The 55,766-nt window shown below is 71.2% G+C and carries 54 protein-coding genes and 1 pseudogene (2 of these 55 only partly in view); 22 read left to right on the top strand and 33 right to left on the bottom strand.

Annotated features, from left to right (window positions below):
- Positions 1-153, bottom strand: the 5' portion of a protein-coding gene (locus AC1DWJ_RS06710) for a redox-sensing transcriptional repressor Rex (protein ID WP_477620321.1). 597 nt of this gene lie to the left of the window's left edge; only the first 153 of its 750 coding nucleotides appear in the window; its start codon is at positions 151-153; its stop codon lies beyond the left edge, outside the window.
- Between the two features lie 133 nt (positions 154-286).
- Entirely contained in the window at positions 287-568 is a 282-nt protein-coding gene (locus AC1DWJ_RS06705; protein WP_457254082.1) for a glutaredoxin family protein, read from the bottom strand.
- A gap of 511 nt (positions 569-1,079) precedes the next feature.
- On the opposite strand from AC1DWJ_RS06705, the gene AC1DWJ_RS06700 reads away from it, so the two are divergent.
- Together AC1DWJ_RS06700 and AC1DWJ_RS06695 are read left to right on the top strand one after the other, a co-directional pair.
- The gene (locus AC1DWJ_RS06700; protein WP_477620320.1) at positions 1,080-1,805 is read left to right on the top strand and encodes an RNA polymerase sigma factor; all 726 of its coding nucleotides are present in this window, start codon (positions 1,080-1,082) and stop codon (positions 1,803-1,805) included.
- Between the two features lie 186 nt (positions 1,806-1,991).
- Complete coding sequence (locus AC1DWJ_RS06695; RefSeq protein ID WP_477620319.1) at positions 1,992-3,158, top strand: DUF5667 domain-containing protein; 1,167 nt, start codon at positions 1,992-1,994, stop codon at positions 3,156-3,158.
- 51 nt (positions 3,159-3,209) lie between these two features.
- Here the strand turns inward: AC1DWJ_RS06695 and AC1DWJ_RS06690 are convergent, their stop codons facing one another.
- The 3 genes from AC1DWJ_RS06690 to AC1DWJ_RS06680 form a co-directional block, all read right to left on the bottom strand.
- Positions 3,210-4,589: a lysophospholipid acyltransferase family protein gene (locus AC1DWJ_RS06690; RefSeq protein ID WP_477620318.1), complete on the bottom strand. Its 1,380-nt coding sequence runs from the start codon at positions 4,587-4,589 to the stop codon at positions 3,210-3,212.
- Positions 4,589-5,638: an NAD-dependent epimerase/dehydratase family protein gene (locus AC1DWJ_RS06685; protein WP_457254087.1), complete on the bottom strand. Its 1,050-nt coding sequence runs from the start codon at positions 5,636-5,638 to the stop codon at positions 4,589-4,591. The genes AC1DWJ_RS06690 and AC1DWJ_RS06685 overlap by 1 nt, the downstream gene beginning before the upstream one ends.
- Before the next feature lie 143 nt (positions 5,639-5,781).
- Complete coding sequence (locus AC1DWJ_RS06680; protein WP_003792170.1) at positions 5,782-5,880, bottom strand: 30S ribosomal protein bS22; 99 nt, start codon at positions 5,878-5,880, stop codon at positions 5,782-5,784.
- Between the two features lie 260 nt (positions 5,881-6,140).
- Here AC1DWJ_RS06680 and AC1DWJ_RS06675 point away from each other — a divergent pair, with 260 nt between their 5' ends.
- The gene (locus AC1DWJ_RS06675) at positions 6,141-9,377 is read left to right on the top strand and encodes a M36 family metallopeptidase (protein WP_477620317.1); all 3,237 of its coding nucleotides are present in this window, start codon (positions 6,141-6,143) and stop codon (positions 9,375-9,377) included.
- Positions 9,378-9,463: 86 nt separating this feature from the next.
- Here AC1DWJ_RS06675 and AC1DWJ_RS06670 read toward each other — a convergent pair whose 3' ends face one another.
- Together AC1DWJ_RS06670 and AC1DWJ_RS06665 are read right to left on the bottom strand one after the other, a co-directional pair.
- On the bottom strand, positions 9,464-9,664 hold the full coding sequence (locus AC1DWJ_RS06670) for a helix-turn-helix domain-containing protein (protein WP_056915613.1): 201 nt from the start codon (positions 9,662-9,664) through the stop codon (positions 9,464-9,466).
- 205 nt (positions 9,665-9,869) lie between these two features.
- Positions 9,870-11,066, bottom strand: a complete 1,197-nt coding sequence (locus AC1DWJ_RS06665) for an acetoin utilization protein AcuC (RefSeq protein ID WP_477620316.1) — start codon at positions 11,064-11,066, stop codon at positions 9,870-9,872.
- 88 nt (positions 11,067-11,154) lie between these two features.
- Here AC1DWJ_RS06665 and AC1DWJ_RS06660 point away from each other — a divergent pair, with 88 nt between their 5' ends.
- Positions 11,155-11,838, top strand: a complete 684-nt coding sequence (locus AC1DWJ_RS06660) for a potassium channel family protein (protein ID WP_457254090.1) — start codon at positions 11,155-11,157, stop codon at positions 11,836-11,838.
- An 88-nt stretch (positions 11,839-11,926) separates the two neighbouring features.
- Here the strand turns inward: AC1DWJ_RS06660 and AC1DWJ_RS06655 are convergent, their stop codons facing one another.
- The 10 genes from AC1DWJ_RS06655 to AC1DWJ_RS06610 form a co-directional block, all read right to left on the bottom strand.
- Positions 11,927-12,463, bottom strand: a complete 537-nt coding sequence (locus AC1DWJ_RS06655) for an N-acetyltransferase family protein (RefSeq protein ID WP_477620315.1) — start codon at positions 12,461-12,463, stop codon at positions 11,927-11,929.
- A 54-nt stretch (positions 12,464-12,517) separates the two neighbouring features.
- The gene (locus AC1DWJ_RS06650; protein ID WP_477620314.1) at positions 12,518-13,090 is read right to left on the bottom strand and encodes a GNAT family N-acetyltransferase; all 573 of its coding nucleotides are present in this window, start codon (positions 13,088-13,090) and stop codon (positions 12,518-12,520) included.
- A complete protein-coding gene (gene proC / locus AC1DWJ_RS06645) occupies positions 13,083-13,889 on the bottom strand; it encodes a pyrroline-5-carboxylate reductase (RefSeq protein WP_457254093.1) in 807 nt (268 codons plus the stop codon). Before proC ends, AC1DWJ_RS06650 begins: the two co-directional genes overlap by 8 nt.
- Before the next feature lie 57 nt (positions 13,890-13,946).
- Complete coding sequence (locus tag AC1DWJ_RS06640) at positions 13,947-14,897, bottom strand: proline dehydrogenase family protein (protein WP_477620313.1); 951 nt, start codon at positions 14,895-14,897, stop codon at positions 13,947-13,949.
- Between the two features lie 96 nt (positions 14,898-14,993).
- Positions 14,994-18,236 carry a PKD domain-containing protein gene (locus AC1DWJ_RS06635; RefSeq protein ID WP_477620312.1) on the bottom strand — a complete coding sequence of 1,081 codons (3,243 nt, stop codon included), beginning with the start codon at positions 18,234-18,236 and terminating at the stop codon, positions 14,994-14,996.
- Between the two features lie 261 nt (positions 18,237-18,497).
- Positions 18,498-19,232, bottom strand: a complete 735-nt coding sequence (locus AC1DWJ_RS06630) for an ABC transporter permease (RefSeq protein WP_457254096.1) — start codon at positions 19,230-19,232, stop codon at positions 18,498-18,500.
- Positions 19,229-19,954, bottom strand: a complete 726-nt coding sequence (locus AC1DWJ_RS06625) for an ABC transporter ATP-binding protein (protein ID WP_477620311.1) — start codon at positions 19,952-19,954, stop codon at positions 19,229-19,231. The genes AC1DWJ_RS06630 and AC1DWJ_RS06625 overlap by 4 nt, the downstream gene beginning before the upstream one ends.
- 151 nt (positions 19,955-20,105) lie before the next feature.
- Positions 20,106-20,699, bottom strand: coding sequence for a TetR/AcrR family transcriptional regulator (locus AC1DWJ_RS06620; protein WP_457254098.1), 594 nt, complete (start codon positions 20,697-20,699; stop codon positions 20,106-20,108).
- Entirely contained in the window at positions 20,696-21,514 is an 819-nt protein-coding gene (locus tag AC1DWJ_RS06615) for a sugar phosphate isomerase/epimerase family protein (RefSeq protein WP_457254099.1), read from the bottom strand. The genes AC1DWJ_RS06620 and AC1DWJ_RS06615 overlap by 4 nt, the downstream gene beginning before the upstream one ends.
- Positions 21,515-21,538: 24 nt before the next feature.
- Positions 21,539-22,465, bottom strand: a complete 927-nt coding sequence (locus AC1DWJ_RS06610) for a Ppx/GppA family phosphatase (protein WP_457254100.1) — start codon at positions 22,463-22,465, stop codon at positions 21,539-21,541.
- 142 nt (positions 22,466-22,607) lie between these two features.
- Here AC1DWJ_RS06610 and AC1DWJ_RS06605 point away from each other — a divergent pair, with 142 nt between their 5' ends.
- The 7 genes from AC1DWJ_RS06605 to AC1DWJ_RS06575 all read left to right on the top strand — a co-directional run bounded on the left by AC1DWJ_RS06605 (position 22,608) and on the right by AC1DWJ_RS06575 (position 29,597).
- Positions 22,608-23,408, top strand: coding sequence for a DUF3109 family protein (locus AC1DWJ_RS06605; RefSeq protein WP_477620310.1), 801 nt, complete (start codon positions 22,608-22,610; stop codon positions 23,406-23,408).
- A gap of 28 nt (positions 23,409-23,436) precedes the next feature.
- Positions 23,437-24,144 (top strand): class I SAM-dependent methyltransferase, encoded by a 708-nt coding sequence (locus AC1DWJ_RS06600; protein WP_477620309.1) that lies wholly within the window; start codon positions 23,437-23,439, stop codon positions 24,142-24,144.
- A 106-nt stretch (positions 24,145-24,250) separates the two neighbouring features.
- A complete protein-coding gene (locus tag AC1DWJ_RS06595) occupies positions 24,251-24,679 on the top strand; it encodes an SRPBCC family protein (protein WP_477620308.1) in 429 nt (142 codons plus the stop codon).
- Positions 24,680-24,727: 48 nt separating this feature from the next.
- Positions 24,728-26,113 carry a DNA repair protein RadA gene (radA, locus tag AC1DWJ_RS06590; protein ID WP_477620307.1) on the top strand — a complete coding sequence of 462 codons (1,386 nt, stop codon included), beginning with the start codon at positions 24,728-24,730 and terminating at the stop codon, positions 26,111-26,113.
- A 43-nt stretch (positions 26,114-26,156) separates the two neighbouring features.
- Positions 26,157-27,233 (top strand): DNA integrity scanning diadenylate cyclase DisA, encoded by a 1,077-nt coding sequence (gene disA, locus AC1DWJ_RS06585; RefSeq protein ID WP_457254105.1) that lies wholly within the window; start codon positions 26,157-26,159, stop codon positions 27,231-27,233.
- Positions 27,230-28,132, top strand: a complete 903-nt coding sequence (locus AC1DWJ_RS06580) for an HhH-GPD family protein (RefSeq protein ID WP_477620306.1) — start codon at positions 27,230-27,232, stop codon at positions 28,130-28,132. The genes disA and AC1DWJ_RS06580 overlap by 4 nt, the downstream gene beginning before the upstream one ends.
- 1 nt (position 28,133) lies before the next feature.
- Positions 28,134-29,597 (top strand): MFS transporter, encoded by a 1,464-nt coding sequence (locus tag AC1DWJ_RS06575; protein WP_457254107.1) that lies wholly within the window; start codon positions 28,134-28,136, stop codon positions 29,595-29,597.
- On the opposite strand, the gene AC1DWJ_RS06570 is transcribed toward AC1DWJ_RS06575, so the two are convergent.
- Together AC1DWJ_RS06570 and AC1DWJ_RS06565 are read right to left on the bottom strand one after the other, a co-directional pair.
- Positions 29,594-30,130, bottom strand: a complete 537-nt coding sequence (locus AC1DWJ_RS06570; RefSeq protein ID WP_457254108.1) for an amino-acid N-acetyltransferase — start codon at positions 30,128-30,130, stop codon at positions 29,594-29,596. The genes AC1DWJ_RS06575 and AC1DWJ_RS06570 overlap by 4 nt on opposite strands.
- Before the next feature lie 82 nt (positions 30,131-30,212).
- Positions 30,213-31,397, bottom strand: a complete 1,185-nt coding sequence (locus AC1DWJ_RS06565) for an LCP family protein (RefSeq protein ID WP_477620305.1) — start codon at positions 31,395-31,397, stop codon at positions 30,213-30,215.
- A gap of 31 nt (positions 31,398-31,428) precedes the next feature.
- Here AC1DWJ_RS06565 and AC1DWJ_RS06560 point away from each other — a divergent pair, with 31 nt between their 5' ends.
- Positions 31,429-31,746: a DUF305 domain-containing protein gene (locus tag AC1DWJ_RS06560; protein ID WP_477620304.1), complete on the top strand. Its 318-nt coding sequence runs from the start codon at positions 31,429-31,431 to the stop codon at positions 31,744-31,746.
- A 161-nt stretch (positions 31,747-31,907) separates the two neighbouring features.
- Here AC1DWJ_RS06560 and AC1DWJ_RS06555 read toward each other — a convergent pair whose 3' ends face one another.
- The 3 genes and pseudogenes from AC1DWJ_RS06555 to paaK all read right to left on the bottom strand — a co-directional run bounded on the left by AC1DWJ_RS06555 (position 31,908) and on the right by paaK (position 36,706).
- Positions 31,908-34,430 (bottom strand): ATP-dependent Clp protease ATP-binding subunit, encoded by a 2,523-nt coding sequence (locus tag AC1DWJ_RS06555; RefSeq protein ID WP_477620303.1) that lies wholly within the window; start codon positions 34,428-34,430, stop codon positions 31,908-31,910.
- A gap of 401 nt (positions 34,431-34,831) precedes the next feature.
- A complete protein-coding gene (locus AC1DWJ_RS06550) occupies positions 34,832-35,344 on the bottom strand; it encodes a hypothetical protein (protein WP_457254112.1) in 513 nt (170 codons plus the stop codon).
- A gap of 85 nt (positions 35,345-35,429) precedes the next feature.
- A pseudogene (paaK, locus tag AC1DWJ_RS06545) lies at positions 35,430-36,706 on the bottom strand (phenylacetate--CoA ligase PaaK).
- A 154-nt stretch (positions 36,707-36,860) separates the two neighbouring features.
- On the opposite strand from paaK, the gene AC1DWJ_RS06540 reads away from it, so the two are divergent.
- From AC1DWJ_RS06540 to AC1DWJ_RS06520, 5 genes are read left to right on the top strand one after another with little or no spacing between them, the layout of a single operon-like run.
- Complete coding sequence (locus tag AC1DWJ_RS06540; protein ID WP_457254114.1) at positions 36,861-37,742, top strand: S1C family serine protease; 882 nt, start codon at positions 36,861-36,863, stop codon at positions 37,740-37,742.
- 24 nt (positions 37,743-37,766) lie between these two features.
- Positions 37,767-38,804 (top strand): AAA family ATPase, encoded by a 1,038-nt coding sequence (locus tag AC1DWJ_RS06535; RefSeq protein WP_457254115.1) that lies wholly within the window; start codon positions 37,767-37,769, stop codon positions 38,802-38,804.
- On the top strand, positions 38,783-39,718 hold the full coding sequence (locus tag AC1DWJ_RS06530) for a DUF58 domain-containing protein (RefSeq protein WP_477620302.1): 936 nt from the start codon (positions 38,783-38,785) through the stop codon (positions 39,716-39,718). Before AC1DWJ_RS06535 ends, AC1DWJ_RS06530 begins: the two co-directional genes overlap by 22 nt.
- Entirely contained in the window at positions 39,715-40,701 is a 987-nt protein-coding gene (locus AC1DWJ_RS06525; RefSeq protein WP_477620301.1) for a VWA domain-containing protein, read from the top strand. The genes AC1DWJ_RS06530 and AC1DWJ_RS06525 overlap by 4 nt, the downstream gene beginning before the upstream one ends.
- 2 nt (positions 40,702-40,703) lie before the next feature.
- Positions 40,704-41,804: a VWA domain-containing protein gene (locus AC1DWJ_RS06520; protein ID WP_477620300.1), complete on the top strand. Its 1,101-nt coding sequence runs from the start codon at positions 40,704-40,706 to the stop codon at positions 41,802-41,804.
- 56 nt (positions 41,805-41,860) lie between these two features.
- Here AC1DWJ_RS06520 and AC1DWJ_RS06515 read toward each other — a convergent pair whose 3' ends face one another.
- The 3 genes from AC1DWJ_RS06515 to AC1DWJ_RS06505 all read right to left on the bottom strand — a co-directional run bounded on the left by AC1DWJ_RS06515 (position 41,861) and on the right by AC1DWJ_RS06505 (position 44,519).
- Positions 41,861-42,535: a slipin family protein gene (locus AC1DWJ_RS06515; RefSeq protein WP_477620299.1), complete on the bottom strand. Its 675-nt coding sequence runs from the start codon at positions 42,533-42,535 to the stop codon at positions 41,861-41,863.
- Between the two features lie 384 nt (positions 42,536-42,919).
- The gene (locus AC1DWJ_RS06510) at positions 42,920-43,546 is read right to left on the bottom strand and encodes a CGNR zinc finger domain-containing protein (protein ID WP_457254120.1); all 627 of its coding nucleotides are present in this window, start codon (positions 43,544-43,546) and stop codon (positions 42,920-42,922) included.
- 145 nt (positions 43,547-43,691) lie between these two features.
- A complete protein-coding gene (locus AC1DWJ_RS06505) occupies positions 43,692-44,519 on the bottom strand; it encodes an Fpg/Nei family DNA glycosylase (protein WP_457254122.1) in 828 nt (275 codons plus the stop codon).
- Positions 44,520-44,569: 50 nt separating this feature from the next.
- Between AC1DWJ_RS06505 and AC1DWJ_RS06500 the strand changes: the two genes are divergently transcribed.
- From AC1DWJ_RS06500 to AC1DWJ_RS06490, 3 genes are all read left to right on the top strand, one after another.
- Positions 44,570-45,214, top strand: a complete 645-nt coding sequence (locus AC1DWJ_RS06500; protein WP_457254123.1) for a PadR family transcriptional regulator — start codon at positions 44,570-44,572, stop codon at positions 45,212-45,214.
- A gap of 146 nt (positions 45,215-45,360) precedes the next feature.
- Positions 45,361-46,377: an ATP-binding cassette domain-containing protein gene (locus tag AC1DWJ_RS06495; protein ID WP_457254124.1), complete on the top strand. Its 1,017-nt coding sequence runs from the start codon at positions 45,361-45,363 to the stop codon at positions 46,375-46,377.
- A 1-nt stretch (position 46,378) separates the two neighbouring features.
- Positions 46,379-47,134 (top strand): ABC transporter permease, encoded by a 756-nt coding sequence (locus AC1DWJ_RS06490; protein WP_477620298.1) that lies wholly within the window; start codon positions 46,379-46,381, stop codon positions 47,132-47,134.
- 20 nt (positions 47,135-47,154) lie between these two features.
- On the opposite strand, the gene ku is transcribed toward AC1DWJ_RS06490, so the two are convergent.
- Positions 47,155-48,036, bottom strand: coding sequence for a non-homologous end joining protein Ku (ku, locus tag AC1DWJ_RS06485; protein ID WP_477620297.1), 882 nt, complete (start codon positions 48,034-48,036; stop codon positions 47,155-47,157).
- A 104-nt stretch (positions 48,037-48,140) separates the two neighbouring features.
- Between ku and ligD (AC1DWJ_RS06480) the strand changes: the two genes are divergently transcribed.
- Complete coding sequence (gene ligD / locus AC1DWJ_RS06480; RefSeq protein ID WP_477620296.1) at positions 48,141-49,085, top strand: non-homologous end-joining DNA ligase; 945 nt, start codon at positions 48,141-48,143, stop codon at positions 49,083-49,085.
- Positions 49,078-49,959 carry a non-homologous end-joining DNA ligase gene (ligD, locus tag AC1DWJ_RS06475; protein ID WP_477620295.1) on the top strand — a complete coding sequence of 294 codons (882 nt, stop codon included), beginning with the start codon at positions 49,078-49,080 and terminating at the stop codon, positions 49,957-49,959. Before ligD (AC1DWJ_RS06480) ends, ligD (AC1DWJ_RS06475) begins: the two co-directional genes overlap by 8 nt.
- Here ligD (AC1DWJ_RS06475) and AC1DWJ_RS06470 read toward each other — a convergent pair.
- The 7 genes from AC1DWJ_RS06470 to panD form a co-directional block, all read right to left on the bottom strand.
- Positions 49,956-50,393, bottom strand: a complete 438-nt coding sequence (locus AC1DWJ_RS06470) for a (2Fe-2S)-binding protein (protein WP_457254129.1) — start codon at positions 50,391-50,393, stop codon at positions 49,956-49,958. The two genes, ligD (AC1DWJ_RS06475) and AC1DWJ_RS06470, sit on opposite strands and share 4 nt — an antisense overlap.
- A 230-nt stretch (positions 50,394-50,623) precedes the next feature.
- Positions 50,624-50,956 carry a histone-like nucleoid-structuring protein Lsr2 gene (locus AC1DWJ_RS06465; protein WP_056924386.1) on the bottom strand — a complete coding sequence of 111 codons (333 nt, stop codon included), beginning with the start codon at positions 50,954-50,956 and terminating at the stop codon, positions 50,624-50,626.
- Positions 50,957-51,033: 77 nt separating this feature from the next.
- Positions 51,034-51,234 carry a hypothetical protein gene (locus tag AC1DWJ_RS06460; RefSeq protein WP_457254130.1) on the bottom strand — a complete coding sequence of 67 codons (201 nt, stop codon included), beginning with the start codon at positions 51,232-51,234 and terminating at the stop codon, positions 51,034-51,036.
- Positions 51,231-52,688, bottom strand: a complete 1,458-nt coding sequence (gene lysS / locus AC1DWJ_RS06455) for a lysine--tRNA ligase (protein ID WP_457254175.1) — start codon at positions 52,686-52,688, stop codon at positions 51,231-51,233. Before lysS ends, AC1DWJ_RS06460 begins: the two co-directional genes overlap by 4 nt.
- A gap of 133 nt (positions 52,689-52,821) precedes the next feature.
- A complete protein-coding gene (gene nadC / locus AC1DWJ_RS06450) occupies positions 52,822-53,700 on the bottom strand; it encodes a carboxylating nicotinate-nucleotide diphosphorylase (protein ID WP_477620294.1) in 879 nt (292 codons plus the stop codon).
- Positions 53,697-55,397, bottom strand: a complete 1,701-nt coding sequence (locus AC1DWJ_RS06445) for an L-aspartate oxidase (protein ID WP_477620293.1) — start codon at positions 55,395-55,397, stop codon at positions 53,697-53,699. The genes nadC and AC1DWJ_RS06445 overlap by 4 nt, the downstream gene beginning before the upstream one ends.
- Positions 55,390-55,766, bottom strand: partial view of an aspartate 1-decarboxylase gene (gene panD, locus AC1DWJ_RS06440; RefSeq protein WP_477620292.1) — the 3' portion only. Its footprint extends 49 nt past the window's final position; only the last 377 of its 426 coding nucleotides appear in the window; its start codon lies beyond the right edge, outside the window; the stop codon is at positions 55,390-55,392. The genes AC1DWJ_RS06445 and panD overlap by 8 nt, the downstream gene beginning before the upstream one ends.

Raw genomic sequence — 55,766 nt, 5'->3', positions numbered from 1 at the left:
TGCGCTGCGGACGCCCGCGGCGGAGGCCAGCTCCTCGGAGGACACCGACGTGATCCCGCGTTCCGCCAGGCCGGTCAGGGCGCGGAGGTACTCGGGTAGCCGTGCGACCGTGGCGTCGGGAATACCCCGACGGGCGCTCGGGTCGGCAGACACAGTCTTTTCCGGCTCCTTCTCATCACTGGCAGTCCGCGCCTGGCTGGGGCGGACGGGAGCCTCTGCAGATTACGCTTTTGTGAACGGATGCACAAAGTCACAAGCAGGCGTCTCGCCGAGCACGTGAGCCGCGTCACGTCGAGCGCGTGAGGGCGGCCCGGAGCCGCGTTTCGTCGACCCGCCAGTAGTCGTGCTGGCGGCCGTCGACGAAGGTGACCGGGATCTGCTCCCAGTACTGCTCCCTGAGCGCCGGCTCGTCCTCGATCGACCGCTCCACCCAGCCGACCCCGACATCGGCGGCCACCCGGGCGATGACGGCGCGGGCCGCGTCGCACAGGTGGCAGCCCGGCTTGCTCACCAGCGTGATGCGCGCCGGTGGTGGCGTCGCAGCGGTGGGAGGCGGCAGGTCGGACACATCCCGAGGGTATGCCGCGTGGCCCAGGCCCTGGGCCTTCGCGGGGCTTCGCGGGGTCAGCGGGCTCGGGCCAGTGGGCCCGGGTCGCCCTCGGGGCGCTATGCCGTGCCCCACGCTGAGGGGCAGGGACGCCGACCAGGGACGCCGACGCTGGCACCCGGCGAGATGGTGCACCGCACCAGGCCCGCGCGCGGCACCTGCACCTGCACCTGCACCTGCCCCACGCTCGGGGGCATTGCATAGCGTCGTCACATCGACCCACGCCCAGGGACTTCCGGAGGCGACACCGCGGCATACCCCTGTTTGCGTGGGGACGGGGCCGATGGCCTGCTCTGCGACGCGCTGGCGGTGGAGTGTGGCGCAGGTCTCCTGACAATCCGACAGATATCGGGGAAACTGTCTCGGTCAGGAGGCCCCCATCCGGATCCGTGCACGTCGCAGCGCCGCGAGTCGTCTCGCGGTGCTCCGTCCTGCCCGAAGCGTTCCGGTCTGGGCAACGAGCGCCCCGGCGATGGGTTACGCGGGGGCCGGCAACCACGGGATGGGCCCGGCGACCGCGGACTTCCTCGACACCTTGCGGGTGCTGCTCACCCTCGCGGGCGACGCGGGCACGTTGTCGGGGGGCGGGTCCGGCCAGGGAGGGGCCGCGGCCAGCGCGGGCTTCGGGCCGGGCGAGGCCCCCCAGGACTTCGAGCGCATCCCGGCCCTGGTCGAGCTCGCGCAGCGCGGTGACAGCGAGGCGTTCGGCCTGCTCTACGAGCGGTACGTCGACGTCGTCTTCCGCTACGTCTACGTGCGCGTGGGGGGCCGGCAGCTCGCCGAGGACATCACCTCCGAGACCTTCCTGCGCGCCCTGCGCCGGATGGACTCCTTCTCCTGGCAGGGACGCGACATCGCGGCGTGGTTCATCACCATCGCCCGCAACCTGATCACGGACAACGCCAAGTCGGCGCGGTTCCGCATGGAGGTCTCGACCGCCGACATGCTCGACGCCGACCCGCGCGTCGAGGCTGCTCCCGATCACGAGGTGCTCGACCGGCTCCGCAACGAGCGGCTGCTCCAGGCGGTGAAGGGCCTCAAGCCCGAGCAGGCCGAGTGCGTGGTGCTGCGGTTCCTCCAGGGACTCACCCTCGCCGAGACGGCCAAGGTGCTCGGCAAGTCAGAGGGTGCGGTCAAGCAGCTCCAGCTGCGCGCCGTGCGGGCCCTCCACCGGGAGCTGGCCGATGTCGACATCTGAGGTGGTCGCGGTGCGCGCGGGGTGGTTCGGGTCTCCCCCGGACTCCAGCGAGTTTCGAGACGTGTCGACGCGTAACTTCCCGGGCCGCCACTCGTTCTCAGCGCGAAGGACCGTCATCGACACGACCGCCCGGATCACCTCGATCCGCGCACAGGTCGCAGCAGGGCTGGGGAGGGAGGTGCCGGCATGCCAGTTCTGAACCGCTCGGCAGACCGTTTCCAGCGCGCCCTGGACGGCGAGCCCATCACCGACGCGAGCCTCGCCGAGCTCGTCGAGACCAGCCGCCACCTCGTGGGGCTGACCTCGGCCGTGCCCGCCGCCGACGCGGCGTTCGTGGCCACCTTGCGCGAGCGACTGATGGCCGAGGCCGCCCGGATGCCGGCCCCGAGCCCCGTTGCCGCGAAGGCCGCCGCTGCGCGCCGGGCCGCGTCGCGCACCACCCCGGTCGTCGTCGTGGTCGGTCGCGGGCTGCCCAGGCTGCTGGCCGGCGCCGCCGCGTCGGCTCTCCTGGTCGGCGGGGTCGTGGGCGTCGCCTCGCGCAGCGCCGTGCCGGGTCAGGCGCTCTACCCCGTCAAGGGCTGGCTCGACGGGGTCGCGGTGCGGCTCGCCGACAACGACCTCGAGCGCGGCCAGACCTACCTCTCGCAGGCACAGGACCACGTCTCCGACGCCCGCACGCTCGCCGAGGGCAGCAGGGACATCGGCGACATCGACACCGCCCTCACCGCCGCGACCGACTCGGTGCGCAAGGGCCGTCAGGCGCTCGACACCTCCTACGCCACCACCGGCAACCCCCCGGCCCTGTTGGCGATGCGTGACTTCACGGCGCGCACCCTCCCCCAGCTCGAGGCCCTGCGCACCGAGGTGCCACCCGAGTCGCTGCCACAGCTGGCCGCACTCGAGGCCCTGCTCCGCGAGACCGAGCAGAGCACGTCCCGCCGGATCGCCGTGTGCGGGAGCGCCTGCAGCGGGTTCGCCTCCTCCCCTCTCGGGCCGTCGTCGCTGCCCGGGTCCGCGACCACGGCGCCCTCGGGCTCGCCGACTTCGGCCGCCTCGGGGGGTGTCACCGTCCCCGACACGGCGGTGACCGTGCCGGGCGGCGTGCCCGTGCCCGGCGGACCCGGCACGTCCGGGCCGATCCTCGGGGGAGGCGGTGGCGGTTCGAGCGTCGGCACGACCGGCGCCAGCGTCGGCCTGCCGACGTTGAGCGTCTCGGTGCCGGTCGTCCCGTCCGTGACGGCCACGGTGCCGCTCCCGACGGTGAGCCTGGGCACCGGCAGCGTGAGCGCCACCGTGCCCAGCAGCACGCTCGGCCCGGTCACGCTGCCCGGCGTGACCGTCACCCTGCCCTGACGGCCAGCCCAGCCGGCCCTGACCTGACGTGACCGGTCAGTCCGGGTCAGGTCAGAAGAAGACGGAACGCCGCTGCATCAACAGCGAGTAGAGCGTCTGCTGGATCGTCTCGCGCACCTGGTCGGTGAGGTCGAAGACCAGCATCGGGTCGTCCGCGGCGTTGGGCCCGAGGTCGGCCGTCTCCACCGGTGACCCGAACTCGATGATCCACTTGCTGGGCAACGGGATCAGGCCGAGCGGTCCGAGCAACGGCCAGGTCGGGGTGATCGGGGCGTAGGGAGCCCCCAGGAGCCGCGCGACCGTCTTCATGTTGCCGATGATCGGGTAGATCTCCTCGGCGCCGACGATCGAGCACGGGATGATCGGCGCACCGGTGCGCAGGGCCGCCGAGACGAACCCGCCCCGCCCGAACCGCTGGAGCTTGTAGCGCTCACTGAACGGCTTGCCCACGCCCTTGAAGCCCTCCGGCCACACGCCGCACAGCTCACCGCTCGACAGCAGCCGCTCGGCGTCGGGGTTGGCGGCCAGGGTCGAGCCGGACTTGCGGGCGACCTGCCCGATCACGGGGGTCTGGAAGACGAGGTCGGCGCCGAGCATGCGCAGGTGGCGGTGCGACGGGTGCTCGTCGTGGACGGCCACCTGCGTCATCAGGGAGTCCATCGCGATGGTGCCCGAGTGGTTGGCCACCACCAGCCCACCACCCTCGGTGGGGATGTTCTCGATGCCGCGCACCTCGACCCGGAACCACGAGCGGTAGAGCGGACGCAGCACGGGCAGGTAGAAGTGCCGGGTGAAGTCCTCGTCGAACCCGAACTCGTCGACGGTGTAGTCGCCGGTCACCCGTCGCCGCACGAACGACAGCAGCGAGGCGATGTGACGCTCGACGTCGTCGGACGAGATGCCCGCGGCCTCGGAGGCCACCCGCACGGCCGCGATCCCGGCCGTCAGCAGCTCCTCGACCCCGGGGGCCACGCTCCGCGCGCCAGCTCCCGCGATCGGGTCGACGACCTCGGGGACGACGTCGTCGGTGACGGCTTTGAGCGCCCGCACCTTCGGTGCCTGGGTATGCCGCGCGGCCGGCTTCGCCGCGTCGGTCGCCCCTGCGGCGGGTCCGGCGGACGCGGTCGACGTGGCGGCCCTGGTCGTGCGGGCGCCGGAGCGCGCCACGGCCTTGCGCGTCGGCACCGCCTTCGCCACCGGGCGGGGACGGTGCTTCCCGCTCGAGGTCGGCGTCGCCGAGCGGTCCTGCGTCGCACTGCCGGCAGCCGTCGTCGTGGTCGCCGACGGGACTGTCGCCGGCTCCGCCGCCGCGATGAGCGGCGTGCTGCGTCGCTTGGCCCGCTCCCCCGAGGCGCGGGCGGCTCCTGCCGCCAGGGCCCCCTTGCGGGGGGTGGGCTTCTTCGACGCCTTGGCGCCGGAGGTCGAGGCCATCAGTCGTTCCTCCCTGCAGCCCACACGTGACTGATCGCGCTGGCGGCACTCCCCGCGGCACCGGTCACGGCCGCGCCGAACATCCCCGCACCGGGGATCGCCGACCCGACGCCGTGGGCGTAGTCCTGGAAGGCGGAGCGCGTCGTGTAGGCGGGCTCGAAGCCCAGCACCTCACGCATCCGCGTGGTGTCGAGTCCGCGGCCGTAGGCCAGGAACTGGATCTGGTCACTGCTGAAGTCGGCGAGGCCCGAGCGCTTGACGAGGTTGCCGAAGATCCCCGCGGCGGGCATGGGCACGGGCACGATCGGGCGTCCGGCCATCCCCGCGGCCTGCGAGACCGTGATGACGCCGTCGCCGGAGATGTTCGTGATGCCGCTGCTGACGCCCGTCGTGGCGACGAGGAGCGAGGCGATCGCGTCGCTCTCGTGGACGAACTGGAGCCGGGCGTCGTAGCCGAACGGCACGGGCACGACCGGGAGGGCGAAGTAGTCGGTCAGCGAGGTGCGGATGCCCCGGCCGATGATGTTGGCGAAGCGGAGCATCGAGATCTCGACGTCGGGGCGACGGCGCGAGAAGCCCCGGACGTAGCCCTCGACCTCGACCGAGTCCTTGCCGAATCCCGCGCGGGGCAACGACTTCGGGCCCATCTCCTCGGTGAACATCGCCGGGTCGCGCGGGCTGGAGCCGTAGACGGCAGCCGACGACTTCACGACCAGGCGCTTGATGCTCGTGGCCTTCTGGCACGCAGCGAGCAGCTGCATCGTGCCGATGACGTTGATCTCCTTCTGGGAGGTCCGTCCGCCGGCGTGCGTCGGCGTCGCGATGACGTTCATGTGCACGACGGTGTCGACCTCGGACTGCGCGATGATCTTGCCGATCATCGGGTTCCGGATGTCGGCGCGCACGAACTCGGCCCGGCCGATGTCGCCGGGCGGCGGGATCACGTCGACCCCGATGACGCGCTTGACCGACGGGTCGGCCGTGAGGGCTCGCGCGAACTGCCCCCCGAGATACCTCGAGACGCCCGTCACGAGTACGACGTCAGCCACAGTGCAGACCCTACCGACCGGACCCACCGGCGTGACCGCGACGTCCATCCCCATGGGCGTGACGTCCATCCCACGGCCCGGTCGCGGCCCGACCCAGGTGCTCGAGGGCAGAAAGAAGGCCCCCGCACGGCGGGGGCCTTCGGTCACTTCTTGTTGCGTCGCTGGTGGCGCGTCTTGCGAAGCAGCTTGCGGTGCTTCTTCTTCGCCATGCGCTTGCGGCGCTTCTTGATGACAGAGCCCATGATGTCCTCTTGGTCGTGGTCGTGTTGCCGGACGGGGCAACGAACGCACCACGCCGAACTGTGGACGTCACTCTAGCGGCCCGCGACCCCACGACCCAAACCCGCTTCCCCACGGTGCACCCCGACGGGCCCCGGTGGCGGGAATCCGCCACGACCGGGTCGCGAGCCCGACATGACCGGCCAGTAACCCCCCGCGGTGGGACCTCGTTGTCATGCCACCCGGGCCGGTGAGAGCCCGCAGAGCGCAGGAGACGTCGACCATGTCCCGTAAGCACCCCGCTGTCCGACCACTGGGAATCGGGGTGTGCCTGCTGACCGCAGCCGCCACCGCCCTCCCCCTCTCGACGGCGTCGGCAGCCCTTCCCGCCGCACCCGTCCTGCCGGCCCTCGGCGACACCGTCGACGCCCTCGCCAAGACCCTGGACACCCGGCTGGTGAAGGATGCCGTCGCGCCGACGACGCCGGCCCGCACCGCGGCCTCCGCGCTGCTCGCCAAGGCCGGCAGCGGCACGCGGGCCACCTGGGACGAGCGGTTCGGCACGCTGCGGTCGGTCCGCACCGACGGCTACCTCACCGCGGCGACGAACGGCTCCGCCGTCGAGGTCGCCCGCGCCTGGCTGCGCACGAACGCCGCGGCCTTCGGGCTGGGCACCGCCCAGGTCGACTCGCTGGCCGTGGTCCGCGACCACACGCTCCCCACCACCGGGACGCACGTCGTGGACTTCGTCCAGACCACCGACGGTGTCGCCGCCGCGCGCGGCGGTCGCCTGAACGTCGCCGTCACCAAGGACGGCAAGGTGCTCTCGTATGCCGGTGACCCCACCCCGGGTGCGGACCTCACCGGTGGCTGGGTCCTCGGCGAGGCGGCCGCGCTGCTGAAGGTCGCCGGCGGCCTCGCGCCGGGTGTCGCCTACGCCCCCAAGGCGAACGGCACCCAGGCCGGCTACACCACGTACGCGAACGGGCCCTTCGGTGGACCGTCGTACGTGAAGAAGGTGACCTTCGGGACCAAGGCCGGCCCCGTCGCGGCATACAAGGTGTACTTCATCAAGAGCCCGCAGGAGGCCTGGGAGGTCGTCGTCGACGGCACCACCGGGCGCACCCTCTACCGCACCTCCGTCGTCGACTTCGAGGGTGACCCGCAGGGCACGGTCTACGACAACTACCCGGGAGCGGCCCAGGGTGGTCAGCCGCGCCAGCAGTCCTTCGGCCCGACCGCCCAGTCGCCCAAGGGCTGGGTCGACCCGACCGGGCTCGCGGGCACCGGTGTCACGACCTACGGCAACAACGCCGACACCTACGCCAACTGGTCCAACTTCATCGGGCCGGTGGACAACGCCCCGCGCCCCGTCGCCCCGACCGGGAACTTCAGCTACACCTACACGAACCAGTGGGCCGCCACGAAGGGCCAGACGGTCCCGCCGTCGTACGCCCAGGACCTCGACCCGGCGGCGACCAACTTGTTCTTCCAGCACAACCGGATCCACGACGAGTACTACGCCCTCGGGTTCACCGAGACGGCCGGCAACTTCCAGCTCGACAACGGCAGCAACGGTGGCTCGGGCGGCGACCCGATCCGCGGGCTCGTCCAGGCCGGCGCCGCGTCCGGTGGCAACCCGACCTACACCGGTCGCGACAACGCCTACATGCTCACCCTCGACGACGGGATCCCGCCGTGGAGCGGCATGTTCCTGTGGGAGCCCATCGACGACGCCTTCGAGGGTCCCTACCGGGACGGCTCGTTCGACATGAGCGTGATCCAGCACGAGTACACGCACGGCCTGTCCACCCGCTACGTCGCGGGCGGCAGCGCGCTCGGCTCGCAGCAGGCCGGCTCGATGGGTGAGGGCTGGTCCGACTGGTACGCCCTCAACCACGGCTTCAAGGCCGGGCTGCTGACCAAGCCCATCGTCGGCGACTACGTCACCGGCAACCCCACCCGGGGCATCCGCAACTGGAACTACGACCAGAACCCGACGACGTTCGGCGACATCGGCTACGACCTGACCGGTCCGGAGGTGCACGCCGACGGCGAGATCTGGACCGCGACCCTGTGGGACCTCCGCAAGGCCCTCGTGGCCCGCTACGGCGCTGCCCAGGGAGCCGAGGTGGCCGCCCGCCTCATCACCGACGGCATGCCCCTGACCGCCCCGGACCCGAGCTTCCTCGAGGCCCGTGACGGCATCCTGTCCGCCGACCTCGACCGCTACCACGGCGACGACACCGACCTCATCTGGTCGGTCTTCGCCAAGCGTGGGGCCGGTGCCAGCGCGCACTCCGACACCGGGGACGACACCGACCCGACCCCCGGATTCGACCACCCGGTGGCCGCCAAGAACGGCACCGCCGCGCTGACCCTCGTCAACGCGACCACGGGCCAGCCGATCACCAACGCCAAGGTCATGCTCGGTCGCTTCGAGGCCCGGGTCACCCCCCTCGTCCGCACCGGCACGTCCGGCGGCGCCAGCATCAAGGCACTGGCCGGCACCTACCCGCTGACCATCCAGGCCCCCGGGTTCGGCGTCCAGACCATCGACGCGTTCGCCGTGACGGCCGGCCGCAACACGGCCAGGACGATCAAGCTCGCCCCCAACCTGGCCTCCACGGCGGCCGGCGCACAGGTCGTCAACGTCTCCAGTGAGGACGACGGCGCCCCCGCGAAGTTCGCCTTCGACGACACCGCCGCCTCGGTGTGGTCCACCAAGCCCGGCGCCACGGCATACAACGCCGGTCCGGACCAGCGCGTGACGGTGAAGCTGGCGGCGCCGGCGACGGTGAGCAGCCTGCGCGTCAGCGCGTTCAAGGCCACCAACGCCTCACGGTTCGTGGCGCTCAAGGACTTCACCGTCCAGACCTCGACCGACGGCGTCAGCTGGAGCACGGCCCGCACCGGTGGCTTCGCGTATGCCGCGCCGCGGCCGACCGCGCCCGACCTCAACTTCGCGACGTTCGCGCTGGCCAAGCCCGTGCAGGCCGCCTACGTGCGGTTCTTCATCGACTCGGTCCAGGGCGACACGACGACGTCGGCGCAGGTCGCGGACATCGAGGTCTTCGGGTCAGGGGCGACCGTCGCCAACGGCTCGGTCACGCCCGACCCGGCGTACACCGACTCGGGCACGATCGTCGCGGCCAACCCCGCCGCTGGCGACCCGACCGGGCTGCAGAACGTGTTCGGCGTGACCGGCACGGAGCTGAACACCGCGTGCACGTTCCCGCCGGCCAGCCAGGGCGCCGACGGCTGGGTGACGAAGTTCCCGCTCGGCTTCTCTGACGGACTGCACTCGGTCTCGGTCAAGGGCACCAGCGACGCCGACGCCACGGTGGGCCACGACCTGGACCTGTACTTCCTGGACAGCGCCTGCCAGCTCACCGGGTCGGTGGCCACGTCGGCCGCCGACGAGTCGGCCGTCATCCCACCCGGCTCGGTCTACCTGCTGACCCAGCTCTACACCGGGGCGAACGTCGCGGTGGCCGTCACGGCGGTCGACAACCGCTGACATGGGGCTGGCTGAGCCAGCACCACGGACAGGGTGGGCCGGGACTGTCGTCCCGGCCCACCCTGTCGTCGTGCGGTCAGCACCAATCAGGCGGTGTCGACATAGGACGTTCGCAGGTACTTGTGCACAGCGTCCTCCGGGACCCGGAAGGACCGCCCCACGCGAATGGCGGGAAGCTCTCCTGCGTGCACCATGCGGTACACCGTCATCTTCGACACGCGCATGATCGAGGCCACCTCGGCAACGGTCAGGAACCGCACCTCGGCGAGCTGTCGCTCGTTGGACATGTGTTACCTCGATCTTCTACACGCGCGCATCGCCGGCTTCCCTTCCGGCGGACCTCTACTCGCGTGCAGAAGGAACTGTAGGGGCTGATGTGACTCGTGGGGAAGCCAATGGAAAAACTTCTTCCCGCTTGTCCAGTCGACACGCCGTCGGGACCTGACGAATCACACGAGTGTCACTCCTGCTGGACCGAGTCGGGTCGACGAGTCAGTCGAACCAGACGTCCAGCCCGTGCAGCGCGAAGACCGCCTGACGGGTCGCCATGATGGCCCGGTCCACCTCGTCGTGGGGGTTGTAACCCAGGTCCCAGGGCTGGTGCCAGATCGGGCCGGCGGCGGGGTCGAGGTCACCCATCCTGCGCGGCCCCTCGCGACCGAAGGCCTGCCGCACGTGCTCGAGCCAGTCCTGCGGCACGGGCTCGGTCAGCGCGATCGGCTGGTGCGCGGCGATGGCGGTCAGGTGGGTCCAGCTCCGCGGCACGACCTGCACCAGCTCGTAGCCGCCTCCCCCGAGCGCCACCCACTTCCCGTCGCAGACCTCGTGCGACAGGCGGTGCAGGGCGTCGGCGGCCACCCGCTGGGCGTCCACCGACATCGCCAGGTGGGCGAGCGGGTCCTGGGCGTGGGTGTCGCAGCCGTGCTGGGTGACCAGCACGTCGGGCTTGAAGGCGCGCACCAGCGGCAGCGCGGTCGAGTGCAGCGCCCGCAGCCAGGCCGAGTCACCGGTGCCCGGTGGCAGGGCGACGTTGACGGCCTCGCCCTGCGCCGTCGTCCCGCCGATGTCGCCCGCGAAGCCGGTGCCCGGGAAGAGCGCCCGACCCGACTCGTGCAGCGAGATGGTGAGGACGCGGGGGTCGTCCCAGAAGATGCGCTCCACGCCGTCGCCGTGGTGGACGTCGATGTCGACGTAGGCCACCCGCTGGGCGCCGTGGTCGAGCAGCCACTGGATGCCGACGGCGATGTCGTTGTAGACACAGAACCCTGCGGCGTTGCCGGCCATGGCGTGGTGCAGGCCGCCACAGAAGTTGACGCCGTGCTGCGTGCGGCCCTCCCACACGTCGGCGCACACCTGGCGGGTGCCTTCGACCACGCGGGCGCTCGCGTCGTGCATGCCCGCGAAGCCCGGGTCGTCATCGGTGCCGAGCCCGTATGCCGGGTCGGCACGGTCGGGGGACGCGGACGCGGCGCGCACCGCGGCGACGTAGTCGGGGGTGTGGACCGTGGTGAGCACCTCGTCGTCCGGCACCGGTGGCGAGAAGACCTCGACCCCCTCGTGGTCGAACACCCCCATCGCCTCGCAGAGCCGGGCGGTCAGGTCGAGCCGGACCGGGTTCATGGGATGACCCGGTCCGAAGTCGTAGGCGGTGAAGCCGGGGTCCCAGACCACCCGCACCTGTGAGGGCATGGCCCGACGCTACCCGTCGGGCGACGATTCCCGACAGCACGGTCCCACCTGCAGGGACGCGCTAGCGTGGGAGGTCTCACCATCCCCGATGCCGCGGAGGACCGCAGTGGCGAAGAAGCTCTACGAGGACGACGTGCTCGTCATCGGCCTCGGCCGGTTCGGCAGTGCGGTCGCGATCGAGCTGACCAAGCTCGGGCACCACGTGGTCGCGGTCGAGCGCGACCCACACCTCGCGGAGTCGTTCCTGGGCAAGGTGGGCCGCATCGTGCAGGCCGATGCCGCCCAGCCGCAGTCGGTCGCCAACCTCAAGGCCCGCAGCTTCCAGATCGCGGTCGTCGGCATCGGCTCGTCGGTGGAGGCCTCGGTGCTCTGCGCGATGAACCTCGTCGACGCCGGCATCCCCACCATCTGGGCCAAGGCCCTGTCGCCCGAGCACGCCCGCATCCTCGACCGGATCGGCGTGCACCACGTCATCTCCCCCGAGGTCGACAGCGGGCGCCGGGTCGCCCACCTGCTCAACGGCAAGCTGATGGACTACATCGAGTTCGACGACGGGTTCGCCATCGTCAAGATGAAGCCGCCGCAGGAAGCCATCGGATTCACGTTGCAGCAGAGCGCAATTCGCAGCAAGTACGGCGTGACGGTGGTGGGCGTGAAGTCACCCAACAGCGACTTCACGTATGCCGTGCCAGAGACCAAGGTGACCGCGCACGACACCCTGATCGTCAGCGGCCCGACCGACCTGCTCGACCGCCTCGCATCTCGCCCCTAGCCGCCGCTATCTCATGCAAAAGGCGAGTTAGCGCCGGCGCTAACTCGCCTTTTGCATGAGATAGCGCCACGGGGCATACCGACGGCTCTCAGAGGTTGGGAACGCCGCGGTCCTCGCCGAGCGGCAGCACCATGGCCACCTCGTCCTCGTCGTCGTCGGCACCCTTGACCCGCATCGGACGACGGCTGTCGGTCGGTCGGAACCCGAACCCGCTCGCGAACGCGACGGCGCGACCGTTGTCGGCGCCGACCCAGTAGGCGAGGTGGCTGCGGCCCTCTTTCCGCGCGGCATCGGCGCCGGCCTGCACGAGCTGGCTGGCGACCCCCGTGCCACGAGCGGCAGGGGCCACCCACAGGCCGAAGAGCTCGGCCACCTTCGTGTTCTCCTTCTCACCCTCCTGGCGGGCTTGGCCGAGGCTGGCGACCCCGACCGGGGCGCCGTCCTGCTCGGCGAGCAGCCGCTGGCTGCGCCGCATCCGGGTGCGCCAGAAGTCCTCGTCGTAGGCGCGTTCCTCGTCGACGGTGGCCACGAAGGCCTCAGGCGATTCCTCGAGCGCGTTCAGCCGCACCGATCGGTACTGCTCCCACTCGTCCTCACCCAGGGCACGCACGGAGATGTCGCTCATGACCCCACTGTCGCACGACGGAGGGCTCTTTCGTCATGGGGGTTTGCCGAGTGTTCACCCAGAGCCGACTGGCAGCTCGCTGAGCAGGAGCTCCATCTCGAACTCCGTCACCGCGGGCTGGTGCGGCAGCTCGCCGGTCCGCCCCGTGCGGGTGAACCCGACCCGTTCGTAGAAGCCGATTGCGCGCTCGTTGTCGTCGGCCACGGCGAGCGTGACCCGGCGCACGCCGGCGCGACGGGCGTGGTCGATGAGGGCTCGGACGAGCCGGTCCGCCACCCCCCGGCCCCTCGCGTGGGAGGCCACCCACATCGCCACCAGGTGGGACTCGTCGTCGGGCTGGTCGGGGGCGTGGAACGATGTGACCGCCCCCACCGGCAGCTCTCCCTCGAAGGCCAGCCACCCGTGGCTGTCGCCCATCCGCTCGACCCACAGCTCGTCGGGAAAGGCCACCTCCCGGGCGAAGGTGCTGCCGTAGGCGAGCGGGGTGTCGAGCAACATGGCCAGCCGCACGGCGCGGTAGACCTGCCAGACGGACGGCTCGACCGGGTGGATGGTCAGGCCGGGGTCTCGCCCCGGGTGCCGCCCGGTGGTGGGCGCACCACCCGAGTCGCTTGTCGGGTCAGTCATTCCCCGACGCCAGCTCGTGCGAGCGGTTGGCCGCGGCCTCCATCGCCGTGATGAACGCGGCGCGGACCTTGTGGTCGTCGAGCTGGCGCAGCGCCGCGGCGGTGGTCCCGCCGGGCGAGGTGACCTGCTCACGCAGGACGGTCGGGTGCTGACCGGTCTCGCGCATCATCGTCGCCGCGCCGAAGAGGGTCTGGACGACCAGCTCGGTCGCGGTCGGGCGGGGCAGGCCGAGCACGACGCCGGCCTCGATCATCGCCTCGACGACGTAGAAGATGTAGGCGGGGCCACTGCCGCTGATCGCCGTGACGGCGTCCTGGTGCTTCTCGGCGACCTGGACCACCCGGCCACAGGACCGCAGCAGCTCCGACGCCTCGTCGAGGTGCGCGGCGTCCGCGCTGCGACCCGGGCTGACGGCGGCCATCCCCTGGTCGACCAGGGCCGGCGTGTTGGGCATGACGCGGACGACCGCCACCCCGGCGGGCAGCCGGCTCTCGAGGTACTGCGTGGGGATGCCGGCGGCCAGGCTCACGACGAGGTTGCCGGGGGACACGTGGTCGCCGATCTCCTCGACCAGGCCGCCCATGTCCTGGGGCTTCACGACGAGGACCAGGGTGTCGGCGGCCTCGGCGGCCTCGATGTTGGACATCGCCCGCACGCCGTAGCGCTGGGCGAGCTCGTCGGCGCGATCGGGCCGGCGCGCGGTCACGATCAGCTCGTCGGCGCTGCGCCCGGACCGGATCAGTCCCGACAACAGCGTCTCGCCCATCACTCCGGCACCGAGTATCGCCACAGTTCCCATGCGGGCAGTCTTCCAGTCGCGGCGGTCCCGGTGCGCGCGATATCCGCCCGAGCCGGCCTAGTTCTTGGTGGCCAGGCCGCGCAGGAAGAACATCGTGTTGGCGGGGCGCTCGGCCATGCGGCGCATGAGGTAGCCGTACCACTCCTCGCCGTACGGGATGTAGACCCGCATCTGGTTGCCCCGGTCCGCGATCCGCTTCTGCTCCTCGGGGCGGATGCCGTAGAGCATCTGGAACTCGTAGCTGTCGGGGTCGCGCCGGTGGTGGGCGGCCAGGGCCCCGGCGATCTCGACGAGTCGGGGGTCGTGGCTGGCGACCATCGGGTAGCCCTCGCCGCCCATCAGGATCTTGAGGCAGCGCACGTAGCTCTGGTCGACGTCGCCGCTGCTCTGGTAGGCGACCGACTCGGGTTCCTTGTAGGCGCCCTTGCAGAGCCGGACCCGACTGCCCTCGTGGGCCAGGTCGCGGCAGTCGCCCTCGCTGCGGTGCAGGTAGGACTGGATCACGGCGCCCACCCACGGGAAGTCCTGGCGCAGCTCGCGCAGGGCCTCCAGGGTCGCGTCGGTGGTGGTGTGGTCCTCCATGTCGAGGGTGACCGTGGTCCCGGCGTTCGCCGCGGCCTGACAGATCTCGCGGGCGTGCTCGAGCGCGATCTTGTCGCCGTCGCCGGGCAGGTACTGGCCGAGCGCCGACAGCTTGAGGCTGACCTCGCCCATGCCGTGCTGCGACAGGTCGGCGTCGGCGAGCGCCTTGAGCAGGTCGATGTAGTGGTCGCGGGTGCGGATGGCCTGGGTGAGGTCGGTCGTGTCCTCACCGAGGTAGTCGATGGTCGCCAGGCGGTTGGTTGCCCTCAGCTCCGCCGTCGCCGACACGGCATCCTCGGTGCGGTCGCCCGGGACGAACCGCCTGACCACGCTTCGGCTGACCGGCGCCTTCTCGATCGTCTGTCGCACAGCATCGCTCTTGGAGAGCTGGAGCAGGCTGTTGCGCAGCAGGTCACTGGCGTCCACGGGGGTCCTTCCATCCGGCGGCCGTGGGGGGTCACGACCGTCGACAAGGCTAACCGCCCCGCGGCACCGGTGCTGCGCGGGCTGGTGCACCCCGGGTCAGGGCGCGTCCGCGCGGAAGTCGGGCACCGAGAGGGTGATGGGTGAGTTGGTCGCCGACCCGGACAGGAAGGCGTAGAGGCCGACGGCGCCAGGAGACTGCAGACTGGCGGTCGAGTCCGTCGTCGTCGTCGTCCACGCCGTGGGCTCAGCCGTGTTGGCCTTCCAGACCTTGCCGTTCAGGGTCGTCGTGCCGCCGCCGACCGCCTGGACGCGGAGCGACAGGGCGTCGCCGGCGGCGACGACCACGCCGGGCAGGGGCACGCTCGTGAGGATCGTCTCGACGCCCCCGACCGTGCGAGCCAGGTATGCCGTGGTGTCAGCGCCCGTCACGCGCACCTTCACGCGGTAGTCGGAGGTGCCTACCCGGCGCACGACGGCCGAGGCGTAGACGCCACCCCCGGTGGCCGGCTTGTCGAAACCGAGGGTGGTGCGCAGGTCGACGTCCCGTGCCGAGGTGGACGTGAGGTAGGCGGACGGCCCCGACGAGGCCGCGAGCAGCATCGTGCCGGCCCCGTTCCCCACCGCGAAGTTGCTCGCCGCAGTGGTCAGGGTCCAGGTGCCACCGGTGTCGGCCTGGCCCCAGCCGCCGGCGACCGTGCGGTTGAAGGTGTCGATCGCGATGACGCTGGCCGCTGCGACGGTGACCTGGCGGGTGGTGCTGCTGGTGGCGCCCTGGTTGTCCGTCACGGTGAGCTGCGCGGTGTAGGTGCCCGGCGCGGCATACGTGTGGCTCGGGGTGACCCCGTTTCCCGTGGGGGTGCCGTCCCCGAAGTTCCACGAGTAGCCCGTCACCGACCCGTCCGGGTCGCTCGACCCGGACCCGTCGAACGAGGCGCTGAGCCCGGCAGCGCTCCAGGTGAAGGAAGCTGTCGGCGGCTGGTTGCCGCCACCCCCACCGTTGCGCAGGGCGTACTGGGCCTGGATCGCCGCCTGCGACAGCGCCGTCGGGTAGACGGCTACCTCGTCCACGCTGCCGACGAAGTTGTTGGACGCCGGTCGCGGGGTCCAGCCGGGACGACCGTCGTCGGTGCCGAGGACGTCGCCGCCGAGCCGCCAGTAGCCGAGGTAGGCCTCACCCGCCGTGGTGCCGGTGTTCGAGCCGACGAGGTTGCCGTCGACGTAGAGGCGCATGCCGGCGCTGCTCATCGTCGCCGTGAGCATGTGCCACAGGTTGTTGTTGTAGGCCGACGGGCTGATCACCGTGCGCAGGGTGCCGTCCTGCCCGTAGACGCCGAAGACGATCCGTCCGGAGTTGTCCATGTACAGGTGCCGGTCGCGGTGGGCCGACTTGCCGTTCTGGAGGTCGCTGAAGCCAAGGATCCGGCCACCGCTGCCGGTGGACGTGCGGACCCACACCTGGGAGGTGAAGGTGTCCGGGGCCGTCTCGGACCCGAGGGCGAACACCCGGCTGAAGTCGTTGTTCGTGAGGGCCGCCGCGGTGTCGCCGGCGATGGCGCCGGACTGGTTCCACTGGATCCCGGTGTCGCCACGGCCGTCGGTCACCCCGATGCCGGTCGTGGCGGCGGTACCGGCCGCGCGGTCGTTGATCGTCAGCCCCGAGGTCTCGTTCATCGGCCAGTAGATGCGGGCCCCGTTGGCCCGCACCGACTGCGCGTAGCCGTTGCTGGGGCTCGACGACGTCGGCATCGTGATGCTGGCGTTGGCGCCGAAGACCGTGTTGCCACTGGGGTCGTTGGCGATGAGCTGGTAGGTGTAGGTGGCGCCCGGAGTCAGGCCAGTGTCGACGAAGCCGACTGCGGGCAGCGACCACCAGGTCGAGTTCGCGGTGGTCGTCAGGCGCGGCGAGCCGGTGGCCCCGTTGCGGATCACGCGGTAGGTCAGCGTGTAGTCGTCCCGGTCGTAGCCGGCCGTCCAGCTCACCCGCACCGTCGACGACGAGGTGGCCACGAGCCTGGGCACGAAGGTCCCACCGGAGAAGCGCGGGCCCTCCTTGTTGGGCTCCAGGCCACGGCGGGCGAAACGCACGAGGCCTTGCTGGCCGACGCCGTTCACGGTCGGGAACTCCCCGCCGTAGACGACGTAGTCGTTGTTGCCGGCGATGTTCCAGCCCGCCTGGTACTGCCCGGTGTAGCTGCCCATCGTCATGTCGGGGTTCCAGCTGACGATCGACGGCGCGTTGGTGCCGCGCCAGTTCGGGTAGCCGAGGCTGTCGCTGAGGATCTGGCCACCGACCGCGTCGGTCCAGGCCTGGGAGTGCTGGAACTTCCACTGCGGGTACTGCGGTGCGCCGCCGCCCATGGCGCCGCAGTAGTGCTCGTGGCTGGCCGTGTAGGCGACCCCGCCCATCAGGTAGACCGAGTAGTTGTCGCCGTGGCAGGCGGTCACCCAGACGAGCGTGGAGTTCGTGATCGGGAGCTTGAAGGCGCCCTCGAGGTTGGCCCCGTTGCCGAACGACCACGACGTCCCGTAGACGAAGTTGCCCTGGACCCGCAGGCTGCTGATCCCCGTGTCCGGGCCACGGTTGTTCACGGCCGGGTCCCAGGTCGGGTCGAGAGCGCCCGTCGCCCCGTTGATCTTGGCGAGCCCGATGGCGGACTGACCACCGACGTTCTGGAAGGACCCGCCGGCGAACACCCACTGGCCGTCACCGGATACTGCGATCGCCCACACGGTGTAGTCGGCGTTGGGGTTCCAGGGCAGGACCGCCCCGTCCGAGGCCCGGAAGGCGGCGAGGTTGTTGCGCAGCTGCCCGTTGCCGAGTCCCGCGAAGCCACCGCCGACGTAGACGGAGTCGGCCGTCGCGATGACGGCCCGCGCCTGCGAGTTGACCCCCGTGGGGTTGAAGGCCGTGCTCAGCGCCCCGGTGGCGGTGTCGAACGCAGCCACCCGCCGGCGGGCCTGTCCGTTGATCGACGTGAAGTCACCGGCGACGTAGATGCGGCTGCCGTCCGGGGACGCCGCGACCGACAGGATCTGGGCGTTGACCTGCGGCGCGAAGGACGTGACCAGCGCACCCGTGGTGATGTTGTAGGCGAGGAGGTTGCTGCGCGCCACGAGGTTGGTCCCCGGCGCCGAGCCGGCCGGACGGGCGCTGCTGAAGGACCCCGCGGCATACACGGTGTTGCCCACCACCGCCTGTGACCAGACCACACCGTTGACCTGGACGGTGGGCAGCGCGTCGGCGCTGACCGCGGAGACGGGCACCGGGACCACGGGTGCGGGCGCGGCCGAGGCAGCCGTTGCTGCACCGACCAGGGCGGCGGCGCACAGCGACACCACGCCCACCGCGCTCGTCAGAGACCTGAGAACGTTGCTTCGCGACATCGCGCACCCCGACCACCACGGGTGACGGTCTAGCGGGGTGAGCTCGTGGCTTCCCGTCACGGATCACGGTCGCGGGCACGACGCACCGCCACCGGCCCGACAAACCACATCTCGGCCACACAAGTGCCCCCCTGCAGGAGCCCCTCTGTCGGGCGATTTCACGGTAACTCCGGGCGGGCGGCACGGGGTCCGCCGAAGAACGTAGGAACGAGCAGGTCAGGCGGTGCGTCGGCGCAGGGTGAGGCTGCCGAGGACCAAGGCCACCAGCACCCACAGCGCGATCACGGCGGCATCCCCCGCCACGTCGGCGCCCGGGCTGGCACTGGCGGTGACCGACTTCATCGCGTCGACGGCATACGACAGGGGCAGCACGTCCGACACCCAGCGCAGGACGTCCGGCAGGCGGTCGCGGGCGACGATCAGGCCGCACAGGAGGAACTGCGGCAGGACGAACGCCGGCATGAACTGGACCGCCTGGAACTCGGTGCGGGCGAACCCGCTGGCGAGCAGGCCGAGCGCTGTCCCGAGCAGCGCGTCGAGCACGGCCACGGCGACGAGCTGCCACAGCGGCCCGGCGACGTCGAGCCCGCACACGTAGACCGCGAACGCGGTCGCGATCAGGGCCTGGAGCACCGCCATCACGCCGAACGCGAGGGCGTAGCCGAACATGAAGTCGCCCTTGCCCATCGGCGTGGTCAGGAGACGCTCGAGGGTGCCGGACGTCCGTTCCCGGAGCGTGGCGATGCTCGTCACGATGAACATCACGACGAACGGGAAGACCCCGAGCAGCGAGGCGCCGAGACCGTCGAAGACCGGCGTGCCCTCGAAGATCCACGCCAGCAACCCGACGAGCACGCAGGGCACGACGAGCATGAGCCCGATCGTCCGGTGGTCGGCCCGGAGCTGGGCGAGGACCCGCCCGGCGGTGACGAGGGTGCGGTGGGCGTTCATCGTGCCTCCTGGGCAGCGCGGTCGATCAGGGCCAGGAACGCCTGCTCGGCGTCGTCGGTGCCGGTCCGGGCGAGGAGGGCCGGCAGGGTGTCGTCGGCGAGGATCTGGCCCTCGCGGAGCAGCAGCAACCGGTCGCAACGACTCGCCTCGTCCATGACGTGGCTCGACACGAGCAGCGAACGGCCTTGTGCCGCAAGGCGGTGGAAGAGCTCCCACAGGTCGCGACGAAGGACGGGGTCGAGCCCGACCGTGGGTTCGTCGAGCACGAGCAGCTCCGGGTCGCCGACCAGTGCGGCCGCGAGCGAGACGCGCGAGCGCTGGCCCCCGGAGAGGTTGCCGACGAGGGCGTCGGCATGGCTGGTGAGGTCCACGGCCTCGATCGCCTCGTCGGCGGCCGCGGCCCGGACGCCGAGGATGCTGGCGAAGTAGCGGACGTTGGCCCGCACCGACAGGTCGTCGTAGACGCTGGGGCTCTGGGTGACGTAGCCGATCCGGCGGCGCAGGGACGGCGACCCGGCCGGCTCGCCGAGCACCGTGATCTCGCCGGACTCGACCACCTGGACGCCGACGACGGCGCGGATCAGGGTGGACTTGCCACTCCCGCTGGGGCCGAGCAGCCCGACGACCTGGCCCGCCGGGACCGTCACGGACAGGTCGGGCAGCACCTCGCGACTGCCCCGCACCACGCGGAGGTTCGCGATCTCGATGACGTTTTTCATCATGCGATGAATATAGCGCCGGGAGCGCCTGCCGACAAGACCTTTCTGCCTCGTCGCCGGACGACCACGCTCGGGCGCGTGGGGACCAGCGCGAGCACAGCCCAGCCGCGGTGGCAGCGAGCGTGGTCGTCGGGCGGTATGCCGCGGGCTCGCCCTACGGGGCGAGGTAGCGCTGGATGGTGGGCCCGACCAGCGCGGCCAGCTCGTCGTGCGTCGCGTCGACGACGGCCGGGAACTCCACGATGTAGCGCATCATCGCCAGCCCGATCATCTGCGAGGCCGCGAGCCCGGCCCGCACCTCCAGCCCCGCCGACGGCTCCCCCTCGGTGGACAGCTCGCGCACCACCCGCCCGAACACCTCACGGGTGAGGAACTCACGCAGCATCCGGGTGGCGTCCTCGTGGGTGACCGCCGCCCGCACGAGGGCCTGGAACCGCTGCCGGCCCTCCTCGGAGTCCCACACCGCGAGGAAGGTGCGCACGAGCGACTCGCCGACCTGGTCGCGGGGGCCGGAGACCACCGCGCTGATCAGCGCTGCAGGGTCGGCAGGGATGTCCATCACCGCCGCGAACAGCTGCGGCTTGCCACCGAAGTAGTGGTGCACGAGGGCCGGGTCGACCTCGGCCCGGCGCGCGATCCCGCGCAGCGACGTGCCGTCGTAGCCCTGTTCGGCGAAGTCGACCCGCGCCGCCTCGACGATGGCCTGCCGGGTGTCGACGCCGCCCGGCCGGCGTCCTCGCGGACTCATGAGACGTCTGCCGTGGACGCGGTGGCGAGGTGGAGGCGCGCGAACGCGAGGGCCTCGGCCAGGTCGACCTCCCGCTGGTCGGGCGTCAGCTTGCGGGTGCCGACCTCCACGACGACCGACCCCGCGAAACGCCTGAACGCCAGCATCTCGAGGAACTCGGCGCACGGCTGGCTGCCGCGGCCGGGCACGAGGTGCTCGTCCTTGAGGGAGCCGAGGCCGTCGGCGAGGTGCACGTGGCGCAGCCGCGGACCGAGGGCCGCGGCCATGGCCATGGCGTCCGAGCCCGCGGTCGACGTGTGCGACAGGTCGAGCGTGACGTTGTCGTAGGCCTGCGGCACCGGGTCCCAGTGGGGCAGGTAGGCCTCGAACTCCCGCTGCCGGGCCCGCCACGGGAACATGTTCTCGACGGCCAGGGCGATGCCGGTCTCGTGCTCACGCAGCGCCACCCCCTCGACGAACTCCGCCGCGTACTCCTTCTGCCAGCGGAACGGCGGGTGCAGCACGACCGTGGACGCCCCGACCTCCTGGGCCAGGGCGATCGAGTTGTCCACCTTGGTCCACGGGTCCGGTCCCCAGATGCGCTGGGTCAGCAGGAGGGTGGGCGCGTGCACCGACACGACGGGTATGCCGTGCAGCTCGGAGAGTGCCGCGAGCGCACCGGCCTCCTGGGAGACCGGATCGGTCCACACCATGACCTCGAGGGCGTCGTAGCCCAGACGCGCTGCGGTGGCGAAGCCGGCGGCGCACGTGTCGGGGTAGACCGAGGCGGTCGACAGAGCCACCGTGGCCCCAGGGATCGACACCGCTCCAGCCATGCCCCCGAGCCTAGCGAGCGGCCCTCAGCCCATCGTGTCGAGCCTGCTGAGGATGACTCCCTCGCGCAGCGCCCACGGGCAGATCTCCAGGCGGTCGAGGTCGAGCAGGTCCATCGCGGCCTCGGCGACGAGCGCACCCGCGAGCAGCTGGTGCGACCGACTGGCCGAGACGCCGGACAGCCCGGTGCGCTGGCGGGAGGTCATCGACCCGAGGTCGCTGACGAGTGAGGCGAGCGCCACGCGCTCGAGGCTGCGCGCGGCATACGGACCGTCGCTGCTCGGGGCGGCGCCGGTGACGCGCGCCAGCGAGCGCATCGTCTTGGAGGTGCCGACGGCACGGTCGGCGGTGCCGGCCTTGGCCAGCGGGCGCATCGCCGCGGCGAGCCGTTGACGGATGACGCGGCGCGCCTCGCGAACCACGTCGGCGCCGGGCGGGTCCCCCGGGAGGAGGTCACGGGTGAGCCGACCGGCCCCCAACGGCAGGGACACCGCGGCATCGGGCTCCTCGTCCATGCCGGCCGCGAGCTCGAGGGAGCCCCCGCCGATGTCGACGACGAGCAGGGTGCCGCTCGACCAGCCGAACCACCGCCGGGCGGCCAGGAACGTCAGCCGCGCCTCGTCCTCGCCGGACAGCACCTGGAGGGCCACCCCGGTCGCCGCCCGCACGCGGGCGAGCACCTCCTCGCCGTTGGGGGCCTCACGGATGGCGCTGGTGACGAACGCCATGACCTCCTCGACCCCCTGGTCCTCCGCGACCGCCAGGCACTCGTGGATGAAGCCGGTGAGCGCGGCCTCCCCGGTCTCGGCGATGTCACCCGCGTCGCTCACGTGCTCGGAGAGCCGCAGCTCGATCTTGTGCGACGTCGCCGGCAGGGGCTGGGCGCCCCGGTGGGCGTCCACGACGAGCAGGTGGACCGTGTTGGAGCCGACGTCGATGACTCCGAGGCGCATGGGTGCACGCTACGACACCCGGGGCGCTCGCGGGCAGCACCGGCTGGGCGGGGCGTCGCGGTGGTCTGGCGACGGCGTCGGCGACAGACCGGCATACGGGCCAATCCTGAGGAGTGGCAAGGCACGACGTAGGGTTACGGACGTGGCAGAGACCCCGCTCGACACCGCCCGGATCTGGGTGGAGTTCACCGACCCCGCCGACTCGGGGCAGCGGTTCCGCTGCGACCTGACCTGGCTGACGTCGAGCTGGACGTGCATCTTCGGCAGCGGGTGCAAGGGCATCTACGCCGGCCGGCCGGACGACGGCTGCTGCACCCTGGGCGCCCACTTCACCGACGACGACGACATCAAGCGGGTGAAGAAGGCCGTCAAGGAGCTCGGCGAGGACGAGTGGCAGCTGCACCCCGGCTCCACCAAGGTCGGCGCCTGGACCGAGAAGGAGGACGACGCCCTCAAGACCAAGGTGGTCGACGGCGCGTGCATCTTCCTCAACCGGCCCGGGTTCCCTGCGGGCGCGGGCTGCGCGCTGCACCAGCACGCCGTCCTCACCGGCAAGGAGCCGCACACGGTCAAGCCCGACGTGTGCTGGCAGCTGCCGATCCGCCGCACCTACCGCAAGGTCGAGCTCCCCGACGGCTCGAGCTGGCAGGAGGTCAGCATCACCGAGTACGACCGGCGCGGCTGGGGGCCCGGCGGCCACGACCTCGACTGGTACTGCTCCAGCAACCCCGAGGCGCACGTGGGGCGTGAGCCGGTCTTCCGCAGCAACCGCGGCGAGCTCGTCGAGCTGATGGGCGAAGAGGCGTACAGCGAGCTGGAGATCCGCTGCGAGGCGCACCTCGCCAGCGTGAAGGCAGCGCGAAACGCCTACTCCCGCAAGATGTTGCCCCTCCTGGTCCACCCGGCGACGCTGGCCGCCCAAGAGGCGCGCAAGGCCCGGTGACCACCACGACGATGAGCGCACCGAGACGATGAGCACCGACTCGGGTCGGCCAGAGCCGACGCGCAGCCCGAACATCTGGGACGCCCCCGACGTCTACGAGGTCGAGAACCTCGGGGTCGACCGGGCCGGCCTGCTCGAGTCGGCCATGGACGCCCTGCACCCGTTCGCCGGGGCCGACCTGGTCGACGTGGGGTGCGGCACGGGGTTCCACCTCCCCCGCTTCGCCGCACTCGGGTGCGCCAGCGTGGTGGGTGTCGAACCCCACCCGCCACTCCTCTCGATCGCCGAGCGTCGCGTCGCCGGTATGCCGTCGGTGCAGGTCCGCGAGGGCGTCGCCCAGGCGCTGCCGCTGGCCGACGCGTCGGTCGACCTCGCCCACGCCCGGTGGGCCTACTTCTTCGGGGCCGGCTGCGAGCCCGGCCTGCGCGAGCTGGACCGCGTCGTGCGACCCGGTGGCACGGCATACGTGATCGACAACGACGCCACGCGCTCGACCTTCGGACGCTGGTTCTCCCGCGCCAACCCGTCCTACGACGCCGCCGCCGTGGAGCGGTTCTGGGCGCGGCAGGGCTGGTCGCGCGAGCGCCTCACGATCTCGTGGGAGCTCGACTCACGGGAGGACTTCGAGGAGGTCGTGCGCATCGAGTTCTCCGAGACCGCCGCCGAGGGGATCCTCGCCGAGCACGACGGCACGGGCGTCGACTACGCGGTCAACCTGTGGTGGCGCCGCTACTGAAGTGGGTCAGGGGGGTCACGACCGACGGTGTGACCACTGGGGTGGACAGCGCCGCCGACCCGGTACAGGGTGGAAGAACCGGACACCCCTGACCACAGGAGGCACCATGACCGAGCACGTCGCCACCGCGAACACCAAGGTCGACGCCGACCCCGACCGGGTCTGGCAGGCGATGACCGACCCCAAGCTGGTCGCCGAGTACATGATGGGTAGCGAGGTGGCCAGCGACTGGCAGCCAGGCAGCCCGATCACGTGGAGCGGCGAGTGGGAGGGCAAGCCCTACCAGGACAAGGGTGAGGTGCTGCAGGCCGAGCCCGGGAGGCTGCTCGAGGTCACCCACTACAGCCCGCTGACCGGTGCCGACGACGTGCCCGAGAACTACCACACGGTCCGCTACGAGCTCTCCCCGTCCGGCGACGGCACGGCGCTGAAGCTGACCCAGGACGGGTGTGACAGCGCCAAGCAGGCCGAGGAGTTCTCGCAGAACTGGCAGGGCATGCTCGACGGCCTCAAGAAGGTCGCCGAGGGCCACTGACCCCCGCCCTTCACCGGGTTGTCGGCGGCCCCCCGTAGGTTGTCGCCCATGGCAGCGAAGACGTCGACCAGGTCGAGCGGTTTCCGCTGCTCCGAGTGCGGGTGGACCACCGTCAAGTGGGTCGGCCGCTGTGGCGAGTGCCAGTCGTGGGGCAGCGTCAGCGAGATCGGCGCGGTCACCGTCCGCACCACCGCCGCCACCCGCGTCGAGCGGCCCGCCGTGCCGATCGGCCAGGTCGACGCCCGCCGGGCCGAAGCGCAGAGCACCGGCGTCGGCGAGTTCGACCGCGTGCTCGGTGGCGGGCTGGTGCCGGGCGCCGTCGTCCTCGTCGCCGGTGAGCCCGGCATCGGCAAGTCCACCCTGCTCCTGGACGTGGCCGCCCGCGCCGCCCGGTCGGGCGAGGGGCGCAAGGTCCTCTACGTCACGGGCGAGGAGTCGGCCGCCCAGGTGCGGATGCGGGCCGAGCGGATCGAGGCGATGGCCGCGACCTTGTTCCTCGCCGCGGAGACCGACCTCGCCACCGTGCTCGGCCAGATCGACGAGGTCCAGCCCGACCTCGTCATCGTCGACTCGGTGCAGACCATCGCCAGCGGCGAGGTCGAGGGCTCCGCGGGCAACGTCACCCAGGTGCGCGAGGTGGCCGCCTCACTGATCCAGGTGGCCAAGGCCCGCGGCATCGCCACCATCCTCGTCGGGCACGTCACCAAGGACGGCTCCATCGCCGGTCCTCGCGTCCTCGAGCACCTGGTCGACGTCGTGGTGCAGTTCGAGGGCGACCGGCACTCGCGGCTGAGGCTCGTCCGGGCGGTCAAGAACCGCTACGGCCCGACCGACGAGGTGGGCTGCTTCGACCTCTCCGACGTGGGCATCGTGGGCCTTCCCGACCCCAGCGGCCTGTTCCTCTCCCGAGGCACGCTGTCGGTCCCCGGCACCTGCGTCACGGTCACGCTCGAGGGCCGTCGGCCGCTGATGACGGAGGTCCAGGCGCTCGTGGCCAAGAGCGAGATCCCCACGCCGCGACGCGCGACGAGCGGGCTCGACTCGGCCCGCGTCTCGATGATCATCGCCGTGCTCGCCAAGCGGGCGCAGGCGCCGATCGGCAACGCCGACGTCTACCTCTCCACCGTCGGTGGCGTCCGCCTGACCGAGCCCGCCTCCGACCTGGCCATCGCCCTCGCCGTGGCCAGCGCGGTCAAGGACCAACCCCTGCCCGACCACGCCATCGCGTTCGGCGAGCTCGGGCTGGCCGGCGAGATCCGACCCGTCTCGGGCATGCCGCGACGGCTCGCCGAGGCCGCCCGGCTCGGGTTCCGCACGGCCTACGTCCCGACCGGGGTGCTGGGCAGCGGACCGACGCCCGATGGCATGCAGGTCGTGGAGTGTGACGACATCCGTGGCGCGGTGCGGGCCGCCCTGCAGCCGGCGCACGGTTAGACTCGCGCCAGACCGGACCGGCGGCACCAAAGGGGTTTGACCAGTGGATCTTCGCGAGGACGACGCGCTGCGCGCCACCCTCGCCGCCGTGGCACCGGGTACCGAGTTGCGCGACGGTCTGGAACGCATTCTCCGTGGGCGCACTGGTGCCCTCATCGTGCTCGGGCACGACCGCACCGTGGAGCAGCTCTCCACCGGTGGCTTCCCCCTCGACGTCGAGTTCTCGGCCACCCGGCTGCGCGAGCTCGCGAAGATGGACGGCGGCATCGTGCTCGATCGGGAGGCCTCGCGGATCCTGCGCGCCGCCACCCAGCTGGTGCCCGACCCGTCCATCGAGACCAGCGAGTCCGGCACCCGGCACCGCACCGCAGAACGGGTGGCCAAGCAGACCGGCTACCCCGTCATCTCCGTGAGCCAGTCGATGCGCATCGTCGCCATCTACGTCGACGGCGGACGCCACGTCCTCGAGGACTCCAGCGCAATCCTCTCCCGCGCCAACCAGGCCCTGCAGACCCTCGAGCGCTACAAGTCACGCCTCGACGAGGTCACCGGCACCCTCTCGGCGCTCGAGATCGAAGACCTCGTCACGGTCCGCGACGTGGCCAGCGTGCTCCAGCGCCTCGAGATGGTGCGCCGCATCCGCGACGAGATCTCCGGCTACGTCGTCGAGCTCGGCGTCGACGGCCGGCTGCTGACCCTCCAGCTCGAGGAGCTCACCGGCGGGCTGGGCAACGACCGCGAGCTCGTCATCCGTGACTACCTGCCGGTCACCAAGGCCGACCTCACGCTCGAGCAGGCGATGGCGGCCCTCGAGGAGCTGACCTCGACCGAGCTGCTCGACCTCGCCGCCGGGGCCAAGGCCGTGGGCTTCGCGGTCGGTGGCGACGCCCTCGACTCGGCCGTGAGCCCGTGCGGCTTCCGGCTGCTGAGCAAGGTGCCCCGACTGCCGGGCGCCATCGTCGACCGCCTGGTCGAGCACTTCGGGAGCCTCCAGAAGCTGCTGGCGGCCAACCTCGAGGAGCTCATGGACGTCGACGGCGTCGGCGAGGGCCGCGCCCGGGCCGTCCGTGAGGGCCTGTCCCGCCTGGCCGAGTCGAGCATCCTCGAACGCTACGTGTGAGCACCGGCACCGCTCCCGAACGTCTGCACCGCGAGGTGCTGGAGTGGTACGCCGTGTCCGCGCGCGACCTGCCGTGGCGACGACCCGACGCCACGGCGTGGGGCATCTTCGTGTCCGAGGTCATGCTCCAGCAGACCCCGGTCGCCCGGGTCGAGCCGGTCTGGCACGCGTGGCTCTCGCGCTGGCCGACCCCGAGCGCGCTGGCCGCCGACGCCCCGGGTGAGGCGGTGCGCGCGTGGGGTCGGCTCGGCTACCCGCGACGCGCGCTGCGGTTGCACGCCGCTGCGGTCGCCATGACCGAGCGCCACGACGGCGCGGTCCCGGCGACCGAGGCCGAGCTGCTCGCCCTGCCCGGCGTCGGCACCTACACCGCCGCCGCCGTCGCGACCTTCGCCTTCGGCGAGCGCACCACCGTCGTCGACACCAACGTGCGCCGCGTGCTGGCTCGCGTCGTCGGCGGTCAGGAGTATGCCGCGCCGTCGCCGACGCGGGCCGAGCTGACCGTCGCCGCCGGGCTGGTGCCTGCCGACGCGGCTCGGGCACGGACGTGGAGCGTGGCGGTCATGGAGCTCGGGGCGATCGTCTGCACCGCCCGTGCGCCCCGGTGCTCGGACTGCCCGGTCGCCGACCTGTGCGCCTGGCAGCTCGCCGGCCGGCCGGCTCACCAGGGTCCGGCCCGCAGGGGTCAGGCGTGGGAGGGCACGGATCGCCAGCTCCGCGGCGCACTCCTGGCCGTGCTGCGCGCCAGCACCGACCCCGTGCCTCGGTCGGCACTGGAAGCGTTGTCGGACAACGAGGTCCAGCGCGAGCGGTGCCTCGACTCCCTGGTGGCCGACGGCCTCGTCGAGCCGCTGCCCCGCGGTCGCTTCCGGCTGCCGGCCTCGCGGGAGGCGAGCTGAGGTGAGCGTGCCCCCCGGCGACCCCCCACCCACCGCTGCCACCCCCGGATCGAAGACCACCGGTCGCCGGGCCGCCCGGGCGCTGCGCGTCGGGGCAACCCGCACGGGTCGGGTCGTGGGGCGCGGCACCCTGGCCGGGGCGAGGCTGGCGGGGCGGGGCAGCCGGGCCGGGGCCCGCCGGGCCCGCGCCTACACCCACTCGGCCGGAGCCGGCGAGAGCGGGCTCGCGCGGCTCGTGGAGCTGCACTTCGTCAACCTGATGGGCGACGCCGCGCTCACCGTCTCGCTGGCCGGCACCATCTTCGCCATCCCCACCGACGAGGCCCGGGGACAGGTGGCCCAGTTCCTCGTCCTCACGATGGCACCCTTCGCGCTGCTCGCCCCCTTCATCGGACCGCTGCTCGACAGGTTCCGGCACGGTAGGCGCTGGGCCATCGGCACGACCCTCGCGCTCCGCGCCTTCCTGTGCTGGGTGCTGGCCGGGGCCGTCGCCAACGACTCGCCCTGGCTGTTCCCGGCGGCGCTCGGCTGCCTCGTCGCCTCGAAGGCCTACGGCGTCACCCGCGCCTCGGCCGTCCCCCGGCTGCTGCCACCCGGCTTCAGCCTGGTCAACGCCAACTCCCGCAACGCGCTCGCCGGGGTCGCTGGCATGGCCGTGGGTGGTGGCCTCGCAGGGGCCGTCGCCCGAGTGGGCCCCGAGTGGTCCCTGCGGCTGGCGTTCGTCATCTACGTCGTGGGCACCGTGCTGGCGATCCGACTCCCCTCCAGGGTCGACTCCAGCACCGGCGAGCAGGACATCGAGGACACCGGCCCGCTGCCCGTCCCGCGCCGCGAAGGCCGACGGCTCGGGCTCTTCCAACGGCTCCGGGCCCGGGTCGCGGCCCTCCCGGTGACGGTGCTCACCGCCCTCTGCAGCGCCATCGGCGCCCGGCTGCTGACCGGGTTCCTCACCCTGTTCATGGCCTTCCTCATGCGCGAGCACCCCCTGCCCGGGCACAGCGGCACCTTCGTGCTCGCCCTCGTCGTCGGCGCGGCCGGCGCGGGCAACGCGCTCGGCACCGTGGTCGGCAACACCCTGCGCCGGCTGCGGCCCGACCTCATCATCGCGGTGGCCCTGATCGCCGACGTGCTGGCAGCCCTCGCCGCGGCGCTGTTCTACTCGCTCACCACCCTGCTGGTCCTCGGGCTGGTGGCAGGCCTGGGGGCGCAGCTGATCAAGCTGAGCAGCGACGCCGTCGTGCAGCGCGACATCGACGAGACGGTCCGCACCAGGGTGTTCGCGTGGTCCGAGACGGTCCTGCAGATCGCCTGGGTGATCGGCGGGGGGATCGGGATCGCGCTGCCCCTGATCCCGCGCCTCGGCTTCGGCGTCATCTCCGCGCTACTGCTCCTGGTGCTGGCCACGTCCGTGCGGATCAGGATGACCCGCCACCACCGACCGCACGCCACCCCACTCCCGGGCTAGAGAGTTCTCAGCATGCGGGTGTTGCCGAGGGTGTTCGGCTTGACCCGCTCGAGGTCGAGGAACTCGGCGACACCCTCGTCGTAGGAACGGACGAGCTCGGCGTAGACCTCGGGCTCGACGGCCTGTCCCTCGATCACGTCGAAGCCGTGTCGGGTGAAGAAGTCCACCTCGAAGGTCAGGCAGAACAACCGCTCGACCCCCAGCGCCCTCGCATCGCTGACGAGCGCCTCCATGAGCAGCGACCCGACCCCGTGGCCCTTGGCTTCGGGCCGCACCGCGAGCGTGCGGATCTCGGCGAGGTCCTCCCACATGACGTGCAGGGCGCCGCAGCCCACGACGACCCCGTCCTGCTCGGCCACCCGGAACTGCTGGAGGGCCTCGTAGTAGGTCACGGCGTCCTTGGACACCAGCACCCGGGAGTCGGCATGCGGCCGGACGATCTCGCGGATCGTCCGGATGTCGCTGGTGCGCGCCGCCCGGATCGTGACCGGCCCGGCCGGCGTCGCGGCGCCAGCGGTGTCGGGCTCAGGCACCGCGGGCTCAGGCGCGGTGGGCTCAGGCGCAGTGGGCTCAGGCGCAGTGGGCTCAGGCGCGGTGGGCTCAGGCGCGGTGGGCTCAGGCACCGAGGCGGCCGTTCTTCATGTCCCGGAAGATCGACCTCGCCCCCGAGCCGAGCAGCACCACGGACTGGCCCTCGCGGGTGCCGATCGCGCCCGGGACGACCTTGTTGGGCACCCCGGCCCCGGTGTTCACGTAGAGGCTGGCGCACAGGTTGAGGACCTCGCCGACGGTGAGGTCGGTGCTCAGGTGGGGCCCCATCTTCGACAGCAGGCCGGCCAGGGCGCCCGGCCCGGCCTTGCGCGCCATGACCATGCCGGCCTTGATCAGCGCGCCCTGGTTGGCGGACCGGCCGAAGTCACCGTTGGGGAGGTGCTTGCGCTCCCTGGCCAGGGCCAGCGCGTGCTTGGCGTCCAGCTTGTTGGTGCCGGGCTTGACGATCCGGAAGCCGTCCACGCTCTGCACCGAGCGCGACGCGACGAACACGATGCCGCCGAGGCTGCGCACCATCGCCCGGAACCCCTTGAAGCCGGTGATGACGTAGCCGTCGATCGGCACGCCACTGGCGCGCTCGATGGTCGTGACCATGCCGCCGACCCCACCGAAGACCAGGGAGGCGTTGACCTTGGCGTTTCCACCGGTCGACAGCGGCACCCACGAGTCGCGCGGGATGCCCACGATGCCGCCCACACCCTTCTTCGCGTCGACACCGATGATGTGGAGCGCGTCGCCGCGGCACTTGGTGACCGGCTGCGGGTTGCGGGCGTCCGATCCGATCGCGAGGATCCGCATGGTCGGGAACGGCGGACGGTAGACCGACAGCGACGGCCACCAGCCGCCGACGACCTTCCAGGCGGTGCCCTCCTTGACCAGCAGCGTGAGGTCCTTGCCCTGCACCACGGTCGCGATGGGCGAGCCCTGCCAGGTGCCGGTGGAGCCGGTCACCTTGAGTGGGGCGGTGCGGGTCTTCCGCTTCCCCAGGGCCGCGCCCACGCTGGCGGTGGTGACGGACACCCGGCCCCCGAGGTAGAGAGCGCTCATCGCCGCCAGCAGGTCGGCAGGCAGTCCGGCTCCGGTCACCCCCGGCGGCGCAGCGGTGGCGCTGCTCGTCGTCGACGACGGCGTCGTGGTGCTGCTCGACGCGGCCGGCTTCGGCTTGTCGCTCGAACAGGCGGCGATCGTCAGGGGGGCGGCGAACAGCCCGAAGAGGAGCGTACGGCGGGGGAGGGAGGACTCAGACACGCGCTCCAATGTATGCCGCGACCCGCCGCCGATGCGAAACGGTCCGCCGGCGGGCCGCCACGGGTTCGCCCGCGGCATACCGGACCCGCGCACGGCCGGGGGGACGACGAGGTGGCCCGGCATGGCGACCCAGGCCCAGCTGCGCGAGCTCAAGGACGCCAGGGGCGCAGCGGCCGACCGGCTCTGGCTCACGCTGATGACGGCCCACCACGAAGGCGCGCTGCGGATGGTGGTCCAGCAGCACCGTGACGGCACCGACGATGTCGTGACGCAGATGGGCGACGAGATCCACGTGACGCAGTCAGTGCAGATCGGCTACCTGCGCGAGATGCTCGACCGCCTCGCCTGAGCTGTCCCGGCCACCCGCCCGTCGCTAACTCATGCAAAAGGCGAGTTAGCGCCCCTCATGGGTGTCGCTAACTCGCCTTTTGCATGAGTGGCCGACAGGCGAGGTATGCCGCGTGGTGACCACGCGGCATACCTCGCCTCGATCGTGCTTGGGGTCGTGCCTCAGCCGGCGTCGGCCGAGTCGCCCACGGTCTCCACGACCGGGAGCTCGATGCTGCCCGGGTGCGGGGTGCCGACGAAGGTGAACGTGCCGCTCTTGCCCTCGCCCTCCGCCCCGACGAGCACCAGCTCGCCGGCCTTGAGCTCGCCGTAGAGGATCTTCTCGGACAGGACGTCCTCGATCTCGCGCTGGATGGTGCGACGCAGCGGGCGCGCACCGAGCACGGGGTCGTAACCCTTGAGGGCGAGCACGTTCTTGGCCTCGATGGTGAGCTCGATGCCCATGTCCTTGTCCTTGAGCCGCTTGTCCAGCTTGGCGATCTCGAGGTCGACGATGGCGACGATCTCTTCGCGCGTGAGCTGGGGGAAGACGATGATGTCGTCGACGCGGTTGAGGAACTCGGGACGGAAGTGCTGCTTGAGCTCGTCGGTGACCTTGTTCTTCATGCGGTCGTAGTCACTGCGGGTGTCCGCGCCGGCCGAGAAGCCGAGCGAACCCTTGGTGATGTCCCGCGTGCCGAGGTTGGTCGTCATGATGATGACGGTGTTCTTGAAGTCGACCATCCGGCCCTGGGAGTCGGTGAGGCGGCCGTCCTCGAGCACCTGCAACAGCGTGTTGAAGATGTCGGGGTGGGCCTTCTCGACCTCGTCGAACAGCACGACGGAGAACGGCTTGCGGCGGACCTTCTCGGTGAGCTGGCCGCCCTCTTCGTAGCCGACGTAGCCGGGGGGCGAGCCGAAGAGCCGCGAGACCGTGTGCTTCTCGGAGAACTCCGACATGTCGAGCTGGATGAGGCTGTCCTCGTCGCCGAAGAGGAACTCGGCGAGCGTCTTGGCGAGCTCGGTCTTACCGACACCGGTCGGACCGGCGAAGATGAACGAGCCACCGGGACGACGCGGGTCCTTCAGACCGGCGCGGGTGCGACGGATCGCCTGGGACATCGCCTTGATGGCGTCGTCCATGCCGACCACGCGCTTGTGCAGCTCGTCCTCCATGTGGAGCAGTCGGCTGGACTCCTCCTCGGTGAGCTTGAAGACCGGGATGCCGGTGCTGGCAGCCAGGACCTCGGCGATGAGCTCCTCGTCGACCTCGGCCACGACGTCCATGTCGCCGGACTTCCACTGCGTCTCGCGCTCCGCCTTGGCGGTGAGCAGCTTCTTCTCGTCATCACGCAGGCTGGCGGCCTTCTCGAAGTCCTGGCCGTCGATGGCCGACTCCTTCTCCAGCCGCACGGCCGCGATCTTCTCGTCGAACTCGCGCAGGTCCGGCGGTGCGGTCATCCGGCGGATGCGCAACCGCGCGCCCGCCTCGTCGATCAGGTCGATCGCCTTGTCGGGGAGGAACCGGTCGTTGATGTAGCGGTCGGCGAGGTTGGCCGCGGAGACGAGGGCGCCGTCGGTGATGGACACCCGGTGGTGCGCCTCGTAGCGGTCGCGCAGGCCCTTGAGGATCTCGATCGCGTGGCTGAGCGTGGGCTCGGCGACCTGGATCGGCTGGAACCGGCGCTCGAGGGCCGAGTCCTTCTCGATGTGCTTGCGGTACTCGTCGAGCGTGGTGGCACCGATGGTCTGGAGCTCGCCACGGGCCAGCATCGGCTTGAGGATGCTGGCCGCGTCGATCGCGCCCTCGGCGGCACCCGCACCCACGAGGGTGTGGATCTCGTCGATGAACAGGATGATGTCGCCGCGGGTGCGGATCTCCTTGAGGACCTTCTTGAGCCGCTCCTCGAAGTCACCGCGGTAGCGGCTGCCGGCGACGAGGGCGCCGAGGTCGAGGGTGTAGAGCTGCTTGTCCTTGAGGGTCTCGGGCACCTCGCCCTTGACGATGTCCTGCGCCAGGCCCTCGACGACGGCGGTCTTGCCGACGCCGGGCTCACCGATCAGCACCGGGTTGTTCTTGGTGCGGCGGGACAGCACCTGCATGACCCGCTCGATCTCCTTCTCACGCCCGATGACCGGGTCGAGCTTGCCCTCACGGGCAGCCATCGTGAGGTTGCGGCCGAACTGGTCGAGCACGAGGGAGCCCGCGGGGGTGCCCTCCTGCTGGACGTTGCCGGCCAGGCCGGCGCCCGAGCCGCCCTCCTTGCCCTGGTAGCCGGAGATGAGCTGGATCACCTGCTGCCGCACGCGGTTGAGGTCGGCGCCCAGCTTGACGAGGACCTGGGCGGCGACGCCCTCGCCCTCGCGGATGAGGCCGAGCAGGATGTGCTCGGTGCCGATGTAGTTGTGGCCGAGCTGCAGCGCTTCGCGCAGGCTCAACTCGAGGACCTTCTTCGCCCGGGGCGTGAAGGGAATGTGGCCACTGGGGGCCTGCTGGCCCTGGCCGATGATCTCCTGCACCTGCTCGCGGACCGACTCCAGCGAAATGCCGAGGCTCTCCAGAGCCTTGGAGGCGACGCCTTCACCCTCGTGGATGAGACCGAGCAGGATGTGCTCCGTGCCGATGTAGTTGTGGTTGAGCATGCGCGCTTCTTCCTGCGCGAGCACGACCACCCGACGGGCCCGGTCGGTGAACCGTTCAAACATCTTCTGCTCCTGCCTATCGAGATCACCTCGATGCTATCCGTGCGACGCGGACCCGGCGTACGCCTTCCGTTGACCGATACCTGATCGGGACGAAATAAGCCCTGTCGAACGACTCGTTGGGGGAACGCGGGGCACTCCCCCACTGTTCCCCGCCCTGAGCCGAGTCGGCTCATGTTCGCCGTGGGCGGACGCCGGGGGTATGCCGCGGGGCCGGGTTCAGGCCGCGGGGCCAGCCACCCGGCATACCTCCCTTTATCGGGTGTAGGGACTTGGTTGCGCTTCACCCGAGAACGCTTCTGGGGTGAAGCGCAACCTTCCTGCTCAACCCGATAAAGGTGAGACGGGGTATGCCGCGTGAGACGGGTATGCCGCGGACGCCGGGGTATGCCGCGGGGCCGGGTTCAGGCCGCGGGGCCCTTCTTGCGCACCTCGTCGACGTGGGCCATCGCCTCGCGGAGCTCGCCGAGCCAGCTGTCGGACTTCTCGCCGACGAGCTTGACGCACCAGGCCAACGCCTCGGAGCGCGACTTCGCGACACCGGCCTCGACGAGGGTGTCGAGCACCTTGCGCTCGGACTGGCGCAGCCGCGTCATGACGGGGGCCGCCAGGTGGGTGAAGAGGGCCTCGGTCTCGCCGACCCGCACGCCCCACGAGACCTTGCGGCCGCTGAGGTGCTCCAGCTCGCGCGCGATCTCGATGCGCCGCTCGCGGGTGTCCTCACGGAAGGACTTGATCCGGCCGCGGGCGGCGATGGTGCGGTCGGTGTCGTCGGGGTCGTCGCCGAGGTCGGGCTCGGCGAGGTCACCGATGATGATGAGCTCGTCGCGGTCGCGGGTGACCTCGACGGGGCCGGTGAACCAGTCGGTGGGGAGTCGGCCGGCCAGCCAGGCTTCCGCAGTGGTCTTGGTAGTCATGTAATGATGATTACACCGTTACGGTGGTAAGGGAATGGCTGTCCGCTGTCGGCGAACTCGGGCCCCGCCAGCAGGGCCCGGCTCCTCAGCGCGGACGCTGGTCGCTGATCCGCTTCGCCTTGCCGAGCGAGCGTTCGAGGGCGTGCGCTCGAGGACCTCGACCCGGATCGTGACACCGACCCGGTCCTTGACCTTCGTGCGCAGGGCGCCGGCCATGAAGGCCCGTTGCTCGGCCGTCGAGTCGGCGGCCGAGGCCTCGACCTGCACGGTGAGCTCGTCCATCCGACCCGGTCGGGTCAGCACGCAGAGGTAGTGCGGCGTCAGCCCCTCGATGCTCAGCAGGTGCTCCTCGATCTGCGAGGGGAAGACGTTGACCCCGCGCACGATCATCATGTCGTCGCTGCGCCCGGTGATCTTCGCCATCCTGCGGAACTGCGGGAAGGCGGTCCCCGGCAGCAACGTCGTGAGGTCCCTGGTGCGGTAGCGGATGACGGGCATCGCCTGCTTGGTGAGCGACGTGAAGACGAGCTCCCCCTCCTGCCCGTCGGGGAGCACCTCCCCGGTGACGGGGTCGACGACCTCGGGGTAGAAGTGGTCCTCCCAGATGTGCAGGCCGTCCTGGGTCTCGCCCGACTCCTGGGACACGCCCGGACCGATCACCTCGGACAGCCCGTAGATGTCGACGGCGCGGATGTTGCTGCGGCGCTGGACCTCCTCGCGCATCTGCTCGGTCCACGGCTCGGCGCCGAAGATCCCGATCTCGAGCGACGTCGACTTCGGGTCGATGCCCTGCGCCTCCATCTCGTCGAGGATCCCGAGGAAGTAGGACGGGGTGACCATGATGATCCGCGGCCGGAAGTCCTGGATGAGCTGCACCTGCCGCTCGGTCATGCCACCACTCACCGGCACGACGGTGCAGCCGAGCCGCTCCGCGCCGTAGTGAGCGCCGAGCCCGCCGGTGAAGAGGCCGTAGCCGTAGACGACGTGCAAGAGGTCGCCAGGTCGCCCGCCGGCCGCCTCGATCGAGCGCGCCATCACCTGCGCCCACATGTCGATGTCGTCGCGGGTGTAGCCCACGACCGTCGGCTTGCCCGTCGTGCCGCTCGAGGCGTGCACCCGCACCACCTGCTCGCGAGGCACGGCGAACATCCCGAACGGGTAGTTGTCGCGCAGGTCCGCCTTGGCAGTGAACGGAAAGCGCGCGAGGTCGGCCAGCTCGTGAAGGTCGTCGGGTCGGATGCCTGCGGCGTCGAACGCGGCCCGGTAGTGCGGCACGTTCTCGTAGGCGTGGGACAGGCTCCAGCGCATCCGGTCCAGCTGGAGCGAGCGCAGTTCCTCGACGGTGGAGACGACGTGGTCCATGTCCAGCAATCTACGGCCGCGTCCCGGTCGTCGGTATGCCGCCGTGACCGGCCGGCGCCGAGGACGGCGCGACCCTGTCTCGCGAACCTGAGAGTTGCCCGTGAATCCCGGTCTCCCGTATCGCGCGACGAGGATCGGACGTACGCTCCCAAAGGTGGACCGGCTCGGCTCGCCTCTTGTCGTCGATCCGCCCCAGGGGGTGGCCGACGAGGACCCGCGCGCCCCGGGTCGGCGGGCCCGGCTGACCCGGTTTGCCCAAGCCCACCGGCGCTGGCTGGTGGCAGTCCTCCTCGTCGCAGCGCTGCTCGTCGTGGGCACCTACGCACTGACCCGAGGACCGGAGACTCCCCCAGTCACCGCCTCCGACGTCGACAAGGCCGTCCAGGGCGGCATCGCCAAGGCCCAGGAGGAGGCGGCCAAGGCACCCCCTGACGCGGCCGCGGCATACCGGGTCGCCCTGCCCTCGCTCGTGACCATCGGGACGCGACTCACCAACGCCAAGGGTGCGCAACGCGGCACCGGCGCCGGGGTCGTCGTGAGCGCCGACGGCTCGGTGCTGACCGCACTCCACGTGGTCGACGGGGCCAACAGCATCGAGGTGACGTTCTCGGACGGCACCAAGTCGCCCGCGAGCATCAAGGAGAAGGACAAGGCCACCGACATCGCCGTCCTCGCCCCCGAACGGCTCCCCCAGGTCGTCGTCCCGGCGGTCCTCGGCGGCGGCGCGCGGGTCGGCGACCCCGTCTTCGCCCTCGGACATCCGTTGGGGCTCAACGGATCCCTCTCGGCAGGGGTGGTCTCCGCACTCGACCGCAAGATCACGGTCAACAGCAACCAGACCCTCGAGGGCCTGATCCAGTTCGACGCGGCCGTCAACCCCGGCAACTCGGGCGGACCCCTGCTCGACAAGGGCGGCCAGGTGATCGGCATCGTCACCGGGCTGGCGAACCCGTCCGAACAGAACTTCTTCGTCGGCATCGGCTTCGCCGTGCCCATCGCCACCGCCGGCGGCGTCGCCGGCAGCCCACCGCAGTAGCGCATCGCACCCCGAGGAGAGCGCATGGAACCGCACCGCCCCGATCTCGGTCGGCAGCACCCGTTGGAGCAGGCACTCTACGAGGTCAAGAAGACCATCGTCGGCCAGGACCTCCTGCTCGAGCGCATGCTCGTGGCGCTGCTCGCGCGCGGACACCTCCTCGTCGAGGGGGTCCCGGGCCTGGCCAAGACGATGGCGATCAAGACGCTGGCGCAGGCCGTCGGCGGCGAGTTCCAACGCATCCAGTTCACCCCCGACCTGGTGCCGGCCGACGTCATCGGCACCCGGATCTACAACCAGAAGGACGGCGAGTTCCAGGTCTCCCTCGGGCCGGTCTTCGCCAACCTCGTCCTCGCCGACGAGATCAACCGCGCCCCCGCCAAGGTCCAGAGCGCCCTGCTGGAGGTGATGCAGGAGCGCCAGGTGACCATCGGGCGCGAGACCTTCAAGGCCCCCGACCCGTTCCTCGTGATGGCGACCCAGAACCCGATCGAGTCGGAGGGCACCTACGCGCTTCCCGAAGCGCAGGTCGACCGCTTCATGCTCAAGACCCTCGTCGGATACCCCACTCCCTCAGAGGAGTTCGTCGTCGTCGAGCGGATGACGACGACCCACGAGGCGGCCCAGCGGGTGCTCGAGCCGGGGCAGCTGGTCGAGTTCCAGAAGCAGGCCGACGCCGTCTACGTCGACCCCGCGGTGATCGAGTATGCCGTGCGGCTGGCGAGCGCGACCCGCTCACCCGGGGCGGTCGGACTGCCCGACCTCGCGCGCTACCTCTCGTTCGGGGCAAGCCCGCGCGCGTCGATCAACCTGGTCCTCGCCGCAAAGGCCCTGTCGTTCCTGCGCGGGCGTGACTTCGCCCGCCCGCAGGACGTCCGCGACCTCGCCCGCGACGTGATGCGCCACCGCCTCGTGCTGTCGTACGAGGCCCTCGCCGAGGGCCTCGGCGCGGACGACCTGCTCACCCCGATCCTCGACGCCGTCAGCATGCCGGACGTGCCGCTGCGCGACCGTCCACAGCCCCAGACCACCGAGACCTCGTGGACGACCGGACCGCGCTGAGCACCGGACCACCCGGGTCCGGTTCGTCGACGCCACTGACCGCCGAGCGCCTGCTCCGGCGGTTGGAGTGGCGCGTCGTGCGCCGGCTCGACGGACGGTTGCAGGGCGACTACCGGACGCTCTTCCGCGGGACCGGGATCGACTTCACCGACCTGCGCGAGTACGAGCCGGGGGACGACCTGCGACACATCGACTGGAACGTCACGGCTCGCATGGACACGCCCTACGTGCGGGAGTACGTGGAGGACCGCGAGGTCACGGCGTGGCTCCTCCTGGACCGCTCGGCGTCGATGGGCTTCGGGCCCGTGGACCGCCAGAAGTCGTTGGTGCTGGCCGAGATCGCGACGACGATCGCCCACATCCTGGCCCGGGGCGGCAACCACGTCGGCGCCGCGATGTTCGACGGCGACATCGCGACCATCCCGCCCGGACAGGGCCGCAAGCAGGTGCTGCGGATCAGCCAGGCGCTGCTGCGCCCGCCCACCCCCAACCCGACCAAGGACACGACGGACCTGTCGCGGCTGCTGAGGGCGGCGCTGGGCCTCGCCCGCCGTCGGTCGCTCCTGGTCATCGTCTCCGACTTCATCACCCAGCCGGGGTGGGAGCAGCCCCTGTCCCTGCTGACCCGGCGGCACGACGTGGTCGCCATCCAGGTGGTCGACCCGCGTGAGTCCGAGCTGCCCGCGGTCGGCATGGTCTACGTCGAGGACGCCGAGACCGGTGAGCAGATCTTCGTCGACACCAACGACCCGGTCTTCAGGGAGCGGCTGGCGGCTGCGTCGCAGCAGCGCCAGGAGCAGCTCGTCGCCGCAGCCCGCCGGGCCGGCACCGAGATCCACCCCGTCGCGACCGATGACGACCTGGTGCGCGCCCTGGCCCGCATCTCCGAGCTGCGGCGACGGAGGCGGCAATGACCTTCACGTGGCCGCTCATGCTGTTCTCCCTGATCGCCGTGCCCGTCCTGGTCATCGCCTACCAGGCCCAGCTGCGTCGGCGTGAGCGCGGCCGGGCCCGGCTGGCCGCCGAGGGCCTGGTCGCCGCATCGGCCGGACGCCCTGACCGCTGGCGGCACGTCGCGCCGTTGCTGCTGCTCGCGGCCCTCACGCTCCTGCTTGCCTCGCTGGCGCGACCTGCGGCCACGGTGGCCGAGCCACGGCGGGAGGGCACCGTCATCCTGGCCTTCGACGTCTCGACGAGCATGGCTGCCAAGGACCTCGCGCCCACCCGGCTGGACGCCGCGAAGGCGGCGGCCCGTGCCTTCGTCGCGAAGCAGCCGTCGACGATCCGGCTGGGCGTCGTCGCGTTCGGCGACTCGGCCGTCATCGCCCAGCAGCCCACCACCAACCGCCCGGAGGTGCTGGCCGCCGTCGAGCGGCTCACCCCCCAGGGCGGCACGGCCCTCGGCCGCGGGATCGTCTCGTCGATCAGCGCCATCGCGGGCAAGCCGATCAGCGTCGACGAGACCGGACAGGACGGCACCGCAGGGGGTGACGACCTCGGCTACTACGGGTCGGCGGCGGTGGTGCTCCTGTCGGACGGTGAGAACACCACCGACCCGGACCCGCTGGTCCTCGCCGAGCTGGCCTCCACCGCGGGAGTGCGGATCTACCCGATCGGGCTGGGCAGTCCACAGGGCACGGTGCTCGAGGTCGACGGCTTCCAGGTGGCGACCCGGCTCGACGAGGCCATGCTCAGGCAGATCGCCGAGACCACCGACGGCACCTACTACGCCGCGAGCGACACGGCCGCCCTGAGCAAGGTCTACAACGACATCGACCTGGCCTGGACCGCCCGCACGGAGGAACGCGAGATCACGTCGTGGTTCGCGGCCGCGGCGGCGCTGCTGCTCCTGCTGGGCGCCGGGGTCTCGGTCGTCCGATCGGGACGGGTGATGTAGCCGTGTCGTTCGCCCTCCCCTACGCGCTGCTGGGCCTGCTGGCCATCCCGGTCCTCGTCGCGGCATACCTCTGGCAGCTGCGTCGGCGACGCCGCAACGCGGTGCGCTTCTCCAACGTGGCCCTCATCCGCGCGGTGATCCCCCGCCAGCGGATGTGGCGGCGACACGTGCCGCTGGCGCTGGTGCTCGGCAGCCTTGCCCTGCTGGGGCTGGCCGCGGGACGACCACAGGTACGCGCCGAGGTGCCGATCTCGAGCTCGGCGGTGATCCTCGCCGTGGACGTCTCGGGGTCGATGTGCGCCACCGACGTCGACCCCAACCGGCTCGCGGCGGCGCAGGAGGCCGTGCGGCAGTTCATCGACCAGCAGGACGACCGCACCCGGATCGGCCTCGTGGTCTTCTCGGGGTTCGCGCAGGTCGCCGTGGCGCCGACGACGAACAAGGACGACCTGTTGAAGGCGGTGGACGGGCTGACCACGGGTCGGGGCACCACGATCGGCGCGGCGATCCTCAAGTCGATCGATGCCATCTCGGAGATCAACCCGTCGGTGGCCCCGGCTGACACCGGTGACGGCACCGGCGAAGGGCCCGACGCGCAGACGCCCACCCCGGGCACTCCCACCCCCGCCCCGGAGAAGGCGAAGACGGTGCCCGAGATCGTCGTGCTCCTCACCGACGGCGCCAACACCCGTGGCGTGACCCCGGAAGAGGCCGCGGTGCAGGCCGCGGTGCGCGGGGTGCGGGTCTTTCCGATCGGCTTCGGCACCACCGAGCCGACCCAGATGGTCTGCACCAGCGACCAGCTCGGGGGCGGGCTCTTCGACGGCCCACCCGGGGGCTTCGGTGGAGGGCTCGGGCCCGGCGGCCGCAACTTCCTGGTCGTCGACGAGGAGGCCCTGCAGGCCGTGGCCCGGACCACGGGCGGCGAGTACTTCAAGGCCAGCGACGCCGACCAGCTCCAGGGAGTGCTCAACGACCTGCCCAAGCACGTGGACGTCCAGGAGCGCGACGTCGAGGTCAGCGTGGCGTTCGCCGGACTCGCGGCCCTGATGCTGCTGCTCGGCCTCTGGCTCGCCGGACGCTGGACCGCGCACCCCCAGTGACGACCGCGTGGTCGGCCGGGCAGCTCCCGCAGGTGACGACCTGCAGGAGCTCCCGGTCACGCGTCGTGCAGGGGCTCGGCAGCCCCGACCCGCAGCACCAGCTGCGTGCCGATCGGCGCCGACTGCACCAGCCGGAGCTGGGCCAGCGCCGGGTGGGCGTCGAGCAGCTTGGCGCCGTTCGCCAGCGAGCGCAGGGCCGCCGTCTCCGCGCGGGCCGCCTCGAGCTGTGCCGCACCACGGTGGCGCGCGGTCAGGAGCTCCGCTGCAGCGTGCCGGACCTCCGCCGGGAGGATGACGTCCTTGACGACGACCTCAGCCACATCGACCCCGACCCGCTGCGCCACGAGCGCGGTCGCGGCGGTGATCCCCTCGATCGGCAGGACGGCACCGCGCGCCGCGAGCGCCTCCACCGGGGCGCCCGCGAGCGCGTCGCGCAGCGCCACCTGGGCTGCGAGGTAGACGGTGCCCAGCGGGTCGGCCGACTGCTCGACGAACGCCACCGGGTCACCGACGGACCACCGGACGGTGGCGGTGACCTTGACCGGGACCGCGTCGGAGGTCAGGACCTCCTGCGGCGACAGCGCGAGCAATGCGTCACGCAGGTCGACCCGGACGTAGCGCGACCCACGGACCCGACGGTGCCGCCCCGCGGGCAGGACCTGCTCGAGCTTTCCGTGGTGGTAGCGCAGCGCGCACTCGCGCGCGTTGACGGTGATGGTGAACGGGTTCATGGTGGCGACCTCCTTCAGGTATGCCGCGGGGTTGCGTTGGTGGTGGACGTATTCGGATGTGGTACAGCGTCTTTGGGTGGGCGGGCGACGCCGGCAGGCGACGGTGCATGCGGGACTGCGAGCCGTCCGTGGTCACGTCCGGCTGCGGCCTCAAGGCATGCCCCGACGATCCCCTGACCGACGCCGCCCCTTCGAGGAGTTGAACCCCGTAGGTGTCGTGGACACCGTGATACCTGGCCTGCCTGGGCTGACTTGGCATCGAGGACGGGACGACGCGCAGGACCGACTGTGGCACGCCACGTCTGCTGCTGACCCATCCCCGCCGTCGACCATCGTGGCGGACGGACCGAACCCCACGCCACCGAGTTTTCGCCGCTCGGCGGGTCAGCTCGCGGACTCGACCCGCTGGCGCTCCGCGTGGGCAGCGACCTTCGCGCGGTTGCCGCAGGACCGCATGCTGCACCAGCGACGCCGACCTCGTGGGTCGAGGAAGAGCCACCCGCACTCGTGGCCGGGGCAGGCGTGCAGGGTCGTGAGGTCCACGCCGGTCAGGGCCTGGGCGCCTGACCAGGCGAGGCTCGACAGGGGTCGGTCCAGCCCGCCCCCGACGTCCCACGTCGGCCGGGGACCCGGCAGGAGGTGCAGCTGGGTGAGGGCCGGCTGCACCAGGCGGGAGAGCGCGCGGACCGCGCGCTCGTCACCGGGGTCGAGCAGCGCCGATCGCAGGCGTGCCCGCAGCTCGCGAGCCCCGACGAGGACCTCCTCCGCGTCGCGCTTGCGCGTGGCCGCACGACGGCGCAGGGCAGTGACCGAGCGCGCGTCGAGCAGGCCCACCTGCTCCACGAACACCGCCAGGTGGTCGTAGGACTTGAGGAAGTCGCCCGTGACGGGCTCCCCCCATCCGGCCAGGGTGTTCACGAAGTCGAGCGCGGGGTGCCCACCCACCGGTCGGGGCAGCACGAGTCCCCGGACCTCGACCCAGAAGGGACCCTCGACGACCTCGTCCACCACCGCTTGACCTCTCCTCGGGGTCGCGCTTGCCTGCTAACCGTTGAAATGATCATAACTGGTTAGGGATCCAATCGCTATGGCGCCCGCACCCTCACCCTCGGGCCGAACGGGTCGTCGATCGACGGGTGCGCCGAGCTCGCCCAGGTCAACGACGGCGCTGGCATCGCCCGCACCAGAACAGGTTTCGTCCACCGACGACGCTGGTGCGGATCCGCGACCCGCAGACCAGGCACGGCTCGCCCTGTCGCTTGTAGACGTAGGAGCTGCGTTCCGTGAGGCGGTCCACGTGGCCGGCGGCCAGGCGAGCCCGGACCTCCTCGACCTGCTCCTCGACGGTGACGATCTTGCCGGTCGCCACCCCCAGGGGGAGCAGGTCGACGAGGTCGAGCCAGATGGCGTCCCAGGTCGCGCGCCGGATCTCGCGCCCCGGGCGGAACGGGTCGACGCGTCTCCTGAAGAGCACCTCGCTGCGGTAGACGTTGCCGACCCCGGCCAGCACCGACTGGTCCATGAGCAGCTCGGCGATCGTCTTGCTGCTGCGCGAGATCCTTCGCCACGAGAGGTTCGGATCCGGTTCCGGGCGTAGGGGATCCGGCCCGAGACGCGAGGTCACCGCCTCCACCTGTTCGGGCGTGATGACAGCGCACAGGTTCGGGCCCCGCAGGTCGGCGACGTGGTCGTCCGTGGCCAGCCGCAACCGCACCTGGCCCACGATCGGCACCTCACCGGCATACCGGTGCTCGTCGATGGTGAACGTGCCGATCAGGCCGAGGTGCACGTGCAGCCAGGCGTCGCCCTCGAACTCGACGAAGAGGTGCTTGCCCCACGAGGTCGCGTGCAGGAAGGTGCGCTCCGAGATCAGCGCCGCCCCGGCGGCGAAGCGACCCTGGGGGCTCGTCGCCGTGGGCTGGGTGCCGCGGTATGCCGCGTCGAGGTCACGGGCGAGCGCGAACAGGGTGTGGCCTTCGGGCATGGGGCCATCATCACGGGTTGTCGAGGACGGTGCCTCCTACACTGCACCCCATGGCGGCCACCGAGACCCGACTCCTGCTGCTCGGCACCGTCATGCTGTTCGAGCCGGTCAACGGCTACCAGCTGCGTCGTGAGCTGCTGTCGTGGCAGGTCGAGGACTGGGCCCACGTCAACCCGGGCTCCATCTACTCGGGCCTGGCCACCTTGGCGAAGCAGGGCAACCTCGACCGGCACGACCTCGTCGACGGCAGTCGTGAGGTGGCGGTCTACACGAGCACCCCGCTCGGCCGGCGCGAGTTCGAGAAGCTCTGGCGCGAGGCAGTGGAGACGCCCGACCTGTTGTCGCCACTGCCGTTCCACACCGGCATGGCGCTGATGCCGTTGATGAGCCGGACAGCCGTGCGCGAGGCCCTGCAGACCCGGCTCGCGAACCTCGACGCCACGACGCGCGACCAGCTGGCGCGCGAGGTCCCGGCCGAGGCGGTGCCGCCGCACGTGCTCGCCCTGGCCGACCTGTGGATGGGCATGGGGCAGACCGAGCGGGAGTGGCTGGTGAACCTCATCGCCCGCGTGGACCGCGGCGACTTCGGCCTGCGCGGCGAGCCGGCCGACTGGCAGGCCCCGGACGACGACCCCGGCTGGCAGATGGCCACCGACCGCCAGCGCTACGTGGAGCTGATCGCCCGTCAGCGATGAGTTCCTGTCGGTGGCCCGGTCTACGTTGGTGAGGGCCGGGCCGGCAGGCGGCTTGACGTCCCTCTGTTCAATGTTGAACACTATGGTTGTTCAAGTTTGAACACAGGTCGAGTTGGCAGACGGATGAGCAGGCAAGGGAGCGGGCGATGATCCACGCACGAGGTCTGGTGCAGACCTTCCAGACGCGCGAGGGCCGGAAGAAGGGCGAGGTGCGTGCCGTCGACGGGGTCGACCTCGACGTGGCGGAGGGCGAGGTCGTCGGGTTCCTCGGGCCGAACGGCGCGGGCAAGACCACGACGCTGCGCATGCTGACCACGCTGCTGCGCCCCACGGCGGGCACGGCCACGGTGGCCGGCTTCGACGTGGTCAAGGACTCCGAGAAGGTCCGCCGGTCGATCGGCTACGTCTCGCAGAGCGGTGCCACGGGGCAGTTCGCGCGCGCCGGTGACGAGGTGGTCGACCACGGGATGCTCTACGGCATGTCGTCCGCCGACGCCCGTCGTCGAGGGCAGGAGCTGTTCGGCCAGCTCGACCTCGAGGGCCTGTGGGGGCGGCAGCCGAAGACCATGTCCGGTGGCCAGAGGCGCCGCCTCGACATCGTGATGGGGCTGATCCACGAGCCGACGCTGGTCTTCCTCGACGAGCCGACGACGGGCCTCGACCCGCAGGCCCGGGCCAACCTCTGGACCCACATCGCCGACCTGCGCAAGCGGCGCGGGGCAACGGTCTTCCTCACCACTCACTACCTCGACGAGGCCGACGCCCTGAGCGACCGGATCATCGTCATCGACCACGGCAAGATCATCGCCGCCGACACGAGCGACAACCTCAAGGCGCAGGTGTCCGGCGACCTCGTCGACCTCGAGGTCGCCGACCCCGACCTCGTCGCCGAGGCGGCCAAGCGGCTCGACTCGATCGCCGAGGCGGGCAGCGACGGCCGCGACGCCGTGGAGGTTGACGGCAACCACGTCCGCGCCCGCGTCCAGCGCGCCGGCAAGGCGGTGCCCGGGCTCCTGGCCGACCTTCGTGACGCCGACATCGACCTCGAGTCGATCGAGGTCCTGCGCCCCACCCTCGACGACGTCTTCCTCACCCTCACCGGCCGCTCACTGCGTGACGCGGAGGCCTCTGCCCCGGCCGACTCGACCTCGAAGGAGAAGTGACATGCAGTTCCTGCGCGAGTCCTTCATCGTCTTCCGCCGCCAGCTGCGGATGAACCTGCGCAACCCCGCCTGGGTGCTGATAGGCCTGATGCAGCCGATCCTCTACCTGTTCCTCTTCGGTCCGCTGCTCAAGCCGATGGCCGAGCAGCTCGGGGTCCAGAACACCTGGACCTTCTTCGTCCCGGGCATGCTGGTCCAGCTGGGCATGTTCGGCGCGTTCTTCGCCGGGTTCGGGCTGATCTCCGAGTGGCGTGACGGCGTCATCGAGGCCGAGCGGGTCACCCCTGCGAGCCGCACCGCCCTGCTCATGGGACGGCTCTGGCGCGACCTGCTCCAGCTGCTCGTCCAGGCGCTCGTGCTGGTCGGCCTCGGCTACTGGGTCGGGATGGACGCTCCGCTGGGTGGGGTCGTCCTCGGGGTCCTGCTCACCCTGCTCGTCGGTGGCGCCTGCGCCGCGGCGTCCAACGCCCTGGCCCTCACCACCAAGAGCGAGGACGTCATGGCGCCGGTCATCAACGTCGTGATGATGCCCGTGCTGTTGCTGTCGGGCATCCTCCTGCCGATGACCATCGGGCCCGACTGGCTGCAGCGCACCAGCGACTTCATGCCGTTCCGCTGGATCACCGACGGGGTGCGCGGGTCGTTCCTCGGCGACTTCGGAGCCAACGGCGTGCTGTGGGGCAGCGTCTGGGCCGTCGTGCTCTTCGCCATCGCGCTCTGGTGGGGCACGGCGACGTTCCGCAAGGAGAACGCCTAGCCCCACCGGCCGGGGCGCGGTCAGCTGGCCTTCTTGGCCGCCTTCTTCGTGGTGGCCTTGGACGCGGTCTTCTTGGCTGCGGCCTTCTTGGCCGCAGGCTTGGCGGTGTCGGACGTCGACTCCCCGCGCGACGCCTTCGCCTTGTCGACGGACTTCTTGAGGGCCGCGAGCAGGTCGACGACCTCGCCCGACTCGTCCTTGGACTCGGGGGCGAACTGGACCTCGCCGCCCTCGACCTTGGCCTTGACGAGCGACTGGAGCGCGGCGGCGTAGTCGTCCTCGTAGTCGTCGGGCTGGTAGTCACCGGCGAGCTGCTCGATGAGCAGGTCGGCCATGGCCAGCTCCTGCTTGGTGGCCTTGGCGTCGTCGTCGAGCGTCGCGAAGTCGGGCTTGCGGATCTCGTCCGGCCACAACATCGTCTGCATGAGGATGACGCCCTCGTGGACGCGCAGCACGGCCATCGTCATGCGGGTGCGGATCGAGACCGTCACGACGGCGACGCGGTTCTCCTTCTCGAGCGCGTCCCGGAGGAGGATGTAGGGCTTGGTCGACGCCTTGTCGGGCTCGAGGTAGTAGGACTTGTCGTAGAGCATCGGGTCGATCTGCTCGGCGGGGACGAACTTCTCGACCGAGATCTCCTTGCTGCTGCTGGCCGGGAGGTCCTTGAAGTCCTCGTCGGTGAGGACGACCATCTCGCCGTCCTCGGTCTCGTAGCCCTTGGCGATGTCGTCGTACGACACGATCTCGCCGTCGATGCTGCAGATCCGCTGGTACTTGATCCGGCCGCCGTCCTCGCGGTGCACCTGCCGGAACTGCACGTCGTGGTTCTCGGTGGCGGAGTAGAGGCGGATCGGCACGTTGACCAGGCCGAAGGACACTGCGCCCTTCCAGATCGCTCGCATGGTGGTCGTCCTCTCCATCGGCCTGTCCGCGGACAAGCCCCCGTCCCTGGCGAGACACCTCCGGCCTCGCACGTGGGAACCAGCCTATGCGTCAGGATGGCCCCATGCGCCCCATGCTGGCCAGTCCCACCACCGTCATTCCCGACGGCGACGAGTGGCTGCACGAGGTCAAGTGGGACGGCATGCGTGTCCTTGCCGACGTCCACGACGGGGTGCTGACGCTGACCTCGCGGATCGGCAACGACGTGACGGTGAGCTTCCCGGAGCTGCTGCCGCTCGCCGAGACCTACGACGACATGCTCCTCGACGGCGAGGTGGTGGCCCTCGACGGCGGCCGGCCCTCGTTCGGGGCGCTCGCCGACCGGATGCACGTGCGGGACCGGCGCAAGGCCGAGCGGCTGTCGGCCGTGCGACCCGTCACCCTGATGGTCTTCGACCTGTTGCGGCTCTATGGCTCCGACCTCACTGCCCAGCCGCTGTCGGCGCGGCGCGAGCTGCTGGAGCGGCTCGACCTCGCCGGCCGGCACTGGCAGGTGCCGCCGGTCTACGACGACGGCCGAGAGCTCTTCGCCGCCACTCTCGAGCAGGGGCTGGAGGGGGTGGTGAGCAAGCGCCGGTCGGCTCCGTACCTGCCCGGGCGGCGCTCGGCCGACTGGCTCAAGTCGCCGCACCGGACAGCGATCTCCGCGGTGGTGGGCGGCTGGCGGGCCGAGAAGACCAACGACTCCGGGCGGCTCGGCGCGGTGCTGCTGGGCGTGCCCGACGGCGCCGGGGGGTGGCGGTTCGCCGGCCGGATGGGCAGCGGGATCGCAGGACGGGCGGCGGTGCAGCTCGCCGAGGCACTCGCTCCGCACACCAGGGCCGACTCACCCTTCAGCGACGAGGTGCCGCGACTCGACCGCGTCGGCGCGACCTGGGTCGACCCCGTCGTCGTCGTGGAGGCGCGCACCCTCGAGGTGACGCGCGACGGGCGGCTGCGCCAGCCGGCATACCTCGGCCTGCGCACCGACCTGACGCCCGAGGACCTCCAGGAGGTGGACGGTGCCTGAGCGCTACGTCCCGCGGGCGACCCGCGTCGAGGTCGCGGGACGCACGCTCAAGCTCACCAGCCTCGACAAGCTGATGTACCCGTCGACGGAGACCACCAAGGGCGAGCTGCTCAACTACTACGCGCAGGTCGCCGACGTGCTGCTCCCCCACCTCGCCGACCGGGCCCTGACCCGCGTGCGCTGGCCGCACGGCACCGGCGACCAGAGCTTCTTCGAGAAGAACCTGCCGTCCGGGGCGCCGTCCTGGCTCCCCCGGGTGAAGATCGACGACGTCACCTACCCGATGGTCGAGGACCTCGCGCAGCTGACCTACCTCATCAACCTCAACTCCATCGAGCTGCACATCCCGCAGTGGCGGGTGCTCGACGGGAAGCGGCAGCACCCCGACCGGCTCGTCATCGACCTCGACCCGGGTGCGCCGGCGGGGCTCAAGGAGTGCGCCCGGGTCGCCCTCATGGTGCGCGACCGACTCGGCGCGCTGGGCCTCGACCTCTACCCGGTCACCAGTGGCAGCAAGGGGATGCAGCTCTACGCGGGACTGCCCGGCGACCTCACCTCCGACCAGACCCGTGACCTCGCGCAGCAGCTGGCGCAGGAGCTCACCAAGAAGAACCCCGACCTCATCGTCTGGAAGATGACCAAGTCCCTGCGCCCCGGGAAGATCTTCCTCGACTGGAGCCAGAACGTCGCCGCCAAGACGACCGTGTGCCCCTACTCCCTGCGCGGCAAGGAGACCCCGACCGTGGCCGCCCCCCGGTCGTGGGACGAGGTCGAGGCCGGCGCGGAGGGGAAGAAGTTCGAGCAGCTGATGTTCGACGAGGTCCTCGACCGCCTCGAGTCCGACGGCGACCTCCTGGCCGACCTGCTCGCCTAGCTGGCCAGCCGCGGGCAGCCAGAGCACTCGTGCACGCCCGGCAGCACGTAGATGAAGCAGCACGACCCGCGCTCCGGAGGGCGTTGCCCGCTGGCCCGGGCGAGGGTCATCGCCCACACGTCGTCGACCATCGCGCGTCGGGTGTGCTCGCCGAGCTTCACCGTCGAGTGGTAGCCGAGCGCGAGCTCGACCGCGTCGGCGCGGTATGCCGCCTGCGCGGCTTCCAGCCGAGCGGCTAGCGGCGCGACCGTCGCCCGCGACCGCTCGTACCGGGCCTCCACGGGGTAGAGCTGGCTCGGCTGCAGCTCGAAGCTCAGCCCCGCCTCGAAGGGGTGCACGACCGCGGAGTCGTGCCTGGCCGCGTGCACGCCGGTCTCGGCAGCCGCCTCGAGGGTCCACTGCAACACGAAGGCGGAGGGCATCGACTCAGGCACGACCGCGGCATACTGACGAGCCGTCGAGCTGCTCAGCCGCTCGCGCCACGGCTGCAGTGCGTCGATTCCGGCGCGCTGCTTTTCGACAATGTCGCGCCAGCTCCAGGAAAGTACCGGATCTCCTGCTACGCCCGGAAGTACCAAATCTCCTGCTACGCCCGGAAGTACCGGATCTCCTGCTACGCCCGGACGTGCCGGCGAACCCCCAGGAACGTGGGTGACCTGCAGGGTCAGTGCGCCTTGTCGTAGGCGGCCTGGACCTCGGCGGAAATGCGGCCGCGGTCGCTGACCTGGTGACCGTTGGAACGGGCCCATTCACGGACATCGGCGAGGTCGCGCTTCCCGGTGCCACGGCTGGCGGCGGCCGGACGTCCGGCGGGACGGCGACCGGCGGCGCGGCGGGCGTGACCGACATACTGCGCCAACGAATCACGCAGGGCGGCGGCGTTCTTCGCGTTGAGGTCGATCTCGTACGAGACACCGTCGAGGGCGAAGGTCACGGTCTCGTCGGCCTCGGAACCGTCGAGGTCGTCCTCGAGCACGATGTTGACTCGCTGGGCCATCTGGAATCCTTTCCCGCGGACATTCTGTCGAGCCAAAACTATCGGGTCGCACGGTAAAGGGGAAATGACGCCGAATGCTATTTGTCGGCGCCCTTTTTGTCGCTGCCCTTTGAATTGTCCACCACGGGTGGATTTTCCGGGTGCGCCGCATCCCATTGCGAATGTGCGAGGCGTTCTTTGCGGTCGCCTTCGATCATGTTCTTGATGACGAGCCAGAAGAGGAAGCCGACGCCGGCCGACGGGATCAGCGCGGCGACGTAGGGCCAGACGCCACTCATCGGGACACCTCGGGCTTCAGGTGGGGGAACAGGATCGTCTCGCGGATGCTCGCGTCGGTGAACAGCATGACGAGCCGGTCGACCCCGAACCCGAGGCCACCCATCGGGGGCGCGCCGTACTCCAGCGCGCGCAGGAAGTCCTCGTCGAGCTGCATCGCCTCGGGGTCCCCACCGGCCGCCTTCACCGACTGGGCGGTGAGCACCTCGCGCTGCACCACCGGGTCGACGAGCTCGGAGAACCCGGTGCCCCGCTCCACGCCGCCGATGATGAGGTCCCAGGCCTCGATCAGGCCGGGCTCGCTGCGGTGCGGGCGCGCGAGGGGCTGGGCGATGGCGGGGTAGTCGCACAGGAAGGTGGGCTGCAGCAGACCGGGCTCGACCAGCTCGCCGAGCAGCTCGAGGAAGACCTTGTCCTTGTCCCACGCGGGGTCGATGGCGACGTCGTGCTTCGCGGCATACCCGCGCAGGGTCTCGACGTCCGTGTCGATGGTGACGACCTCGCCCACCGCCTCGGACACGCCCTGGTAGACCGGCAGCCAGCGCCACTCGCCGTCGAGGTCGACCGTGCCCGCTGCGGTCTCGACCTGACGGGAGCCGAGCGCGTCGGCCACGCCGAGGAAGACGTCTCGCATGAGGGTCGCGATCGTCGTCTGGTCGCCGTACGCCTGGTAGGCCTCGAGCATCGTGAACTCGGGGCTGTGGGTCGCGTCGACACCCTCGTTGCGGAAGATCCGCCCCATCTCGTAGACCCGGTCGACGCCGCCGACCACGGCCTTCTTCAGGTTGAGCTCCAACGCGATCCGCAGGGTCATCTCCTGGTCGAACGCGTTCATGTGGGTGCGGAACGGCCGGGCCGCCGCGCCACCGTGCACGAGCTGGATGATCGGCGTCTCGACCTCGAGGTAGCCCTGCGACTCCAGCACCCCGCGGATCGCCGAGAGGGCAGCAGCCTTGGTGCGCACCATGTCGCGCGCCTCCTGGCGCACGATGAGGTCGGCGTAGCGCTGCCGGACCCGCGACTCCTCGGACAGGTCCTTGTGCAGCACCGGGAGCGGGCGCAGCGCCTTCGACGCCATCTCCCACCGCGTGGCCATCACCGACAGCTCGCCACGACGCGACGAGATGACCCGTCCCTCGACGAAGACGTGGTCCCCGAGGTCGACGGTCGACTTCCACTCGGCGAGCGCGTCCTCGCCCACCTCGGCGAGGCTGAGCATCACCTGGAGCCGGGTGCCGATCCCCTCCTGGAGGGTCGCGAACGCGAGCTTGCCGGTGTTGCGGATGAAGATCACGCGACCGGCGACAGCCACGACGTCCTGCGTCTCCTCGCCGGTCTCGAGGTGGCCCCACTGCTCGCGGACCGCAGCGAGGGTGTGGGTGCGGGGCACCGTCACCGGGAACGCCTGCTTCCCCTCGGCCAGCAACCGGTCGCGCTTGTCGCGACGCACCTGCATCTGCTCGGGCAGGTCGGTGTCGATCACGGTGTCGGGCTGGGCCACCTCGGCGGAGGTGGTGCTCTCGGGGGGCTGGCTCACCCGCAAAGGGTACCGACCGGCCTACCGGGCCCCGCGCCCAGCCGGGGTCAGGTCAGTCGACGAGGTCGAGGGCGAGGTCGAGGATCGGCGAGGAGTGCGTGAGCCCGCCGACCGACAGGTAGTCGACCCCGGTCTCGGCGTAGGCGCGGGCCACGTCGAGGGTCAGCCCACCCGTCGCCTCCAGCTCGACGTCCTGACCGGTCGCTCGCACGGCCGCCACGGTCTCGCGCAGCAGGTCGACGGACATGTTGTCGCACAACAGGAACCGCGCCCCGACCGCCACCGACTCGAGCGCCTCCTGCGTCGAGGTGACCTCGACCTGGATGGGGACGTCGGGGAACCTCGCCCGCACCGCGGCATACGCCTTGCTCAGCGAGCCCGCGGCCAGCTTGTGGTTGTCCTTGATCATGGCCACGTCGTAGAGGCCCATCCGCTTGTTGGTGCCTCCACCCGCGCGGACCGCGTACTTCTCCAGCGCCCGCAGCCCGGGCGTCGTCTTGCGGGTGTCGAGGACGGTGGCGCCGGTGCCCTCCAGTCGCTGCGCCCAGGCATGGGTGTGCGTCGCGATGCCCGACAGGCGACACACGAGGTTGAGCATGGTGCGCTCGCCGACGAGCGTGACCTGCGTCGAGCCCTCCAGCACCGCGACGACGTCACCCTTCGCGACGACGTCGCCGTCGGCTCGCCCGGCCGTGACCTGCAGCGGCTCTGCGCCGATCCGTCGGGCCACCTGGTCGAAGACCATGGCGACCAGCGGTATGCCGGCCAGCGCGCCACCCTCGCGCGCGACCACGTGCGCCGTGCTCACCTGCTCGACGGGGATCGTCGCGGTCGTCGTGACATCCACCCCGTCCGGTCCGCCGAGGTCCTCGTCGAGTGCGGTGCGGATGACGGCGAGCGCGTCGGTCTCGGGGAAGGCCAGCTCGGTCACGTCAGGTCCTGTTCGGCGACCGGTTCGAAGGTCGTGGTGACGCGGGTGTCGGCGCCGCGGACGAGCAGGGTGTGCCCACGCCACTGCGGGTCGGCCTGCTCGGTGTGGTCGCTGCGGACGTGCCCGCCGCGCGTCTCCTCGCGCAGCGACGCGGCCAAGGTCAGCACCTGGCCGATGTGCAGGAGGTTGGTCGTCTCCCACGACTGCGGTCCGGGCTCGTTGGACGTGGCCGCGAGGGCCAGGTCGCGCAGGGCGGCGGCGGTGGCGGCGAGGGAGGTCGCGGAACGCACCGCGCCGGCGCCCTCGGTCATGGTCGCCTGCACCTGCACGCGCGCGGAGCCGTCGAGCAGCGCCGCGTCACCGCTCGGCGCGGTCGGGGCCGACTGCGGGAGCTCGCCCAGCGCCAGGCGTTCGCTGATGTCGTCGGCGATGCGGTGGGCGAAGACCAGTCCCTCGAGCAGGGAGTTGGAGGCGAGCCGGTTGGCGCCGTGGACCCCGGTGCACGACACCTCGCCGCACGCGTAGAGGCCGTCGAGCGAGGACCGGCCGACGAGGTCGGTGCGCACCCCGCCACTGGCGTAGTGCTGCGCGGGGGCGACGGGGAGCAGCTCGGTGGCGGGCTCGAAACCGAGCTCGCGACAGCGCGCCACGATGGACGGGAAGCGCGCCTCCAGGAACTCGCGACCGAGGTGGCGCGCGTCGAGGAACACGTGCCGCTCGCCGGTCTGCTGCATCCGGTCGACGATGGCTCGCGAGACGACGTCCCGTGGGGCGAGGTCGGCCAGGGGGTGCCGGCCCTGCATGAAGCGCACGCCGTCGCGGTCGACGAGGAACGCCCCTTCCCCGCGCACCGCCTCCGAGATGAGCGGCTGTTGGCCGCTGGACCCCTCGCCGAGCCACAGCACGGTGGGGTGGAACTGCACGAACTCGACGTCCGCCATGACCGCACCGGCACGCAGCGCGGCGGCCATGCCGTCACCCGTCGCGACCGAGGGGTTGGTGGTCGCCGAGTAGACCTGCCCGAGACCTCCGGTGGCCAGCACCACGGCACGCGAGGTGGCCGCCCCCACGCCGTCCATCTGGCCCTCGCCGATGACGTGCAACGTCACGCCGCAGACGCGAGAGTCCTTGTCCTGCAACAGGTCCACCACGAGGGCGTGCTCGATGACCTCGATGCCGGGGTCGTCCTGCACCTGGTGCAGGGCCGCGATGAGCGCCCGTGAGATCTCCTTGCCGGTGGCATCGCCGCCGGCGTGGGCGATCCGGTCCTTGTGGTGCCCGCCCTCCCGGGTCAGCTTGATCTCACCCTCGGCGTCGCGGTCGAACTCGGCCCCCAGTGCGACCAGCTCGCGGACCCTCGCCGGACCCTCGTGGACGAGTGCGGTGACCGCGGCGACGTCGCAGATGCCGCAGCCCGCGACCAGCGTGTCGTGCAGGTGCTCCGCGGGCGAGTCCCCGGGGTCGAGGGCCGCGGCGATGCCGCCCTGGGCCCACTGGGTGGACCCCTCGTTGAGCACGGTCTTGGTGACGAGCAGCACCCGGTCGACCCGCTGCCGCAGCCGCAACGCGGTCGTCAGCCCGGCGATCCCGGAACCGACCACGACGACGTCGGCCGACGTGGTCCACCCCGGGTCACCCGCGACGAGGCGCCGCGGGATCAGCAGCGGGTCGGCGGCCGGCGACGGCTGGTCAGTCATGGTGGCGCCGGGTGACCGCAGAGGTCTTGAGGCCGAACCCCTCGGGCACGTCGCCGCCGTCGTGGCCGACCTCGACGATCCGGTTGTGGTCGTCGACGAAGACGACCTGCGGCTCGAAGGTGCGCGCCTCGGCGTCGTCCATCGCGGCATACGCGATGACGATGACGGTGTCTCCCGGCGAGATCAGCCGCGCTGCGGCGCCGTTGATGCACACGATCCCGCTGCCCCGCTCGCCCTCGATCGCGTAGGTCGTGAGCCGGTTGCCGTTGTCGACGTCCACGACGTCGACCTGCTCACCCGGCAGCAGCCCGGCCGCGTCCATGAGGTCGCGGTCGATCGTCAGTGAGCCGACGTAGTGCAGGTCGGCCT

It is taken from the genome of Pedococcus sp. P2_D7 (assembly GCF_056404295.1).
This window is presented reverse-complemented; position numbering and strand designations above follow the sequence as displayed.

What these genes read in the sequence shown, in the direction of transcription:
- AC1DWJ_RS06600 (WP_477620309.1), top strand. Translation starts at nt 23,437, where the DNA reads ATGAGCACCGACTCGGGTCGGCCAGAGCCGACGCGCAGCCCGAACATC.
- AC1DWJ_RS06615 (WP_457254099.1), bottom strand. Translation starts at nt 21,514, where the DNA reads ATGGCTGGAGCGGTGTCGATCCCTGGGGCCACGGTGGCTCTGTCGACC.
- AC1DWJ_RS06665 (WP_477620316.1), bottom strand. Translation starts at nt 11,066, where the DNA reads ATGCCCTCACAGGTGCGGGTGGTCTGGGACCCCGGCTTCACCGCCTAC.
- AC1DWJ_RS06505 (WP_457254122.1), bottom strand. Translation starts at nt 44,519, where the DNA reads ATGCCCGAAGGCCACACCCTGTTCGCGCTCGCCCGTGACCTCGACGCG.
- AC1DWJ_RS06660 (WP_457254090.1), top strand. Translation starts at nt 11,155, where the DNA reads ATGCCGCGGAGGACCGCAGTGGCGAAGAAGCTCTACGAGGACGACGTG.
- AC1DWJ_RS06695 (WP_477620319.1), top strand. Translation starts at nt 1,992, where the DNA reads ATGCCAGTTCTGAACCGCTCGGCAGACCGTTTCCAGCGCGCCCTGGAC.
- AC1DWJ_RS06560 (WP_477620304.1), top strand. Translation starts at nt 31,429, where the DNA reads ATGCGAAACGGTCCGCCGGCGGGCCGCCACGGGTTCGCCCGCGGCATA.
- AC1DWJ_RS06610 (WP_457254100.1), bottom strand. Translation starts at nt 22,465, where the DNA reads ATGCGCCTCGGAGTCATCGACGTCGGCTCCAACACGGTCCACCTGCTC.
- AC1DWJ_RS06670 (WP_056915613.1), bottom strand. Translation starts at nt 9,664, where the DNA reads ATGTCCAACGAGCGACAGCTCGCCGAGGTGCGGTTCCTGACCGTTGCC.
- AC1DWJ_RS06655 (WP_477620315.1), bottom strand. Translation starts at nt 12,463, where the DNA reads ATGAGCGACATCTCCGTGCGTGCCCTGGGTGAGGACGAGTGGGAGCAG.
- AC1DWJ_RS06445 (WP_477620293.1), bottom strand. Translation starts at nt 55,397, where the DNA reads ATGACTGACCAGCCGTCGCCGGCCGCCGACCCGCTGCTGATCCCGCGG.
- AC1DWJ_RS06490 (WP_477620298.1), top strand. Translation starts at nt 46,379, where the DNA reads ATGCAGTTCCTGCGCGAGTCCTTCATCGTCTTCCGCCGCCAGCTGCGG.
- lysS (WP_457254175.1), bottom strand. Translation starts at nt 52,688, where the DNA reads ATGCAGGTGCGTCGCGACAAGCGCGACCGGTTGCTGGCCGAGGGGAAG.
- AC1DWJ_RS06650 (WP_477620314.1), bottom strand. Translation starts at nt 13,090, where the DNA reads ATGACTGACCCGACAAGCGACTCGGGTGGTGCGCCCACCACCGGGCGG.
- AC1DWJ_RS06555 (WP_477620303.1), bottom strand. Translation starts at nt 34,430, where the DNA reads ATGTTTGAACGGTTCACCGACCGGGCCCGTCGGGTGGTCGTGCTCGCG.
- AC1DWJ_RS06700 (WP_477620320.1), top strand. Translation starts at nt 1,080, where the DNA reads ATGGGTTACGCGGGGGCCGGCAACCACGGGATGGGCCCGGCGACCGCG.
- AC1DWJ_RS06675 (WP_477620317.1), top strand. Translation starts at nt 6,141, where the DNA reads ATGTCCCGTAAGCACCCCGCTGTCCGACCACTGGGAATCGGGGTGTGC.
- AC1DWJ_RS06515 (WP_477620299.1), bottom strand. Translation starts at nt 42,535, where the DNA reads ATGAACCCGTTCACCATCACCGTCAACGCGCGCGAGTGCGCGCTGCGC.
- ku (WP_477620297.1), bottom strand. Translation starts at nt 48,036, where the DNA reads ATGCGAGCGATCTGGAAGGGCGCAGTGTCCTTCGGCCTGGTCAACGTG.
- AC1DWJ_RS06625 (WP_477620311.1), bottom strand. Translation starts at nt 19,954, where the DNA reads ATGATGAAAAACGTCATCGAGATCGCGAACCTCCGCGTGGTGCGGGGC.
- proC (WP_457254093.1), bottom strand. Translation starts at nt 13,889, where the DNA reads ATGGGAACTGTGGCGATACTCGGTGCCGGAGTGATGGGCGAGACGCTG.
- AC1DWJ_RS06500 (WP_457254123.1), top strand. Translation starts at nt 44,570, where the DNA reads ATGGCGGCCACCGAGACCCGACTCCTGCTGCTCGGCACCGTCATGCTG.
- AC1DWJ_RS06680 (WP_003792170.1), bottom strand. Translation starts at nt 5,880, where the DNA reads ATGGGCTCTGTCATCAAGAAGCGCCGCAAGCGCATGGCGAAGAAGAAG.
- AC1DWJ_RS06690 (WP_477620318.1), bottom strand. Translation starts at nt 4,589, where the DNA reads ATGGCCTCGACCTCCGGCGCCAAGGCGTCGAAGAAGCCCACCCCCCGC.
- AC1DWJ_RS06630 (WP_457254096.1), bottom strand. Translation starts at nt 19,232, where the DNA reads ATGAACGCCCACCGCACCCTCGTCACCGCCGGGCGGGTCCTCGCCCAG.
- AC1DWJ_RS06525 (WP_477620301.1), top strand. Translation starts at nt 39,715, where the DNA reads ATGACCTTCACGTGGCCGCTCATGCTGTTCTCCCTGATCGCCGTGCCC.
- AC1DWJ_RS06595 (WP_477620308.1), top strand. Translation starts at nt 24,251, where the DNA reads ATGACCGAGCACGTCGCCACCGCGAACACCAAGGTCGACGCCGACCCC.
- radA (WP_477620307.1), top strand. Translation starts at nt 24,728, where the DNA reads ATGGCAGCGAAGACGTCGACCAGGTCGAGCGGTTTCCGCTGCTCCGAG.
- AC1DWJ_RS06620 (WP_457254098.1), bottom strand. Translation starts at nt 20,699, where the DNA reads ATGAGTCCGCGAGGACGCCGGCCGGGCGGCGTCGACACCCGGCAGGCC.
- AC1DWJ_RS06460 (WP_457254130.1), bottom strand. Translation starts at nt 51,234, where the DNA reads ATGAGTGGCGTCTGGCCCTACGTCGCCGCGCTGATCCCGTCGGCCGGC.
- AC1DWJ_RS06465 (WP_056924386.1), bottom strand. Translation starts at nt 50,956, where the DNA reads ATGGCCCAGCGAGTCAACATCGTGCTCGAGGACGACCTCGACGGTTCC.
- AC1DWJ_RS06550 (WP_457254112.1), bottom strand. Translation starts at nt 35,344, where the DNA reads ATGACTACCAAGACCACTGCGGAAGCCTGGCTGGCCGGCCGACTCCCC.
- ligD (WP_477620296.1), top strand. Translation starts at nt 48,141, where the DNA reads ATGCGCCCCATGCTGGCCAGTCCCACCACCGTCATTCCCGACGGCGAC.
- AC1DWJ_RS06495 (WP_457254124.1), top strand. Translation starts at nt 45,361, where the DNA reads ATGATCCACGCACGAGGTCTGGTGCAGACCTTCCAGACGCGCGAGGGC.
- AC1DWJ_RS06535 (WP_457254115.1), top strand. Translation starts at nt 37,767, where the DNA reads ATGGAACCGCACCGCCCCGATCTCGGTCGGCAGCACCCGTTGGAGCAG.